General features: G+C 71.0%; 49 protein-coding genes and 4 pseudogenes (1 of these 53 only partly in view). 26 read left to right on the forward strand and 27 right to left on the reverse strand.

The window, feature by feature from the left end:
- Window positions 1-3,635, forward strand: partial view of a carboxypeptidase regulatory-like domain-containing protein gene (locus K7G61_RS36465; RefSeq protein ID WP_263984483.1) — the 3' portion only. It extends 400 nt beyond the left edge of the window; the window shows 3,635 of its 4,035 coding nt (coding positions 401-4,035); its start codon lies beyond the left edge, outside the window; the stop codon is at window positions 3,633-3,635.
- A 125-nt stretch (window positions 3,636-3,760) separates the two neighbouring features.
- Window positions 3,761-3,964, forward strand: coding sequence for a hypothetical protein (locus K7G61_RS36970; RefSeq protein ID WP_308190646.1), 204 nt, complete (start codon window positions 3,761-3,763; stop codon window positions 3,962-3,964).
- 178 nt (window positions 3,965-4,142) lie between these two features.
- Here K7G61_RS36970 and yjfF read toward each other — a convergent pair whose 3' ends face one another.
- The 4 genes from yjfF to K7G61_RS17075 all read right to left on the reverse strand — a co-directional run bounded on the left by yjfF (window position 4,143) and on the right by K7G61_RS17075 (window position 8,856).
- Window positions 4,143-5,150, reverse strand: a complete 1,008-nt coding sequence (gene yjfF, locus K7G61_RS17060) for a galactofuranose ABC transporter, permease protein YjfF (protein WP_225847724.1) — start codon at window positions 5,148-5,150, stop codon at window positions 4,143-4,145.
- A complete protein-coding gene (locus K7G61_RS17065) occupies window positions 5,147-6,232 on the reverse strand; it encodes an ABC transporter permease (protein WP_225847725.1) in 1,086 nt (361 codons plus the stop codon). Before K7G61_RS17065 ends, yjfF begins: the two co-directional genes overlap by 4 nt.
- Complete coding sequence (locus tag K7G61_RS17070; protein WP_225847726.1) at window positions 6,229-7,779, reverse strand: sugar ABC transporter ATP-binding protein; 1,551 nt, start codon at window positions 7,777-7,779, stop codon at window positions 6,229-6,231. Before K7G61_RS17070 ends, K7G61_RS17065 begins: the two co-directional genes overlap by 4 nt.
- A 75-nt stretch (window positions 7,780-7,854) precedes the next feature.
- Window positions 7,855-8,856 carry an ABC transporter substrate-binding protein gene (locus K7G61_RS17075; RefSeq protein ID WP_225847727.1) on the reverse strand — a complete coding sequence of 334 codons (1,002 nt, stop codon included), beginning with the start codon at window positions 8,854-8,856 and terminating at the stop codon, window positions 7,855-7,857.
- 596 nt (window positions 8,857-9,452) lie between these two features.
- On the opposite strand from K7G61_RS17075, the gene K7G61_RS17080 reads away from it, so the two are divergent.
- On the forward strand, window positions 9,453-9,839 hold the full coding sequence (locus tag K7G61_RS17080; RefSeq protein ID WP_225847728.1) for a hypothetical protein: 387 nt from the start codon (window positions 9,453-9,455) through the stop codon (window positions 9,837-9,839).
- A 235-nt stretch (window positions 9,840-10,074) separates the two neighbouring features.
- On the opposite strand, the gene K7G61_RS17085 is transcribed toward K7G61_RS17080, so the two are convergent.
- Window positions 10,075-10,815 (reverse strand): hypothetical protein, encoded by a 741-nt coding sequence (locus K7G61_RS17085; RefSeq protein ID WP_308190648.1) that lies wholly within the window; start codon window positions 10,813-10,815, stop codon window positions 10,075-10,077.
- Between the two features lie 91 nt (window positions 10,816-10,906).
- On the opposite strand from K7G61_RS17085, the pseudogene K7G61_RS17090 reads away from it, so the two are divergent.
- Window positions 10,907-11,345 (forward strand): annotated as a pseudogene (locus tag K7G61_RS17090) (hypothetical protein); the annotation flags it as partial.
- Between the two features lie 380 nt (window positions 11,346-11,725).
- Here the strand turns inward: K7G61_RS17090 and K7G61_RS17095 are convergent.
- The 3 genes from K7G61_RS17095 to K7G61_RS17105 form a co-directional block, all read right to left on the reverse strand.
- Window positions 11,726-12,145: a hypothetical protein gene (locus K7G61_RS17095; protein WP_225847797.1), complete on the reverse strand. Its 420-nt coding sequence runs from the start codon at window positions 12,143-12,145 to the stop codon at window positions 11,726-11,728.
- 193 nt (window positions 12,146-12,338) lie between these two features.
- Entirely contained in the window at window positions 12,339-13,583 is a 1,245-nt protein-coding gene (locus K7G61_RS17100) for a helix-turn-helix transcriptional regulator (protein WP_225847729.1), read from the reverse strand.
- A gap of 23 nt (window positions 13,584-13,606) precedes the next feature.
- Window positions 13,607-14,170: a toll/interleukin-1 receptor domain-containing protein gene (locus K7G61_RS17105; protein WP_225847730.1), complete on the reverse strand. Its 564-nt coding sequence runs from the start codon at window positions 14,168-14,170 to the stop codon at window positions 13,607-13,609.
- Between K7G61_RS17105 and K7G61_RS17110 the strand changes: the two genes are divergently transcribed.
- The gene (locus tag K7G61_RS17110) at window positions 14,169-16,148 is read left to right on the forward strand and encodes a tetratricopeptide repeat protein (RefSeq protein ID WP_225847731.1); all 1,980 of its coding nucleotides are present in this window, start codon (window positions 14,169-14,171) and stop codon (window positions 16,146-16,148) included. The two genes, K7G61_RS17105 and K7G61_RS17110, sit on opposite strands and share 2 nt — an antisense overlap.
- A gap of 6 nt (window positions 16,149-16,154) precedes the next feature.
- On the opposite strand, the pseudogene K7G61_RS17115 reads toward K7G61_RS17110, so the two are convergent.
- A pseudogene (locus K7G61_RS17115) lies at window positions 16,155-16,270 on the reverse strand (IS5/IS1182 family transposase); the annotation flags it as partial.
- Between the two features lie 261 nt (window positions 16,271-16,531).
- Here K7G61_RS17115 and K7G61_RS17120 point away from each other — a divergent pair.
- Window positions 16,532-17,044: an AAA family ATPase gene (locus K7G61_RS17120; protein WP_225847732.1), complete on the forward strand. Its 513-nt coding sequence runs from the start codon at window positions 16,532-16,534 to the stop codon at window positions 17,042-17,044.
- Window positions 17,045-17,379: 335 nt separating this feature from the next.
- Window positions 17,380-17,925: a hypothetical protein gene (locus tag K7G61_RS17125; protein ID WP_225847733.1), complete on the forward strand. Its 546-nt coding sequence runs from the start codon at window positions 17,380-17,382 to the stop codon at window positions 17,923-17,925.
- 367 nt (window positions 17,926-18,292) lie between these two features.
- Here K7G61_RS17125 and K7G61_RS17130 read toward each other — a convergent pair.
- Window positions 18,293-18,628, reverse strand: a pseudogene (locus tag K7G61_RS17130) (ATP-binding protein); the annotation flags it as partial.
- Between the two features lie 228 nt (window positions 18,629-18,856).
- On the opposite strand from K7G61_RS17130, the gene K7G61_RS17135 reads away from it, so the two are divergent.
- On the forward strand, window positions 18,857-19,690 hold the full coding sequence (locus tag K7G61_RS17135) for an acyl carrier protein (protein ID WP_225847734.1): 834 nt from the start codon (window positions 18,857-18,859) through the stop codon (window positions 19,688-19,690).
- A gap of 233 nt (window positions 19,691-19,923) precedes the next feature.
- On the opposite strand, the pseudogene K7G61_RS37305 reads toward K7G61_RS17135, so the two are convergent.
- Window positions 19,924-20,115, reverse strand: a pseudogene (locus K7G61_RS37305) (TetR/AcrR family transcriptional regulator); the annotation flags it as partial.
- On the opposite strand from K7G61_RS37305, the gene K7G61_RS17140 reads away from it, so the two are divergent.
- Complete coding sequence (locus K7G61_RS17140; protein ID WP_225847735.1) at window positions 20,103-20,240, forward strand: ester cyclase; 138 nt, start codon at window positions 20,103-20,105, stop codon at window positions 20,238-20,240. The pseudogene K7G61_RS37305 and the gene K7G61_RS17140 sit on opposite strands and share 13 nt — an antisense overlap.
- Before the next feature lie 336 nt (window positions 20,241-20,576).
- Here the strand turns inward: K7G61_RS17140 and K7G61_RS36975 are convergent, their stop codons facing one another.
- Window positions 20,577-20,951 carry a hypothetical protein gene (locus K7G61_RS36975; RefSeq protein WP_308190649.1) on the reverse strand — a complete coding sequence of 125 codons (375 nt, stop codon included), beginning with the start codon at window positions 20,949-20,951 and terminating at the stop codon, window positions 20,577-20,579.
- Between K7G61_RS36975 and K7G61_RS36980 the strand changes: the two genes are divergently transcribed.
- A complete protein-coding gene (locus tag K7G61_RS36980) occupies window positions 20,942-21,565 on the forward strand; it encodes a hypothetical protein (RefSeq protein ID WP_308190650.1) in 624 nt (207 codons plus the stop codon). The two genes, K7G61_RS36975 and K7G61_RS36980, sit on opposite strands and share 10 nt — an antisense overlap.
- A gap of 929 nt (window positions 21,566-22,494) precedes the next feature.
- Here the strand turns inward: K7G61_RS36980 and K7G61_RS17150 are convergent.
- From K7G61_RS17150 to K7G61_RS17170, 5 genes are all read right to left on the reverse strand, one after another.
- Window positions 22,495-23,733 (reverse strand): RNA polymerase sigma factor, encoded by a 1,239-nt coding sequence (locus K7G61_RS17150; RefSeq protein ID WP_225847736.1) that lies wholly within the window; start codon window positions 23,731-23,733, stop codon window positions 22,495-22,497.
- The gene (locus tag K7G61_RS17155) at window positions 23,730-24,086 is read right to left on the reverse strand and encodes a YciI family protein (RefSeq protein ID WP_225847737.1); all 357 of its coding nucleotides are present in this window, start codon (window positions 24,084-24,086) and stop codon (window positions 23,730-23,732) included. Before K7G61_RS17155 ends, K7G61_RS17150 begins: the two co-directional genes overlap by 4 nt.
- Window positions 24,087-24,645: 559 nt before the next feature.
- Complete coding sequence (locus K7G61_RS17160) at window positions 24,646-24,966, reverse strand: VCBS repeat-containing protein (protein ID WP_308190651.1); 321 nt, start codon at window positions 24,964-24,966, stop codon at window positions 24,646-24,648.
- A gap of 170 nt (window positions 24,967-25,136) precedes the next feature.
- The gene (locus tag K7G61_RS17165; RefSeq protein WP_225847738.1) at window positions 25,137-28,154 is read right to left on the reverse strand and encodes a vWA domain-containing protein; all 3,018 of its coding nucleotides are present in this window, start codon (window positions 28,152-28,154) and stop codon (window positions 25,137-25,139) included.
- A 381-nt stretch (window positions 28,155-28,535) separates the two neighbouring features.
- Entirely contained in the window at window positions 28,536-29,030 is a 495-nt protein-coding gene (locus K7G61_RS17170; protein WP_225847739.1) for a MarR family winged helix-turn-helix transcriptional regulator, read from the reverse strand.
- 103 nt (window positions 29,031-29,133) lie between these two features.
- Here K7G61_RS17170 and K7G61_RS17175 point away from each other — a divergent pair, with 103 nt between their 5' ends.
- On the forward strand, window positions 29,134-29,832 hold the full coding sequence (locus K7G61_RS17175) for a DUF4386 domain-containing protein (RefSeq protein WP_225847740.1): 699 nt from the start codon (window positions 29,134-29,136) through the stop codon (window positions 29,830-29,832).
- 50 nt (window positions 29,833-29,882) lie between these two features.
- Window positions 29,883-30,647, forward strand: a complete 765-nt coding sequence (locus K7G61_RS17180; RefSeq protein WP_225847741.1) for an SDR family NAD(P)-dependent oxidoreductase — start codon at window positions 29,883-29,885, stop codon at window positions 30,645-30,647.
- A 269-nt stretch (window positions 30,648-30,916) separates the two neighbouring features.
- Here the strand turns inward: K7G61_RS17180 and K7G61_RS17185 are convergent, their stop codons facing one another.
- Entirely contained in the window at window positions 30,917-33,088 is a 2,172-nt protein-coding gene (locus K7G61_RS17185) for a TerD family protein (protein ID WP_225847742.1), read from the reverse strand.
- Between the two features lie 470 nt (window positions 33,089-33,558).
- Here K7G61_RS17185 and K7G61_RS17190 point away from each other — a divergent pair, with 470 nt between their 5' ends.
- On the forward strand, window positions 33,559-34,284 hold the full coding sequence (locus tag K7G61_RS17190; RefSeq protein ID WP_225847743.1) for an SDR family oxidoreductase: 726 nt from the start codon (window positions 33,559-33,561) through the stop codon (window positions 34,282-34,284).
- A 37-nt stretch (window positions 34,285-34,321) separates the two neighbouring features.
- Here the strand turns inward: K7G61_RS17190 and K7G61_RS17195 are convergent, their stop codons facing one another.
- Complete coding sequence (locus K7G61_RS17195) at window positions 34,322-35,125, reverse strand: enoyl-CoA hydratase/isomerase family protein (protein WP_225847744.1); 804 nt, start codon at window positions 35,123-35,125, stop codon at window positions 34,322-34,324.
- A gap of 342 nt (window positions 35,126-35,467) precedes the next feature.
- Between K7G61_RS17195 and K7G61_RS17200 the strand changes: the two genes are divergently transcribed.
- Both K7G61_RS17200 and K7G61_RS17205 read left to right on the forward strand, forming a co-directional pair.
- Entirely contained in the window at window positions 35,468-36,499 is a 1,032-nt protein-coding gene (locus K7G61_RS17200; protein WP_225847745.1) for an LLM class flavin-dependent oxidoreductase, read from the forward strand.
- 18 nt (window positions 36,500-36,517) lie between these two features.
- The gene (locus tag K7G61_RS17205; protein ID WP_225847746.1) at window positions 36,518-37,228 is read left to right on the forward strand and encodes an NADPH-dependent F420 reductase; all 711 of its coding nucleotides are present in this window, start codon (window positions 36,518-36,520) and stop codon (window positions 37,226-37,228) included.
- 186 nt (window positions 37,229-37,414) lie between these two features.
- Here the strand turns inward: K7G61_RS17205 and K7G61_RS17210 are convergent, their stop codons facing one another.
- A complete protein-coding gene (locus K7G61_RS17210) occupies window positions 37,415-37,975 on the reverse strand; it encodes an NADPH-dependent FMN reductase (protein WP_225847747.1) in 561 nt (186 codons plus the stop codon).
- 209 nt (window positions 37,976-38,184) lie between these two features.
- Window positions 38,185-39,030: an alpha/beta fold hydrolase gene (locus tag K7G61_RS17215; RefSeq protein WP_225847748.1), complete on the reverse strand. Its 846-nt coding sequence runs from the start codon at window positions 39,028-39,030 to the stop codon at window positions 38,185-38,187.
- 227 nt (window positions 39,031-39,257) lie between these two features.
- Here K7G61_RS17215 and K7G61_RS17220 point away from each other — a divergent pair, with 227 nt between their 5' ends.
- Window positions 39,258-39,749, forward strand: a complete 492-nt coding sequence (locus K7G61_RS17220; protein ID WP_225847749.1) for a MarR family winged helix-turn-helix transcriptional regulator — start codon at window positions 39,258-39,260, stop codon at window positions 39,747-39,749.
- Between the two features lie 149 nt (window positions 39,750-39,898).
- On the opposite strand, the gene K7G61_RS17225 is transcribed toward K7G61_RS17220, so the two are convergent.
- Window positions 39,899-40,258, reverse strand: a complete 360-nt coding sequence (locus K7G61_RS17225; RefSeq protein ID WP_308190652.1) for a MarR family transcriptional regulator — start codon at window positions 40,256-40,258, stop codon at window positions 39,899-39,901.
- 183 nt (window positions 40,259-40,441) lie between these two features.
- Window positions 40,442-41,044 carry a helix-turn-helix domain-containing protein gene (locus tag K7G61_RS17230; RefSeq protein ID WP_225847751.1) on the reverse strand — a complete coding sequence of 201 codons (603 nt, stop codon included), beginning with the start codon at window positions 41,042-41,044 and terminating at the stop codon, window positions 40,442-40,444.
- Window positions 41,045-41,187: 143 nt separating this feature from the next.
- Here K7G61_RS17230 and K7G61_RS17235 point away from each other — a divergent pair, with 143 nt between their 5' ends.
- The 6 genes from K7G61_RS17235 (at window position 41,188) to K7G61_RS17260 (ending at window position 46,908) form a co-directional block, all read left to right on the forward strand.
- Entirely contained in the window at window positions 41,188-42,174 is a 987-nt protein-coding gene (locus K7G61_RS17235; RefSeq protein ID WP_225847752.1) for an alpha/beta hydrolase, read from the forward strand.
- A 304-nt stretch (window positions 42,175-42,478) separates the two neighbouring features.
- Window positions 42,479-43,063, forward strand: coding sequence for an RNA polymerase sigma factor (locus tag K7G61_RS17240; RefSeq protein ID WP_225847753.1), 585 nt, complete (start codon window positions 42,479-42,481; stop codon window positions 43,061-43,063).
- Window positions 43,064-43,173: 110 nt separating this feature from the next.
- Window positions 43,174-43,965, forward strand: a complete 792-nt coding sequence (locus K7G61_RS17245; protein WP_225847754.1) for a hypothetical protein — start codon at window positions 43,174-43,176, stop codon at window positions 43,963-43,965.
- Complete coding sequence (locus K7G61_RS17250) at window positions 43,962-44,705, forward strand: ABC transporter ATP-binding protein (RefSeq protein WP_225847755.1); 744 nt, start codon at window positions 43,962-43,964, stop codon at window positions 44,703-44,705. Before K7G61_RS17245 ends, K7G61_RS17250 begins: the two co-directional genes overlap by 4 nt.
- A gap of 59 nt (window positions 44,706-44,764) precedes the next feature.
- Window positions 44,765-46,267 (forward strand): hypothetical protein, encoded by a 1,503-nt coding sequence (locus K7G61_RS17255; protein WP_225847756.1) that lies wholly within the window; start codon window positions 44,765-44,767, stop codon window positions 46,265-46,267.
- Entirely contained in the window at window positions 46,264-46,908 is a 645-nt protein-coding gene (locus tag K7G61_RS17260) for a hypothetical protein (RefSeq protein WP_225847757.1), read from the forward strand. The genes K7G61_RS17255 and K7G61_RS17260 overlap by 4 nt, the downstream gene beginning before the upstream one ends.
- 289 nt (window positions 46,909-47,197) lie before the next feature.
- Here K7G61_RS17260 and K7G61_RS17265 read toward each other — a convergent pair whose 3' ends face one another.
- On the reverse strand, window positions 47,198-47,854 hold the full coding sequence (locus K7G61_RS17265) for a fasciclin domain-containing protein (protein WP_225847758.1): 657 nt from the start codon (window positions 47,852-47,854) through the stop codon (window positions 47,198-47,200).
- 77 nt (window positions 47,855-47,931) lie between these two features.
- Window positions 47,932-49,584, reverse strand: coding sequence for a molybdopterin-dependent oxidoreductase (locus K7G61_RS17270; protein WP_225847792.1), 1,653 nt, complete (start codon window positions 49,582-49,584; stop codon window positions 47,932-47,934).
- 484 nt (window positions 49,585-50,068) lie between these two features.
- Here K7G61_RS17270 and sigK point away from each other — a divergent pair, with 484 nt between their 5' ends.
- Window positions 50,069-50,656, forward strand: a complete 588-nt coding sequence (sigK, locus tag K7G61_RS17275; RefSeq protein ID WP_225847759.1) for an ECF RNA polymerase sigma factor SigK — start codon at window positions 50,069-50,071, stop codon at window positions 50,654-50,656.
- Window positions 50,653-51,402, forward strand: coding sequence for an anti-sigma factor domain-containing protein (locus K7G61_RS17280; protein ID WP_225847760.1), 750 nt, complete (start codon window positions 50,653-50,655; stop codon window positions 51,400-51,402). Before sigK ends, K7G61_RS17280 begins: the two co-directional genes overlap by 4 nt.
- Before the next feature lie 34 nt (window positions 51,403-51,436).
- On the opposite strand, the gene K7G61_RS17285 is transcribed toward K7G61_RS17280, so the two are convergent.
- Window positions 51,437-53,848: a GDSL-type esterase/lipase family protein gene (locus K7G61_RS17285; protein WP_225847761.1), complete on the reverse strand. Its 2,412-nt coding sequence runs from the start codon at window positions 53,846-53,848 to the stop codon at window positions 51,437-51,439.
- 442 nt (window positions 53,849-54,290) lie between these two features.
- On the opposite strand from K7G61_RS17285, the gene K7G61_RS17290 reads away from it, so the two are divergent.
- Window positions 54,291-54,776 (forward strand): hypothetical protein, encoded by a 486-nt coding sequence (locus K7G61_RS17290; protein WP_225847762.1) that lies wholly within the window; start codon window positions 54,291-54,293, stop codon window positions 54,774-54,776.
- Window positions 54,670-55,224, forward strand: coding sequence for a putative quinol monooxygenase (locus K7G61_RS36470; protein ID WP_263984484.1), 555 nt, complete (start codon window positions 54,670-54,672; stop codon window positions 55,222-55,224). Before K7G61_RS17290 ends, K7G61_RS36470 begins: the two co-directional genes overlap by 107 nt.
- A 155-nt stretch (window positions 55,225-55,379) precedes the next feature.
- Here K7G61_RS36470 and K7G61_RS17300 read toward each other — a convergent pair whose 3' ends face one another.
- Window positions 55,380-56,219 carry an EamA family transporter gene (locus K7G61_RS17300; protein ID WP_225847793.1) on the reverse strand — a complete coding sequence of 280 codons (840 nt, stop codon included), beginning with the start codon at window positions 56,217-56,219 and terminating at the stop codon, window positions 55,380-55,382.
- Window positions 56,220-56,283: the final 64 nt, after the last annotated feature.

Raw genomic sequence — 56,283 nt, forward strand, 5'->3', positions numbered from 1 at the left:
TCGTCGACGCTTTCGGCTACTCCACCGCGGAAGCGGATCTCGCCCATTTCCGCGCCCAGTTCGGCATGCCGGAGTGCACCTCGGCCAACGGCTGCTTCCGCAAGGTCGACCAGCGGGGCGGCACCGACTACCCGGCGGACGACGCGGGTTGGGCCGAGGAGACCGCACTCGACCTTGACGCGGTGTCCAGCGCCTGCCCCAAGTGCCACATCCTGCTGGTCGAGGGCGACACCAACGACAGCGCGAACCTCGGCGCGAGCGTCGAGACCGCGGTCCGCCTCGGCGCGAAGTTCGTCTCCAACTCGTACGGCGTACCCGGCGAGGACCCCAGCGAGACCGCGTACACGTACTACGACCACCCGGGCGTGGTGGTCACCGCCTCCTCCGGTGACCTGGCCAACACCGTGCTGTGGCCGTCCTCCGACCCGGACGTCGTGGCGGTGGGCGGTACCCGGCTGACCCGCGACGCCACGACGGACCGCGGCTGGACCGAGTCGGCCTGGAACCAGGCGGGCAGCGGCTGCTCGTCCTACGAGCCGCAGCCGGCCTTCCAGTCGGACGTCGCCACCGGCTGCGGGATGCGCGCCACCGCGGACATCGCGGCGGACGCCGACCCCAACAGCGGCCTTGCGGTGTACGACACCCTCGGCAAGGACGGCTGGCTCCAGGTGGGCGGCACCAGCCTGTCCTCCCCGCTGGTCGCCGCGATGTACGCGCTCGCCGGCGCCCCGGCCGCGGGCACGTACCCCGTCACGTATCCGTACGCCGACCAGGGCAACCACCTGTTCGACGTGGTGCAGGGCAGCAGCGGCGACTGCGGCACGGTGCTCTGCGACGCGGGCCCGTCCTGGGACGGCCCGACCGGTCTGGGCACGCCGAACGGTGTGACCGCGCTGCGGCAGTCGCCGCACGGCACCCTCACCGGCCACGTCACGGACAAGGCCACCGGCGCTCCACTGGCCCGCGCGTCCGTCGTGCTGACCGGCAAGGACAACGGGCTGACCTTCCGCGGCACCACCGACGCCTCCGGCGCGTACCACGTGTCCGCCGAGGCGGGCGCGTACACCGTCACCGCGAGCCAGTACGGCTACGGCACGTCGAGCCCGGCCGGGGTGTCCGTGACCGTGGGCACCACCGCCACCGCGGACATCGCGCTGGTCAAGGTGCCCAGCCAGAAGATCACCGGCAAGGTCACCGACGGGTCCGGTCACGGCTGGCCGCTCTACGCAGCGATCACCATCGACGGCTACCCGAACGGCGCCATCCACACCGACCCGAAGACCGGGCTGTACTCGGTCGAACTGCCGCGGCAGGCCGACTACACACTCCATGTGACGCCGGTCTACCCGGGCTACCGGAGCACGGTCTCCACCGTCGCACTGGGCACGACCGACGCGCGTGACGACGTGGCCCTGACCGCCGACCTCACCACGTGCGGCGCGCCCGGCTACGCCTACCCGGCGCAGGCGACCTTCGAGGACTGGTCCGGCACCGGCTCCCAGCACGGCTGGACCGTCGCCGACAACGGCGCGTCCGGCCACGCCTGGGAGTTCAGCTCCTCGCAGTGGAACCTCACCGGCGGCTCCGGCAACTTCGGCGTGGCCGACCCGTACGACAACGCGGGCGCGGCCGAGGACACCACCTTGTCCACGCCGGTCATGGACCTCACGCAGGCCACCGGAGACCTGCAGTTCGACACCGCCTTCCTGGGCGGCGCCGGCACCTCCGCCGACGTCTCCATGAGTCTCGACGGCGGGTCGACCTGGACATCGGTGTGGCAGCCTCCGAGCGACGAGTTCGCAGGCCACGAGACCGTGTCGCTGACCGCCGGGCTCGGCCACGACAAGGTCCGATTCCGCTTCCACTTCACCGGCAGCGGCCAGACCCTGTGGGAGCTGGACAACATCACCGTCGGCACCTGCGTCACGGTGCCCGGCGGCCTGGTCACCGGCACCGTCACCGACGACAACAGCGGCCTGCCGGTTGACGGCGCGACGGTGACCGACCTCGCCCAGCCGGCCGCCACGGTGGCCAGCGCGGCCACGCCCGGCGACCCGGGCCTGTCCGACGGCTTCTACTGGATGTTCAGCAAGGGCGCAGGACGGCACTCCTACTCCACCTCGGCCCCGCGCTACGCCACCGCGACCGGCTCCGGCACCACCGCGGCCGACACGGTGACGACTTACGACGTGGTGCTCAAGGCCGGCCGGCTCGCGGTCGCTCCGGGCACCGTCACGCTCAACGGCCGCGTGGGCGACCACTCCGGCACGACCGGGCGGACCGTCACCCTCACCAACACCGGCCACGCCCCGCTGCGGGTCACGCTGGGCGAGCAGAACACCGGGTACACCACGCCCGACGGGAAGGACCCCGCCACCGCCAAGGGCGCGCCACCGCGGTATGTCACGGGCACCTTCCCGACCGGGCCGCTGCTCGGCGGGGGCGGATCGCATACCGACCCGCCGTCCGACCCCGCCGGCGGCGCCGCACCGACCCCTGACAGCTGGCAGTCGCTGCCCAACTACCCCGAGCAGATCATGGACAACGCCGTCGCCGGCTATGAGGGCAAGACCTACTCGGTCGGTGGCGTCGCCCAGGTCGTCGGCGGCGAGGACAGCGACCACGGTTACGTCTACGACCCGGCCACCGCCGCCTGGTCCAGGATCGCCGACCTGCCCAAGCCGCTGGAAGCGCCGTCCGCGGCATTCGTCGACGGCACGCTCTACGTGGCCGGCGGCTGGTACCTCGCGCCCGGCGGCTCCGAGTCGCAGGAGCAGAGCGACCTGTACGCGTACGACATAGCCACGAACACCTGGTCGCACCGGGCGTCGCTGCCGCAGGGCACCGCGTCGGCCTCGGTGGCGGTGCTGAACGGGCAGTTGTACGTGATCGGCGGCTGTACGCAGGCGTGCGCCTCGCTGCAGAAGTCGGTGTACCGCTACTCGCCGCAGCGCGACCAGTGGACCCGGCTGGCCGACTACCCGGTGCCGGTCCAGTGGGGTGCCTGCGCCGGGCTGGTCTCCGAGGTCGTCTGCGCCGGGGGCGCGACCATGTCGGAGGGCCACACGATCGGTCTGCAGTCGGTCTACGCCTACCACCCGCGGTCCGGTTCCTGGACCCGGGTGGCCGACATGCCGCAGACCGTGTGGGCCGCCGCGTCTGCCAACGGCGCCAACGGCGAACTGCAGGTAACAGGCGGTGTCATCATGAGCGACGCTGGCGCGGTGGGCAGTAACCAGAGCCTGCAGTACGACCCGGTGTCCAACACCTGGAGCAGCCTGCCCAACGCCCCGCAGCCGGTCTTCCGCAGCAACGGCAGCGGCTGCGGGATCGCGGAGGTCGGCGGCGCGATCAGCCACGGCCTGGGCTTCCCGACCGGCTCGGTCTTCGCCGCCGCACTGCCCGGCTTCACACAGTGCGGCGGCGAGCAGGTCTCCTGGCTGTCCGAGAGCCGTACCTCGCTGGCCCTGGCCCCCGGCCAGTCGGTGAACGTACGGATCGCGGCGGACGCCACTGTCCTCGCGGACCCCGGTGACTACCGGGCGGACCTGGACCTGACCACGGACAGCCCGTACGTGCACCAGCCCGTCCAGGTCGTCTTCCACGTCGCGCCCTCCCGGCACTACGGCGGCTGACCGAACCTGATCGGCCTCGGACGAAGCGGACGGCCTCCGGCCCCACGGGGCCGGGGGCGTTCGTGCGCCGGCACCGGGGCGGTGCCCTGCAGCCGAGACGCGGCCAGGGGATGCCGGGCAGGCCGATGATGCGGCGCGCACTGGTGTTCGTCGGCCACTGGGGCGGCAACCTCGGCTTCGCCTGCGTGATCGCCCACTCCGCCGAGGAAGCGGTGGGCTTCGCCTGCGGCGCCCCGGCCACACCTCAGCGCGCTTCCCACTCCCGCGCCGTGATCTGCTCGCCCTCCTCGGCCCACCATGGCGTACGTCCGGTGATGTACACGTCGTAACCTGTGCGGCGATCGCCGCGCATCACAGCCCCGCCCTCACTGTTCCGGTTCAACGCGTAGGCGGTGCCACGCGGGGCGGGGCGGGGCGCCCGGCGCGCGAGGTGATCGTGCCGGTCCCGCGTATCCCATAGACCGCGGAACCGGCACGACATCACGGCGACCGATCGCCGGGCCGCCCTCAGGCCCGGCGGCGGGCGGTCATCGTGCGCTGGATGAGGATGAAGGCGAAGAGCAGCACCCCGGTTGCGATCTTCGTCCACCAGGAGCTGAGTGTGCCCTCGAACTGGATGAGCGTCTTGATCAGGCCCAGTACGAGGACTCCGAACAAGGTCCCGATCACATAGCCCGAGCCCCCGGTGAGGAGCGTGCCGCCGACGACGACCGCAGCGATCGCGTCGAGTTCCAGGCCCACGGCGTGCAAGGGGTCACCCGACTGGATGTACAGGGTGAACAGCAGCCCGGACAGCGCCGAGCAGAATCCGCTGACGGTGTAGACGGCGATCTTCGTGCCGGCCACCGGGAGCCCCATCAGCAGCGCCGACTGCTCGTTCCCGCCGATGGCGTACACCCGCCTGCCGAAGCGCGTGTAGTGCAGGACGTAGAACGCGACGGCGAGGACGGCCAGGGAGATGACGGCGGCGATCGACAGGAAGGACCCGCCCGGCAGGGGCACGTGCGTCTGGGCCAGCCTGTTCACCGTCGGATCGCTGATCGAGATCGATTCCTTGCTGATGACCAGGCACAACCCCCGGAAGAAGAACAGTCCGGCCAGGGTCACGATAAAGGGCTCGATCTCGAAGTGGTGGATCACGTAGCCCATCAGGTAGCCGCCGAGCGCTCCCACCCCCAGCGCGATCGGGGCAACGACGAACAGCGGCACATTCTGCTTCTCCACCAGCCAGGCCGTCAGCATCGTCGTGAACCCGATGACCGAGCCGACCGAGAGGTCGATCCCCCCGGTGAGGATGACAAACGTGGCGCCGATGGCCGCGACGAGCAGATAACCGTTGTCGATGAACAGGTTCATGAAGACCTGGCCGTCGACGAATCCGTATGCCTGGTACCGGAAGGCACCGAAACCGAACATGACGACGAACAGGCCGGCCGTCACCAGAACGGGCAGCCGCCGGTCCTGCAGCAGGCGGCTCGCGCGCGCGCTCGGCCGGGGACTGTCGATCGCGCTCACCGCGACACCTCCGTGTGCGGCGCGGCGTCGGCCGCCGTGCCGGGGCTCTTGGGGGCAGCGCCGCGCCGTCCGGCCCTGGAACCGAACACCTTGGCGCGGAAGACGGGGGACTGCATCAGGCAGACGATGATCACGACGACCGCCTTGAACACCAGGTTGGTCTGGGTCGGTACCCCGATGGTGTAGATGGTCGTGGTCAGGGTCTGGATGATGAGTGCCCCGATCACCGTTCCGCCGAGGTGGAACCGACCTCCGGTGAGCGAGGTGCCCCCGATGACGACGGCGAGGATCGCGTCGAGTTCTATCCACAGCCCGGCGTTGTTGCCGTCCGCGGCGGACACGTTGGAGCTGATCATCAGGCCCGCGATGCCGGCGCAGAGCCCGCAGAAGACGTACACCAGGACTTTGATGCGCCGGGACCTGATGCCCACCAGACGGCTGGCCTCCGCGTTCCCGCCGACCGCCTCGACCAGCAGACCGAGGGCGGTGCGGCGGGTGAGCGCCATGCTCAAGGCCACGACCACGGCCACGACGAAGATGGAGAAGGGCAGGGTCAGCCAGTAGCCGCCGCCGATCAGCGAGTACGAGTCGCTGTTGACGGTGATGATCTGGCCACTGGTGATCAGCTGGGCGATACCACGCCCGGCGACCATCAGGATCAGTGTCGCGATGATCGGCTGGATGCCGAGCCGGGCTACGAGCAGACCGTTCCAGGCGCCGCAGACCAGCGCCACACCCAGCGCCAGCCCGAAGCCCAGAAGGACGCCCGACACGCTGTTCTGGTCGGTCTGTTTGCTGACGACGAGGCAGGCGAGCGCGCCCGAGATCGCCACCACCGCCCCGACCGAGAGATCGATGCCGCCGGTGGCGATCACCAGGGTCATACCGATCGCCACGAGGATGAGAGGCGACCCGAACAGCAGGATGGAGATCAGGCTGCCGTAGAGGTGGCCGTTCTTGAGATGGATCTCGAAGAATCCGGGGGTGAAGGGCACGTTGATCAAAAGCAGCGCGATCAGGACCACCACCGGCCAGAACAGCCGATGCCGGACCGCCGCGCGCCAAAGGGATGTCGGAATCACCGATGTTCTCCACTCGCGATGATCTGCAGGACCCGTCCGGCTGTGATCTCGGGACCGTTCGCCGTCCGCGCCACCAGCCGGCGGTCGCGGAGCACGCCGATGGTGTGACTCAGCCGGAGTACCTCCTCCAGCTCGGCCGATATGTAGACCACCGCCATGCCCTCCTCGGACAGCGACACAACCAGCTTCTGGATCTCCGCCTTGGCCCCGACGTCGATTCCCCGGGTCGGCTCGTCCAGGATGAGCAGCTTCGGCTGGGTGATCAGCCAGCGGGCCAGCAGGACCTTCTGCTGGTTGCCTCCGCTCAGGGCGCTGACCTTCGCCTCGGGGTCGGCCGGGCGGATGTCCAGCGCCGCGATGTAGCGGGCGACCAGCTGGTCACGCTGGGACGAGGGCACCGGGCGGGTCCAGCCGCGGGCCGCCTGAAGAGCGAGGATGATGTTCTCCCGGACCGTCAGGTCCGGCACCAGGCCTTCCGTCCTGCGGTTCTCCGAGATGAACGCGATTCCCCTGTCGATCGCGTCGTTCGGCGCCCGCAGCGAGACCTGCCGTCCGCCGATGTCCACCCTGCCGCCGTCGGAGGTGTCCGCGCCGAACAGCAGCCGGGCCAGTTCGGTGCGTCCGGAGCCGAGGAGTCCGGCGAGTCCGAGGACTTCTCCGGCGCGGATCTCCAGGTCGAACGGGGCGATGCCGCCGGTCCGGCCCAGATTCTCGGCCTTCAGCAGCGGCTCACCGTCAGCGGGCCGGGCGTGGCGCTCGGTGAGTTCCTCCAGCTGGGCGAGGTCCTTGCCGATCATCAGCTTGACCAGATCCACCTGGTCGAGGTCGGCTACCAGGTGCTCGCCGACCAGGGTGCCGTTGCGCAGGACGGTCATCCGGTCGCAGACCTCGTAGATCTGGTCGAGGAAGTGCGAGACGAACACGATCGCCACGCCCTCCTCCTTCAGCCGCCGCATGAGGGCGAAGAGTTCCTCGACCTCCTCGCGGTCGAGGCTGGACGTCGGCTCGTCCAGGATCAGCACCTTGGTGCCGCCCCCGCCCCCGCTGCCGCCGTCCGCCGGTTCGCCGATGCTGACGGCCCGGATGATGGCCACCAGCTGCTGCACGGCCAGCGGGTACGAGCCGACCGGTGCGGAGACGTCGAGGTCGAGCCCGAGCCGGGTCACCAGTTCCGCCGCACGCTTGCGCAGCTGCTTCCACTGGATCCGGCCGGCCCGGACCGGCTCGCGTCCGATCAGGATGTTCTCCGCCACCGAGAGGTTCTGGCAGAGGTTCACCTCCTGGTAGACCGTGCTGATACCGGCCTGCTGGGCCTGCAGCGGGCTGGTGATGCGGACCGGCCGCCCGTCCAGAGCGACCGTCCCGCCGTCGAGAGGATGAACCCCCGTGAGGACCTTGATGAGGGTGGACTTCCCGGCACCGTTCTCGCCGAGAAGGGCGTGGATCTCGCCGGGGAAGAGCCGGAAATCGACGCCCGACAGAGCCCGCATGCCGGGGAACTCCTTGACTATGCCCGTCATTTCCAGGACAGGGCGAGGCTCTGCCATGGCAGCGCTCCTTGGTGGGATGGTCACGACACTGACGGGAGCGGCCGGCAGGCCCGGAACTCCCGACTGCGGCTCTCAGTACTTGCGGTTCGGCAGCGCCGCCGCGGCCTGGTCCGCCGTGTAGTCGCTCTCCTTGGTCTTGATCCAGCGGGGCAGGGTGGAACCCTTGCCGGCGTGGACGGTCTTGACGGCGTCCATGAGCTGAGGGCCGAGCAGGGGGTTGCACTCCGCGATCGCGTTGATCTGGCCCTTGGACATCGCCACGAAGCCGTCGTGCACGCCGTCGATCGACACGATCTTGATGTCGGTGCCGGGGGTCTTGCCCGCCGCCTGGATCGACTGGATCGCGCCGATGGCCATGTCGTCGTTGTGGGCGAACAGCACGTTGATGTCCGAATGCGCCTGCAGGAAGGCCGCCATGACCTGCTTGCCGCCGGCCCTGGTGAAGTCGCCGGACTGACTGGCGACGATCTTCCAGTCGGGATGACTCGCGTGCATGACCTTGGCGAAGCCCTTGGCGCGTTCGATCGCGGGAGCCGCGCCGGTGGTGCCCTCCAGCTGCGCGATCTTGACCGGGCCCGTGTGGCCGGCCAGGACCTTCTCCAGCAGGTGCGCGGCGCGCTCCCCCTCGACCTCGAAGTCCGAGCCCACCAGCGTGACGTACAGCGAGGGGTCGGAGGTGTCGACGGACCGGTCGGTGAGGATCACCGGGATTCCGGCTGCCTTGGCCTCCTTCAGCACGGTGTCCCAGCCGGTCACGACGACCGGGGAGAACGAGATGACGTCCACCTTCTGTGCGATGTAGCTGCGGATCGCCGAGATCTGGTTCTCCTGCTTCTGCTGGGCGTCGGAGAACTTGAGGTTGATGCCGGCGGCCGCGGCGGCCTCCTTCACCGACTGGGTGTTGGCCGCCCGCCAGCCGCTTTCCGACCCGACCTGGGAGAATCCCAGGGTGATCTGCTTGCCACCGCCCTTGGAGCCGGTGTTCTTGGCGGGGTTGTCCTTCGCGCACGCCGCGAGCCCGCCGGCTGCCACGGTGGCGGCGGCGATGGTGAGGAAACCGCGTCTGTCGATCATTTCTTCTCCCTTGAAGCCCGGTTGTGCCGAAACAGGAATTGCCGAATTGCCGAGGGGGAGTATGGCGTCCCGCGGGACGGTGACTGTTAGCGCTAACTGTCAGGTTGGGTCGGGGCGGCGCCGTCTGTCGCGGTCGTCGGATTCGGCCGGGACGTGGCGGCGGCCGCAGTCGGCCGGGTGGACGCGGGCGTGGACCGATCGACCGGTTGCCCGAGGAGAGGAGCCGTCATGGCGGCGCCGGTGAGTGCCAGTTGCACCATGGTCGACACCTCCTCCTTCGCAGGGGCCTCGGAGTGAGCGACTGCGTGTGATGGTGTTAGCGCTCACAACGACTTCCAGTCAATGACTCTGTCGGGACTTCTCATCACGATTGGGCAACGGCGAACGTTGATGACTGCGATCTCGCGACAGTCGGAGTTGGGGGGAGGGGGAGGCGGGTGGGGGGGAGGGGGGCGGTCGCGGCAATCGCCGTGACGGGTGGGCAAGGGGCCGAAGGCTTTTGGGGTGTTGGTCGTACGCCTGCGCCGCGCAGACGCTAGGGCCGACCTGATCGATTCGTCAAGAGGTCGACTTGGAGCACGAAAAGTTTCAGTCCAATGACCCGAAATTTTCGGAACGGGATTCATGCAGCCGCTTTCCCGATAGCCTGGGGCTTTCATGAAGCGGGCCGTCCGGCAGGGAGGCGGGAGAGCGGGCCCGCGGACCCGGACGCCATCGACTGGGAGCAGGTCGCCGACCTGTACGGCGCGCTCGGCCGGCTCGGCCCGTCAGCCGTGGCCGCGGTCAACCACGCGGCGGCGATCGGGTTCGCCGAAGGGCCGCGGGCCGGTCATCAACCACTGCAAACTGGACGACCTCTCGAAAGCGTCGCTGTCGGTTTCGTCTTCCCCGAGGCCCGGCTGACCGTCTTCAACGCCCTCGACGAGAACGGGCTGGACTTCGGCCTGCCGGACCCGCGGTGCCGGCGTCACTCGCTGCGTTGAAACACGGCACTTGGCAGCGCTGGATCCGCGCTGGATGAGATGGCGGTGCGTCGGGAGCCGGGGCCGGCAGTCGGATCGAGGCGACGTTCCCGGGCGGACCGGCGGATACTCCCGGCCCGAAACCTCAGATCAACCGCCGGACCACTCGATCGCCCCCGGAACGATCAACCCGGAATCAACCCGGAATCAAGCCGGTGGATCCGGGCTCAGCGGGCGACGGAGTTCAGCACGCCGCTCACGTTGAGGATCTCGTGGCAGCCGGACGCCTGGCGGCCGGTGGCGGGGTGCCGGGCTTCTGACAGGTCACCTCGACGGTCACGGTGTCGTTCTCGGGGATCTCGATGGGGGTCGCCCAGTGGTAGTCCTGGTTGCGGAAGGTCTCCAGCGCGATCGTGGTGATCTTGCGGTCGCCGAACGTGATCGTCAGCAACCCCTCGTCGCCCTGGAAGTTGGCCACCACGAGGTCCGTGACCCCGAAGACGCTGCCCGTCGGCACCCGGTAGGCGCCGGTCCTGGTCTGGCCGCCCGACGCCTTCACGTCGATGGTCTGCGAACTCTGCGGGCCGCCGGTGGTCCTGGTGCCGCCGGTCCCTCCGCCCGTGGCGCCCGCGGTGCCGCCGGATCCGGACCGGGTGCCCTGCGGCCCGGGGGCGGTCTGCCCGCCGGTGGCGGCAGGGGTCTGCGGGGCCTGCGCGCCGGGGGAGGTGGTCTGCGGGTGGACGGCCTTGTCGGCTGCCGCCTCGGCGGTGCTGCGCACCGTCGGACGCACCAGGGCGAACCAGGCGAGCAGCAGGGCAAGCAGTGCCGCGAGCACCGCGAGCAGCCACCGGGGAAAGACCGGGATCTGGACGAACTCGCCGTCCAGCGGCGCCTGGAAGACATCCGTGGTCTCGTCCGGCCGGATGCGCTCCGCCTCGGCGGCCCGCCCGGACTCCGGCGCGTAACCGGCGGTGCCGACGGTGAACGGCCGCGTCACGGCCTTGCCGAACCACAGAGGCCTGCCGGTGCGGACCACCAGCCGTACATCCGCCGGCTCGCCGGGCTCCAGCGTCCGGCGGGCCGGGCCGAACCAGCAGCCGCACGAGTTGCTGGTCGAGGCGAACGCGCGGACCGTTCGCGCGGTCCAGGGACGACCGGTCGACCTGCTGGAGACCGACTACCAGGCAATGGTCCCGCTGCCGCCGGTCGTGCCGCCGATCGGGCTGAGCTCCCGGATCCGGCTCGGCCGGGACTCCTACGTCCGCGTCGATACCCGACCACTCGGTCGACCCGCAGGTGATCGGCCGCTTCGTCGACGTCACCGGCTCGCCGCAGACGGTGACCGTGTTCCGCGAGGGCCGTGTCGTCGCCCGACACGAGCGGTCCTGGGCCAGGCAGCACGTCATCGCCGACCCGCTCCACGCTGCAACCGCGGCGAAGATGCGCGAGGCCCTCGCGCTGGGCCGCCAACGGACTACGACTTTCGCAGCTCGTCGACAGCGGGTCGTCCACCGCGCCGACGAGCATCACCGTCGCGGGCTCGTGACCGTCACCGGCTCGTGGCAGCGGCAACGGACCGCCGAACCTCCTCCCAGGGTGACGCCCCGCCGGCCGGGCACCCAGCCTGGCCGGCGGGGCTTCTCCCTTCCCCCTGGCGCTACGTGCGCCTGCCTGTGCCGATCACCGGCGGACGCCGCTTCAGGAGCACTTGCCGAACGACGAACAGGCCCTGTGGTTGCCCTCCTTGCAGTGGGCGCACTTGTTGCCCGCGCCCCGGTCCTTCTCGCACGCACATGCCATGACGCTGTCCTCCGGATCGAATCGTGCCCCGGCACTTCTGCAGGGACGTGGGTTGTCGGACGGTCTCCGCACGGGCGGCGCCTGTGCGGAGGGCCTGCGGCAAGGGCCTACTCGGCGGTGCGGCGGCACGCCGGGTCCGCGGCTTCGAACGCCGCGCCGACCTTGGTGACCAGCTTGTTCGCATGCATGCCACCACCGAGGCCGTGGGGCGAGAACAACCGCACCTCCCGCGTCGTACCCCGGTCCCACACGTACATGTGGATCGCGGTGCCGTTTCCCTTCGCCCCCGCGCTGAACTTCGGGATCATCGCTCCCACCGAGAAGACCGGGGGGTCGTCGTCCAGCGCCGCGAACGCCGAGTCGTTGGTCGGGGTGAAGAAGCCGCTCTGGTCGTTGCCGGCGACCTTGGCGGCGAGCCCCCCGAGGTGGGAGCCGATGCCCCGTGCCTGTGACGCGCCGTCACGGAAGGCCGCCGCGCACTGCTCGACCGTGAGCCTGGTGCTCAAAGATGCCTGCTTGCTGCCCATGTCGTTCCCTCGTCTCGACGTGGCGTGGGACACCGCACGGCCCCCCGCGTCCGGTCCGGTGCGGCCTCCGTGCTGCCCGTCTGTAGCCGACGAGCCTAGGTAGGGCGGTCCCGGTTGCCATCCCCTTGCCTGTTGCCAAACGGCACGGAAGCGGCCACCGGCTTCCGGGGCGGGCGGCGCCCGGGGGACGCGCTCAGGCCCCGGCGGTCGTCAGGGAAAGGTAGAGCTCGCGCATGTCCGGCCGCCGCAGGTGGCGTCGGAGCTGCGCCGCGAGCAGGCGCTGCTGGCTGAGGACGGTGCAGGACGACAGCCCCGCGCTCTCACGCAGGAGCTCGCGCACGGTGCGGACAGCGGCGCTGCGATCACCGGCAGCGGTCTGGCACAGGGCCAGCCGTGCCGTGAACAGGGCCCGGGCCCGGCGTGACGCCGTGGGGAACGTCTCCAGCTCCGCCGCGATGGCGGCCGCCGCCTCGTCCGGCCGGCCCAGGTCGTACAGGCACCAGCCGCGGATCAGGCCGTGCCTGCGGGACGTCAAGGCGGAGCCGACGAGGAGCCCGGTGCGCGACGGGCGGCCGGTCAGGATCCCGTCGAGCAGTTCCGCACCGCGGTCGAGCGCCGACGCGCACCCGGCCGCGTCGGCGGCCAACGCCAGCCCCTGCGCCTCGCGGTACGCGGCCAGCGCCCGGACCCGCGGGCTCGCGGTGGACCGCCGGCCGGCCTCGACCGCCAGGCGCACCACCGTCTCGGCGTCCCCTCGGTACAGCGCGAGCCCCGCCCGCCGGATGAGCGCATGGTCGGCGAGCTCGGGCGAACCCGCTTCGGCGGCCAGGCGTTCGGTCCGCCCGATCCAGCGTTCGGCCGCCCGGCCGTCACCGGCCTCCTGGCTCATCCAGCCCGCGAAGTCGCTGTAGAACGCGGAGGCTTCCAGGTATGCAAGGCGGCCGGCAGGGGCGCGCGCGGCGCGCGCGAGCACGTCCAGCGTCCGGACCGACGAAACGAGCTGCTCCACGACGAGCGCCGGCGGCAGACGCTGGGCGAGCCCGCGCAGTCGGATGAGGCCGGTGACGAAGTGGACCAGGTCGTCCTCGTCGTCGCGGCCGCGCGGGGGCGCGGCGACGTAGCCCGTCGCCAGGACGTCGTCGGGGGGCTCGGAGTCAGGCGGCGGCTGCCGCGCCACCGTACGGGGGCTCCGGGCCGGCGCGAGGGCGGCGAGTGCGCCGTCGGCACCGAGCACCCGGTCGCACGCCTGGGCGAGCTTCCCCCCGGCGGGGCGCTCGCCCGCCTCTATGCGGGACAGGTAGGACGGGGAGAAGTGCACGAGCGCGCCGAACTGTGACAGCGAGAGGCCTGCGCGCATCCGGCGCTCCCGTAACCCGCGCCCGAAGTCTTCACCGGAAACCACGGAACTCCTCCCTGAGGCGGTTGGCAATGCGACCATAGCCGGGAGGAGTGACCGCTGTCCTACGATATTTCCGATTTAAACAGAGGATGATCCGGTGAGGGGGATGCGATCCAACCGAGTTCGCGCACGAGCCGCTCAAGGTCGGCCCCCGTGTTCCGGTGGTGCAGCCGCAGATACTGCAAGGTGCTCAACCGGGCGAGCGGAACCGGCAGTTGGTACTCGGCCGGCAGTTCGCAGTTCAGCAGAACCGGCACCACGCACACGTCGTGGCGGAACGCCTCGACGATCTCCCTGCGCACCCAGTCGCCCGGGTCCTCCAGCCTGGGGCGCCCGGAGCGGCCGACCGCCTGGAGCCAGCGCGGTCCGATGACGACGAGCACCACCGAGGCCCCTGCGACGGCATCCAGGATGCCCGCCGAGAAGCACGTTCCGGGCGCGAGCGAGCGCGGGGCGAAGAAGACCGTGTCGCAGCCGAAGCGTTCGCACAGCGCGGTGTCGATGAGGGCAGCGCCGAATGGCTCGTCGCTGGTGCGGTAGTTGATGAAGACGCGGGGGCCGGGCCGGGCGGACGCGGGCGAGGCGGGGACCGGGACGGGGGGCGGAACCAGGGGTGAGGAGTCCATGAGCAGATCCAACGGCGGGGGCCGGGGTGAAATCGACGGCCCCGAGGTGAAAACGGCCGCCACCGGCCAGCACGCCGATCCGATGGCCGCGGTCGAGGCCCACTGGCGCTCGTTCAGGACCGGACTGCGCCTGGTGCACACCGTGGCCGCGCTACGGATCGGCGGCGACCCCGAAGCGGAGGCCGCTGCCCTGCACGCGGTCGCGTCATCCCCGGCGTTCGCGCTCTTCGGCCCGCCCGCGCGACCGCGTTGGACGGATCGGCCCGCGGTGCCCGGCCGGTCGGGCGGCGCCGCACGCGCGGACGATGCGCACCTGGCCCGCGGGCGATGGCTGGTGGACCGGGTGACGCGCGGCGTGGAGCAGGCGCGGAGCGCGCTGCCCGCAGTCGTCCGCGGGGATCTCGCGGGTGCCCCGGAGCAAGCCGTCGTGCTGTGGTGGCTGCATGTCGTGCTCGGCGTCGGCCTGCGGGACCTGCCCGAGGCCCAACGTAACGACATCGAGCCGCCGTTGGGGGGCCGTGACCTGGTCCAGAAAATCGAGGGCCGGCTGTGGTTGAACGCGAAGCCGACCGGGCGGGCGGCACCGGGCCTGGCGGCACTGTTCCACGACGTGCAGGCCGCCCTGCGTGATCGTTTCCCGACGCGTTCGGAGACCGCGGCTCCCGAAGCGGCCGCGTCCGAAGCGGCCGCGTCCGAAGCGGCCGCGTCCGAAGCGGACGACCCGGACGGCCAGGCGGACGGCCAGGCGGACGAACTGGCCCGCGGTCACTTCGGCTACGAGTGGCACCGGGCCCGGCAGATGGGGTTGTCGGCAGGCACCGAACTGCTGACCCTGCTGAGCGTCCTGGCACCGGACCCGCTGCGCGTCTCCTTCCTGTCCGCCGCCTGGGGCCCGCTGCCGCCGCCACTGCGCGAACTCGCAGCGAGCACCGCGGCGTCGGCCCGCGTCCTGCGCGAACTGCTCGACCGCGGACTGCTGCTGCCGCTGGTCGACGACGGCGTGCAGCGGATCGTGATGCCGGCCGCCATGCACGCGCTCCCCGCCGAACGCCTCAGCGCCGCTGAGCGGCGCCGGTGGACGAACGTGGCCCTGCGCTTTCTGAGCGTCGCACTCCGGGAGGACACCCACGACCACGACTCCTGGCCGGAGTGGCACGACGCGGAGCCGCACGTGCTGAAGGTGGTCGACGAGGCCGAGTCGTACGGCGAAGGGCTCCCGGAGGCCGCCCACCTCATGGACCGGCTCTGCGTCCACCACCGGATCAGGGACACGGGCTCGGAGGCCGCACTGGCGGCGGGTACGCGGGCCGTACGGCTGTACAGGACCGCAGGTGTGCCCGACAAGCGCCTCTACGCGACCTACCTGATCAACTACGCGCTCGCCGTACAACGGGCTCGGGGCGCCGAAGCCGCGCTCGCACCGATGCGGGAGGGGGTGGACCTCGCCTCCCGCAGACCGCACGACGAGTATGCCGCCGCGCTCAACCTCTACGCGTCGGTCCTGGCCGCGGCCGGCCAACCGGAGCGTGCCGACAAGGAGTTCCGTCGCGCCCTGGCCGTCGCCCGCGAGTGCCACACCGTCGGCGGCACGCAGGAGGACGCCGCGGAGGTGGCCATGGTGCTCAACGACTACGCCACGCACCTCCTGCGCCACGGCGGTCCGGGGCCGGAGGTGGCAGAGTGGGTACTTGAGCTCCTGGCCGAGGCCGAACAGCTCACCGGGCCCGACGCCTACGGGATCGAGCAGATCCTTCTCAACCGCGCCGGCGCCTTGCGCCGCCTCCACCACCTGGAGGAGGCCAGGGACGTGCTCCTCCCCCTGGCGGAACGCTCCGAACGGTGGGGCACGCCCACGCTCATCGCGTTGGCGGCCTTCGCCGACGCCGCGGACACCCTGCGTGACCTGGGCGATCCCCGTCACACGCACTACCTGCGCCGGGCCCACGAGATCGACGACCAACTGTCCGCCGAAGACTGAGGCTTTTCAGCGTTGCCTCTCCAGGGTGAGGGCCGCGGCGGCGACGACGGTCACGCGGTTCGGGCTGCATCGGCTTCAGCGGAAGATCCGCCCCGATCCAAGGCTGCGGTTCCTCGGCCCGCAAGAGCGCCGCCAACGCGGTGCTCCATCGTCGGAACTCCTGCCGATGTCGGCGCCCGGATCAGGAACCATCGGCAGATGGCCGACCGCCATGAGGCACTGCCCCCCAGCCAAGTTTGGAGAGCTGATCCAAGGAACGAGGCCCCGTATGGACAGGAGTAGTTGTCAAATCGTGTGGACGGGCTGGTGTGACCGCACGACCGGGCCGGGGGTGCCTGCCCGGTTCTGGCCTGGACGGCGGTCGGGGGTGCGAGGGTGTTGTTATGTTGATCGTGATGGCGGGGCTGCCCGGTTCGGGGAAGAGTTCGGTGGCTGGGGCGTTGGGGCGGAGGCTGGCTGCTCCGGTTGTCTCTGTCGATCCGATCGAGGCGGCGATGTGGCGTGCGGGAGTGGCTCGTGACCAGCCCACCGGCCTGGCGGCGTATGTCGTGGCCGAAGCCGTGGCCGGTGGCGTGCTCGCCCTTGGCCAGACGGTGATCGTCGACGCGGTCAACGCCGTGGAAGCGGCGCGGGAGCAGTGGCGGTCGCTGGCGGGTCGATCTGGCGTGCCGATGGCGTTCATCGAGGTGGTGTGCTCGGACCCGGTGGTGCACCGCCGGCGGCTGGAAGGCCGCTCCCGCGGGATCGAGGGCTTCCCGGAACCGACGTGGGAGGCAGTGGAACGGCTGCGGGCGGAGTTCGCCCCGTGGACCGATCACCGCCTGGTGCTGGATGTGGTGACCGACGTGTCGTCCAACGTGACGGCGGCTGTCGAGTTCCTGGCGACGGTTTCCTGAGCTCTGTGGACTCACGGCAGGAGTGTGGGCCTCGACCTGGCCGCCGAGTCCTCCTTCGCCCTCCGACCCCGCCGTACTCCTTACCCGCGCGATCACCCGCGCGGATCACCCGCGCCACCGGGCCTTGAGGCCGCAGGCCGGGTCGCGGCAGTAGGGCGAACAGCAGGAGCGCCGGCACGCTGATCGTCCCGGCGGCGACCGCGACCCACACCGCCCAGCGCGGCAGGTAGCGGCCGGCCTCGCGGACGCGTGGCCGGCAGGGGCGCGGGTGGACAGTCGGTCCGCCCGGCGTGTAAGCAAGTGATCACAGGGAGTCGATCGACAAGGGGGCACTTGTGTACTCAGCCGCAGCCGCACGTCGCGCGGCGCCGGTATTACTGACGGCGGTCCTGCTGACGGCCTGCTCGTCCGGCCACGGCCACACCACGTCGGCGGCCTCCGCCGGTGGCCCGTCCCCGGCCGCGCCGACCCACTCCGCCAGCCGCGCTCCCGCGAGCCCCGACTACTCACCCACGACGAGCCCGTCCGCGACGTCGGACTACCCGATCTCGCGGTCCGCGCCGGGTGCCCCGGTGGCGCAGGTCCGGGACGCCTTCGCCGTGCTCCAGGCCACCTACAACGACGGCTGCACCACCCCCGGCAACTGCGAGTACTTCCTCACCCGGGTGCTGACCAATCTCGACGACCTGTACGACTCGATGAAAGCCAGTCCGAAGGGGAGCGGACACTTCGCCCAGCCCCTCACCTGGATCCAGGCGATGCGACACGGCCTGCACGGCGACTACTCCTTCCCGAACCTCAAACGGCACCAGAAGACTCTGCTGGGAACCCGCGACAAGATCAACACCTGGATGCAGTCCCACCCCGACGACTACCGGTAGAACCCCGGCATGCCGTCCCTGCCCTGGCCGAGGACACGACAGACGGTGACGCCCCTATCCCCGCAGCGGCGACCGCCCGCGCTCCAGCACCGTAAAACCTCCTCGGACGTGCGCCCCGGTCGTGATCAACTGCTCGCAGTCCTCCGTGAGGGCCGAGAGTCATACGCACGGCTGCAGCTCCCAGCGCCCGGGGGCCGGACGGCTGCCCCCGGCAGTACACCGCAAAAAGGGTGGAACCGCTGGTGGACCGACCCGCCGTGCTCCGACACACCACCCTGGTGGGCCCGCCGAATCCGCCCGCACCCTGCCGGCGTATCTCCGCGCGAGAACTCAGGCGGCGTACAGCGCGGCGGAATGCGCGCGCCTGCGGCTCGCCGTCCGGCAGCTCCTGCTCGGTCCAGATGCACTTCCCGTCCTGGAGGTACCGGGCACCCCAGCGGCGGGAGAGGGCCGCGACGAGCTGCAGGCCGCGTCCGCCCTCGTCGGTGCAGTCGGCACGGCGTATGCGGGGAGTGTTCAGGCTGCCGTCGTAGACCTCGCGGATCAGGGTCCGGCTGCGCAGCAGCCGCAGTCGGACCGGTCTCCTGGCGTGCCGGATGACCTTGCCGACCAGCTCGCTCCGCAGCAGTTCGGTGGTGGGCACGAGGTCGGCCAGGCCCCAGGCGGCGAGCTGCGTGCGGATGTACTGGCGGGCCTGACCGGCCCCCGGGGATTCTCGGGGAGCTCGCAGTCGGCGACGTCACACGGGTCGGCGCAGGATTTAACGTGACATCACGGACGTAACCGCAAGATCAGCCGACTGCCGCCGTGAAGGGACGAGGCGCCGGGGTCGATGCGGGCGAGCGCGGCGAGCGGCGTCAGCACACGCGGTTGAGTCAACGGAGTTTCCGACTCACCTTCGGGCTGGGCTTCGGAGGCATATTCTGCCCGCATGGATTCGGCGTGGGTGGCTGTGGTCGGCACGGCAGTTGGGTCGCTGGGTGCCACCGGAGCCGCGTTGGTCGCGGCGCGCTCGGGACGTCAGCAGGCCTCCGTCGAAGCAGCCAGTCAGCAGCAGCAGTGGCGGCGGCAATTACGCCGGGACACCTATGGGGGACTTCTGAACGCCGGGGCGGCTGCACGGGACGAACTCGGTTCACTCTTTGCCGACTTCCAACGTCAGCATCCAGCGTCGGAGCGCGAACATCTCGCAACGCGCCTGGAAGCCGCGAAGGCTCTCGTGAACGCGGTTCGGCTCGCTACGGCCACTGCCTTCGTCGAGGGACCGTCGGTCATTCTGGAACCAGCGCGGCGAGTCGAGAACGGGATCGTGCTCTTTCAAACAGCGTTGGCTGCCCTTCTCACTCAACCGACCGCCGCCGAGGGCCAGGGCGCGGCAGGCTATCTCAAAATCGCACGCGAGCAGCGCGAGGGCGTACGGAAAGCGCTCAGGGACTTCGCCTCGGCTGCGCGTATCGCTCTGGACGGCGAGGATGTGGTTCAGGACGGACCGGTGGAGCCGGAGCCGCCGGAAGAGTCCGCCGAGGAGTTGTCTTGGCTTTGTGCGGCCATGGCATCCGTGCTGTGTGTCGCAGAGGAGGACATAGATCCGGACGACACGGTTTCGGCGCACGGGCTGGACTCGGTAATGGCTGTCGGTCTTGTGCACCACCTCGGTCGGGAACATGGCCTCGATCTCGGTGCGGCCTGGTTTTTCGAGGTCTGGGACCAGACGGTGCGGCAGGTGTCTGGTCGGCTGGCGGCGATTCGGGTCGCAGACACTTGAAGGCGGTCGGTATGGGGTGTGAGCTGCACTGATGTCGTGGAGTCCCTGAAACCCGGGTTACGATCCAGGCGTAAGGAGAACCACGAGCAATGCCAGCACCCCGTAAGTACCCCAATCCCGCGTAGTCATACTCCAGCCGTAGATCGTGACCTTCATGCCTGGGTGGCTCGTAGGAGCCGTCTGGAGTGCGTGTTCCGAGGACGCAGCGGAAGTCGGCGTTGCGCTTGCCGGTTTCAGCGGATGCGGGCGTCCGATGCTGGGGAAGTGTCCGTGCGCTGTCTGATCAGGAGGACGAGTCGCTCTGCTTGAGTGGCGTCCGTGGTGGTCAGGGCGATCCCGTTCGCCAGGGCGAGTAGCTCCGATGCGCTGAGGTCGGGGCGGACAGCACCGGCGTTTTGCGCCCGGGTCAGCAGTGCGGACGCGGCTGTGTGACACCGGACGACGCTACGAGGTCCTCAGTATGGACATGGTCCGCGTCCGCAACGGCCGAATCGTCGAACACTGGGCCCTGCGTGACGCCGACGCGATGCGCGACCAGTTGGGCCTGTGAAAGAACCTCCTGCCTCTGGCGTCCAACTGGTGACCGCCGCGCCCGACGAGAACCTCGCCCGCTGGCAGGAGGCGTTCGACAACCTCATGGGCCGGATCGCGAGTCGGTTCGCCCGGGTCGAAGCCCGGCTCTGTCCATTCCGCCTCCCCGCCTGCCCTGGCGACCCTCACGCGGGAAATCGCTACGCGGCAGCCGCACCACCAACGGCCGCTGCCTTGAGCCCCAGCCGGAATCCCTGACTACCCGGCCTTGGCGGAACTTCAGCGGGGAAGGGGCGGACACTTCGGCGTTCGACGGCGGAGCCGCGAGGAGTGCCGATGCCCGTATCCGAGGTTTTCAGCGGTACAGGTCGGCGGCCTCGATGAGTACGAGTTCCGGGTCCGCCTCCGCCCGTTCGCGCAGTTCGTCGGTGAAGCCGGCGGCGCTGTAGCAGGCCAGCCGGGCTTCGGCGGCGCCGGGGCGGCCCTGGGCGGTGAGCAGGCCGCGGATGTGGGCGAGGCGTTCGATGTGGCCGATGCCCATGGTCTCGCCCCATTTGACCTCGCCGATGGCGAGGACGGGGGAGCTTCCGTTGTCGTCCAGGCCGAAGGTGACGACGTCGAGTTCGTGGCTGTGCGGGCCGCCGGGTCGTTGACGGTGGCTGAGGCGACTCGGTTCGGGTAGTCGTCGAAGAGGTCGGCGGGTGCCAGGTGGCGGGTCCAGTGGCGGCACAGGTGCTCGAAGTGGGGGCCGAGGATGTTGCCGGTGAAGCGGCGCTGGGCGCGTTGCCACAGGGGCCGGGCATCGCGAGTGCGCTCCAGATCGGACCAGATGGGGCGCATGATCGCGTGGTAGAAGGCGACCAGCGGTTCGTTGATGCGGAAGCGGGTGCGGTTGTCCTTGAAGGCGTCCGGCTCGCGGGTGATCAGGCCGCGCTCCTCCAGGACGGTGAGGGGGTGAGCGAGGTCACTGGATTTGCGGCCCAGGTACGAGGCGATGCCTCCTCGGTTGGTGTTGCCCGCCGCGATGGCGGCGAGCACCGAGTGGTAGAGGGCGGTGTCGTGGAGTTCGGGCTCGTCGGCGAGAAGGTAGCGGGCTTCGCGGAACAGCGGGCTGGTGGGGGAGAGGACCGTGCGCAACACCCACGGGTCGAAGTCCTCGGGGCCGGCCGGGGCGTCGTCGCGGGTGAACTCGCGACGGTAAGCGGGGGTGCCGCCGACGATCGCGTTGACCCGCAGAGCGGTGACCGGATCATCGATCCCCCAGAATTCGGCGGCCAGTTGGTGATCGAGGGTGGGCACGACGAGTTCGAGGCCGGCCCGCCCGCGCAAGGGCGCGTTGCCTGACGGGAGCCGCCCCATGAACGACATGGCCGAACCGCAGAGGAGCAGCCTCGTGCGGCTCTCGTCGCGCTCGGTCCGTAGCGGGGCCAGCGCACTTTGGATGATCGAGGACAGGCGCGGGTTGGCGCGGGCCAGGTACGGGAACTCGTCCGATGACCACCGGCACCGCCTTGTCCCGGCCCAGGGCGAACAGGGTGTCCACGACCTGATGCCAGTCGTCGAGCGCGAGCGGTGCAGGTGAGCCGAGGTGGTCGGCGATCGCGGCGCCGATCTGCCGCAGCGATTCCCTGTCGGTGGCTTCCTCTGCCGCGTAGTAGAAACCGCCGGTGGCCTGGCACAGGGCACGCAGGAGGAAGGTCTTGCCTTGGCGGCGGCGCCCGGAGACGACCCCGAGGGTGGCGCCCGCGGCCTGATCGGTGGCGAAATGGGACAGCGCCGCCCACTCGCGGTCGCGGTCGAACATCTCGGGCGGACGGGGAAGAGCGCGCATACCGGATCTCCAAGTGAAGCGGGTCCTGACCTCAACTTGGATAGGTGCAGTCATGATAACTTCACTTACATCACCGAGCGTGATGCCGTTAACTGAGTGTGTGCGGGTGGGATCAGTGCTGAGGGGCGGAGCCGGCGATGCGGTAGGGCTCGGGCATGCGGCGCCTTGCTCGTCTCGGCGTCTTGGTTGAGGTCGAGACCGCCGGATTCGGCAGCCTCGGCCGGGTGTGCGGCGGTGGCTGGATACCGGCTGGCCGTCGCCCGGGAAACTCGTGCGGCGAGGTGAAGCCGACTCCCAGCTGGACCACAGCGCTCGCTTCCCTCGGGCTGGGACAGGCGGGCGCCCCGTCGGCGGGCGGCGGTGTGAGGCCACTCTCCTTCGCGGGCTCGGCGTCGTCTCTCACCGTGTGCTGTTGCTCTGGGCCCGTGTTGGCGGGCGGTCTTCACCAGCGCAGGTTCGACCGGGCCTCCGCGAGGCGTTCGGTGAGGAAGCCGCGTTCGGCGTCGTTGTCGCTGAGGAGGAGGGCCTCTTCGTACGCCTCGACGGCCTGCGGCCATTGGTGCAGTTGCCGCCGGAAGTCGGCGCGGGCGGCGCTGAGGTAGGCGTAGGCGGCCAGGGCCGGCTCGTCGGACAAGGCGGCCAGCGCGTCGAGGCCGGCCTGCGGGCCATCGCGCAGGCCCAGCGCCACGGCCCGGTTGAGTTCGACCACCGGTGAGGGCCACAGCCTGTACAGGACGTCGTAGAGACCGATGATCTGCGTCCAGTCCGTGTCCTGCCAGGTGGGTGCTTCGGCGTGGACGGCGGCGATCGCGGCCTGAACGGCGTACCGCGTCGGCGGCCGCCGACGCAGCGCGTCGGTGAGCAGCGCGGCGCCCTCCTCGATGAGTTGGCGGTCCCAGCGGGTGCGGTCCTGCTCCGACAGCACAAGCAGCCGGCCGGTGCCGGACAGCCGGGTGTCCGCCCGCGCGTCGATGAGCAGCATGAGGGCGAGCAGGGCACTGACCTCGGCGTCGTTCGGCATGAGCAGGTGCAGCATGCGGCCAAGGTCCAGAGCGCTGTCCACCAGGTCGCGACGCACCAATTGGGCGCCGACCGGCGCGGTGTGGCCGGTGGTGAAGACCAGGTGGACGACCTCGAGGACGACGCCGACCCGCTCTGCGAGCTGGTCCGGCGACGGCACGCGATATGGGATCCGGGCCGCGCTGATCTTCTTCTTGGCGCGGGTGATCCGCGCGGCCATGGTGGCTTCCGGCACCAGGAACGCGCGGGCCACCTCGGCCGTCGACAGCCCGCACACCAGCCGCAGCGTCAAAGCGACCTGGGCGTCGCGGGACAGGGCCGGGTGACAGCAGGTGAAGACCAGTCGCAGACGATCGTCGTCCAGGGCGTCCTCGGGCCCAGGCACCGAAGCGTCCGTCACGAGCAGCGGCAGCGACCGCCGCCACAGCTCCTGACGGCGCAGCGCGTCCCTGACCCGGTTGCGTGCGGTGGTCGTCAGCCACGCGCCGGGCCGGTCCGGGATTCCCGAGACCGGCCAGCTTTGCAACGCCTGCGTGTACGCCTCCTGCGTGCACTCCTCCGCGAGGTCGAGGTCCCGGGCCAGTGCGAGGGTGGCGGCAAGCACCCGGGCCCAGTCGCGGCGGTGCGCCTCGGCGAGCGCCGCGACGACCTCATGAGTCATCCGTGCTCCACCACCGGGCGGATCTCCACCCCGCTGTGACCGGCGGTCGCCTCGTACAGATGCTTGGCCAGCCCCATCACCTCGTCGAGATCACCTGCCTCGATCAGGTAGTAGCCGCCCACTGCTTCCTTTGTCTCCAGGAACGGCCCGTCCGTCACGGTGAGCCGCCCTTCGGCATCTGCGCGCAGTGTGGTGGCAACGCTCGCCGGCTCCAGCTCGTGGGTGTCGAGAACCGCCGCCCCGGCCGCCGCGACGAGGGCACGGTGCCCTTCGGAAAGCGCCCGCCGTTCCTGATCGGACATCGCCGCCCACTCCCGCTCGTCGCCGTGAATGAGAAGCAGGTACTTCGCCATGTCAACCATCCTTTCGCCTGCGGCCCTGAAGGGCTCGCCTACTGGTACGACGAACACGGCGGGCTCGGAATCGACAGTTCCGCGGGGATCTCGTCCCAGGTCCCGGCCGGGCGCGGACAGACGACCACCGCCCCGTCGCCTTCACCCCGAAAGGCACCGTCTGAACCAGACGTCGGGCCGGTCCGCGGGCCGGCCGCGGCCCTCGGCCGGGTGTGCGTCACCTCGATCCGCACACCGTACGGCAGCAGGAACACTCGGTGAACTGCCGGACGGCAAGGTGTCGAGCCGGGCGGGCACCCCGCGCGGTACTGCGGAACACCATGGCCGGCCGGGCGTCGGGCGCCGCGACCGGCACCCCCCGGTGGCGCTGCTCGCTGTCCTTGTCCCGGATATCCGCACACGGCCTGTCCTTCGAGTGCTGATCCCCGTGAGTGGGTGCTCGCCGCCGAACCGCCACCGGCCCGGCTTCCAGCGGGGAAGCGGGACAGGAGAGGAAGCGGCGATGAGCCCGGCGACCTTGCGTGGGCCCCCGCAGGCAGGCGAAAGCCCACGCGGTAGGTCAGAAACCGCCGCTGTCCAGGCCCCACCAGTCGGCGTTGTCCCGCTCGCCCGGCCGCAGACCACCTGTCCCCAGCCCCTCGTACTGAACCAGCCAGTCGCCGCTCGTCGCCATCGGGTCCGCGCGGCCGTCGGCCGACCAGTCGCCGACGGCGATGAGCGAACTCATGGCGTTCCATCCGCCGGAGCCGATCAGCACACGGGAACCAATGGATCCCGTCCTGCCGGGGTAGAGCCACAGCTTCCCGGTGGACGCCTCGCGGGCGATCAGGTCGGGTCGGCCGTCGCGGCTGAAATCACCGTGCCGGGTCAGGGCGTTCATCGCCTTCCAGCCCCCGGAGCCGATCAGACGGCCGGTGCCGTCACCAGGCGCGACACGGATCCGGACCCAGGACTCCGAAGTCGGTATGGCATCGGTATGGCAACAGGGCCCCGCGCGCAGTGAGGGAACGAGCCTCGCGCGGGGCCCTGTATCGGGGGTGCGGCGGACGATCAGGACAGGGCGGGCCTCACCTCCACCGCCGCCAGTCCCCAGCGGTCCGGGAGCGGTTGGGTGAGGCCGATCGTGACGTGCGTGCCCGCCGCGACCACCGGACCGGCCCCCTGGACCCAGTAGGTGTCGTCCATCCGGGTGTCGGCGTACTGCACGAGAATCCGCTGCCCGGACTTCGGCGTCAGGCGCAGGGCGCTGCTCCAGTCGTGGCCGGCGGCCTGGACGAGCGCGCCGGGGACGGTGGTGGTGACGGTCGCCGAGGGCGTGCCGCCGCGGCCGGAGGCGTGCGCGGTGGCGCCGACCGTGGAGGCCGCGCCGGTGTAGGCGACGACGGTGATCGCTCCGTCGTAGCCGCGCCGGGCCAGCGACGCGGTGACGGACGCGGAGGTCACGGGGCTGGTGGCGTACGCCTGCCAAACCTCGGCGGTGCCGATGCCCTTGGCGTTGCTGCGGGCGGCCCGGGTCCACGTCAGTCCGCCGCCGGTGACCCGTGTGACCTGCTGGGTGCCGTCGGCGGGGCCGTCGGCGCTGACGTAGGCGAGCAGCAGTTCGCCGCCGTGGCCGGTGGTGAGTTTCGGCGAGACGAGCGGGCTCGCGGATTTCTTCTCGACCGCGCTGACCGCTTTGTCGATGGCGACGGCGCCGCCGCTGCCGGCCGTGACCACGACCCGCGTGGTGCAGGTCGCGGTGTTCCCGGCCGCGTCCTTGCCCTGGTAGGTGAGCGTGTACTGCGCCGACGGTACGGCCCGCAGCTCGCCGGAGGTGTCGGCGGTACCGATGTCGAAGTCCTGGACGTCACCTGCGGGTCCGCCCGTGACGGAGGTCAGGGTGAAGCCGGCCGGCCCCGAGGCGTCGTCGGTGACGGTGACGTCCGTGGTGACGGGCACCATCCGGCTGTCGGCGGGCTGGATCAGCGCCGGACTCGCAGGACAGGCCACCGTCGGCGAGGTGGCGTCGATGACGGCCGTCCCGACCGGGTCCGAGCCCTCCCCGACACCGGTGTTGGCGGACGGCGAGGCGTCGGTGGCCTGACAGGAGATCTCGTGCTCGCCGTCCCCGGTCACGGTCAGGGTACGGCCGGCATTGCCGGATGCGTCGTGGGTGAGAGGGCCGAGCGTGAGACCGCCGCCGTTGTCGGCGCAGTCCAGCGAGGCGACGCCGGACTCGTCGGTGGCGGTGACCGATCCGGTGACCGGCGCCTGCGAGGCGTTGAACACGCCGCCCTGGGCGTCCGGCGGGGTCGGCAGGTGGACCGTCACCGTCGGCGCGGCGACGTCGCCGGTGGGCGGTGCGGCCGCGATGGCGGTGATCGCGTCGACCAGCGCCTGAGCGACACCGCCGGCGGTGTCGCTGTCGAAGACCTTGCCGCCGGTGCCCTCGGCGAGCGCCGTCTCGAACGCGGTGGCGGACGGGTCGCCGCCGACGAGGATCGGGTAGACCGACGCCGGGTCGACGGCCTTGGCCGCGTCGATCACCGACTGCTGGGTCAGGCCGCTGTGCGCCTCGGGGTCGTGGCCGGGTGCGTCGCCCATGACGATGATCGACTTGCTGCCGCCGTTGCGCCAGGGGAAGTCCACCGCCCGCTTGATGCCGGACAGCATGTCCTCGGGGATGTCGCAGCCGCCGCCGACCTTGCCGGGCAGCGTGTCCAGTGCGTCCACGATGTCGCTGTGCGAGTTGCTGAAGGGCAGATCGGTGGTCGCGTCATAGGGATCCGGTGGGCAGGAGTCCGGATCGGGTGAGTCGACGTCCTTGTAGTCGACGACGCCCACCCGGTAGTCGGTGAGCCGGACGAAGGGCACGTTGCCGCCGGCCGACAGGTCGTCGAGCAGGGCGTCGGCGTTGGAGACCACCTGGTCGATGTACGGCGCCATGCTCCCGGTGGTGTCGATCGCGAAGACCAGGTCGACCTTCGGCACGTCCTGGGTGATGGCGAGGATCATCTTGTGGGCCCGGGCGTCGCCGTACTGGTGGCTCAGGCTCTTCCGGAAGTCGACCCACTGCTGGCGGGTCTCGGCGACGGCGGCGTCGACGGCCCGCTTCTCGTTGTCGAGGATCACTCCGCGGTGGGTGCGTTCCTGGGGCAGCAGCCCGAGGGAGACCGACCAGGTCGGCGGATCGACGCCAGTGTCCACGTTGATGATCGCCTTGTCCTTGTTCATGCAGGCGTGCCGGACCAGCGTGTTCAGCGGCGTGCAGAAGTCGGTGAAGAAGCTCTTGTAGTAGCCGGTGGTGAGGTTCGGCGGGATTTTCTTGGGTCCGGTGTCGGACAGGTTCATCAGCTCGCTGGGCGCGGACTGGCTCAGACCGGGCGGGTTGGTGGGCCCGATCGGCTCGTCGGGGTCTGACCGGTCCACGTAGTTGCTGTGCGAGTAGAAGTCCTGCACGGTGTGCAGCGCGCGCCCGAAGTCCTCGATGACGTCGCACTTGGCGTTGTGCCGCGAGCCGGAGCCGTCGACGTTGAAGGAGCAGCCCAGGCTGATGTCGACCTGGTCGCCGCGCAGCACGTCACCGCTGTCCAGGAGTTGACCGGCGGCGGTGACGCCCTGGTCGTAGCGGGCGCGGGCGTGGTCGATGCAGCCGTTGATCGCGTTGTCGCGGGCGGTCCGGTCGTGCGGGTACCCGGGGACGTCGAGGAAGTCGGCGTTGTCGCAGTGCGCCTCCGCGACGTCCGTCTCGTCCCAGTCGGGCGCGCCGACCGCGCCGAACGTACCGAAGTGGCCCGCCAGTTGGCCGAGTGAGTCGGGCTCGAAGCAGGATCCGTCCGATTTCTTGCCGGCCCCGCAGGCGAGCGCGGCCCGGGTGATCTGTTCGTGTTCCGCGTGCTGCCCCAGTTCGGGGCTGATGACCGTGCCGAAGGCGTCGGCCTTCGGCGCGTACACCCAGGTGGGCACGGTGAGAGCCGTCAGAAGTAACGCCAGCGCGGCCAGCGCCCCGGCGATCCTGCCGCGCCCGGCCGGTCCCGTGGGCCCGGTTCTCCGTCTCCCCCTCCCCGCCGCGGTCCTGGCGCCGATCATGGTCCGTTGTCCTCCCCGCATGGGCCGCCCCCCTGGCGTCCGTGGCCTATGTTCCGGCCGTCCGCGGCAGTCTCCGGCCGTGGCCGCCGATACCTCGCGAGCGCTCACAATACGGACGCACCGCACCGGACGAGGGCGATCCGCTCCGGATGGTCACATCGTCTACAGGCCCGTCGTACGCGAGGGTGACGGCTGCGGGAACGCGGTGCCCGAAAGGACGCGCCGGAGCGGGCGGATCGGACGAACGCCCGGACCGGACGATGCCGGCGCGGCCCGCGCCCGCCCGCCGCCGGGCTCACCCGCCGCCCGGGGGCGGCTCCCGGGGCGGGTCGGCCCGGTGCGCCGGGTCCACGCGGTCAGGGGCGGGCCCGTGGGCGCGCGTCACATGGCGCGGTAGCCCGGGTGCACTCCGGGGTGGAGCCCCTCCTGGTCGGCGATGCGCCGCAGCAGTGCGGCAAGTTGCCGATGCTCGTCCTCGGTCAACGACTGGAGCAGCCGCCGCTCGTGGGCCATGCCGACGTCACGCACCTTCCCCAGTAGCGACAGCCCTTTCGGTGTCAGGTAGAGCGCGTGCAGGCGGCGGTCCTCGGGGTTCTTGCGCCGCTCGACGAGACCGCGCTCCTCCAGTGCGTCGACGAAGGCCACGAACCGGTTCTGGGGCATGCCGAGCGCGTCGGCGAGCGCGCGCTGGCTGCGCCCGGGGTCCGCGGCAAGCACCCGCAGGAGGCCCGCCTGCGGGGGCGTGAGGTCGAGGGGCGCGAGGGCCTGGGCGAACAGGCCGGCGGCGTGCGTGCCGAGCTGGGTGATGAGGAACGCCGCGCCGGGCTGCTGCGGTCCGGAGGGGCGCGGCCGTTCCTTCTCGTTATCGATTCCCATGGCATGAGCGTACCTGTTGACAATCATTCAAATATGGAATCATTCTTTCTCGTACACGGCCTGCCGGAGGGCACGGCCGTCCCCATGCATACGGAGGACCCCCATGGTCGCCACAGCCGGTACCGGCGTGACCGCATCGAAACGCTCGGGTCGACGCCCACAGATCGGCCCGCCACCACTCGCGCCGGTCCTCGCCTTCACCGTCCCGACCATCGGTTACGTCGTCGTGAACCGGTCCACGCCGCACTTCGACGCTTCGGCCCGCACCGTGCTCGTCTACGACCTCGGGCACGGCACGGCGCTGAGGCTGGGCTCCGCACTTCTGCTGGCCTCGGCGATAACGCTCGTCCTCATGGCGGCGGTCCTGTACCGGCGCCTGCGGACGCTTGGGATCACCGCCCCGGGCCCGGCGATCACGCTCGTCGGCGGTATAGCCGCCGCGATCATGCTGACCGTGTGCGCGACGGCGTCCTACGTCTCCGGGCGGCTTGCCGGGGGCGCCTCCCCAGCGCTGGCCAAGGCAATCGCCGACCTGTCGTTCTTCTCCGGCGGCCCTGCGTTCGCCGTGATGTTCGCGCTGCTGGTCTTCGGGCTGTCGGCGACCGGGCTCAACGCCGGCCTGCTGCCGAAGGTCGCTACCGTCCCCGGACTGGTGATTGCCGTCGTCGGTGTGCTCGCCGTGCTCTCCCCGGTCGCGTCCGGGTTCTCGTACCTCGTGCCGGTGGTGCGCTTCGGGGGCTTGGTGTGGCTGATCGCCGTCGCACCGATGCTTCCCCAGGTTCGCCGCCGGGCCACCGCCTGACCACCACCCGTAGAACTCCGCAACCTCGGAACTCCGGAAGGAAACGTACGTTGATCGCCGTTTACCCCGACCTGCGCGACAGGTCCGTCCTCGTCACCGGCGGATCCCGCGGCATCGGTGCGGCCACGGCCCGGGCGTTCGCTGAACAGGGTGCCCGCGTCTGCGTCCTCGGTCGCGACGCCGAGGCCCTGGAATCCGTGGTTTCCGAGATCACCCTCGCGGGGGGCACCGCGATGTGCGCCCTCGCCGATGTCAGCGACGCCGCCGCGCTTGCCCGGGTGCATCAGGAGGTCGTGCACGAGTTCGGCCCGGTGGACGTCCTCGCGGCTTTCGCGGGCGGTCAGGGGCTCGCCGTCCCGACCCAGGACCTCGCCGAGGAGCGTTGGCACGAGGTGCTCGACTGCAACCTCACCTCGGCGTTCCTGACCGTCCGTACCGTGCTGCCAGGCATGCTCGAACGCGGCTCGGGCGCCATCGTCACGATGTCCTCGACCGCCGGACGGCAGCCGGAGCAGGTCAACCTCGCCTACGCCGTCGCCAACGCCGGGCTCGTCATGCTGACCCGGCACCTCGCGACCGAGATCGGCCCGCGCGGTGTCCGCGTGAACTGCATCGCACCGACGACGGTACTGACGGAGAAAGTCCGGAAGCACATGCCGCCCGACATCCGGAATCGGGTCGCGGCGAGCCACCCGTTGCGCCGCCTTGCGACACCGGAAGACGTCGCGCGCACCGCGCTGTTCCTCGCGTCGGACGCCTCTTCCTACCTGACCGGCCTCACCCTCGATGTGACCGGTGGCCGCGTAACAGGCTGACGGATCCGGTCCCCGGCGCACCAGGCCGACCGGTAAGGCAGCCGGGTGGACGACCCGAGGACGCCGAGTACCTGAACGGCATCATTCTTCCGGGGCCGAAGCCCCTGATCAGGAGTGCCCGTCACAGCGGATCAAGGCCGGTTCCCGCCCCACCTGGCAATGCCTCGGTGAGGCGGGAAAAGGCTCGGTGGCGAGGAGAGCGAAGGGGCTATTTTCAAGGAGTTTGAGAAGGAAGCCCGTTCATGGCCTCGCCACGGCCACGTTAGCAGTCAGGCGGGGATCAGGTCGCGCAGGTTTTCCAGGGTGATGATCCGCGACTGCGGATGCAGCCCGTCGGGCCGTTCCAGACCGATGTAGGTGACGGGATCCACCGGGACCGTTCTTCCGTCCCACTCGGTGACGGTCGTTGTGCTGCCGGACATCAGGCCGATGAGATGGCGGATGGTGAGCGGCTCGTGCTCGACGATGTCGCGCAGCAATACCGCGACCGTCACCTGGCTGCTTTCGACCCGGTTGGAGGTGGGGGTCCCTTTCAGGTACAGGTGCAGCCACTTGGCGCGCCACCGGCCGTCGGGCCCACGCAGGAACACCAGCGGCAGGGCGACCCGGCCCGGGCCGCGCAGCTCCGACTTCATCCGCACCGTACGTGGTTCGAACGGGCGCCCCTTCTGCTCCGCCTCGCGCAGCATGAACCCGAAGAAGGACTCCTCGACCTCCTCGAAGCCTTCCCCGGCGTAGATGTTGACCTGCGGAACGATGTACTTCGCCCGCACAGCGCCCAGCCGCAGGTTGATGAATTCCGAGGCCCCGTCGGGTGCGTCCGTGATGTCACCGGAGTGCTCGCCCTCGACGTTGCGCAGGTTGGTGTACGACAGCCAGGAATGGGTCGAGTAGTCGCCCTTCAGCAGCAGTGCCGACAGGTCGAAGTCGGTTCTGAGCTCGGTCTGCTTCCAGTAGACGAAGAAGCGCAGCAGTTCCCCGTCGACCGGAGACACCGAGCCGCGTGGCAGCACACCGAGCCCGGACGCGGTTGCTTTGCCGCTGAGCGGCAGCGCCACGTCCAGGATGTCCGGGTCGATCAGCAGGCGGCCGGTCGTGGGCAGCCGGCGGCGCAGCTCCGCCTCCAGGGCGGCGATCAGCCGCTTGCGCTCGGGCGCGGGCACCGGCGGGCGGGTGTCGTCGGTGACCCAGGCCCGACCGAGACGGTTGACGAACACCCGCCGCCGGCCGGTTCGCTCCGCGCGATTGTGCAGGTGTTCGAGCACCGAGAGCACAACGCGGCCGGAGACGCCGGAGACGACCTGCTCGGCGCGGGCCATGACGGCGTCGCGTTCGTCCTGTGTGAGGGCGTCGCGCAGCAGCTGGTCCAGGGAGCGGAACAGCTTGCCGGGCGCGGCTTTCAGCAGCTCGGCCGCGCCGGTGACGTCGCGCGCGGCGAGCAGTTCTTCCACTCGGCTGTCCAGGGAGGGCGCCGGCATCTCGCCGCGGGCGACGGCGAACACCTCGGCCGCGTGCGGCCACTGCGGGTACTCGTGCGGGTGCAGCCGTTCGCCGAGTCGTTTCCACATCTCGCGGTGGGCGTGCACGTCGGCGAGTTTGGCCGGAGCCGCGGTGACGACCGCGTCAAGGCCCGCGAGCAGCGCCCGGCGTATCGCGCGGGGAAGTGCCCGCAGCCGCGTCGGTTCCCGCAGGGTCACGTCACCACCGGCAAGCCCGCAGGCCAGCCGGAGCACATCGGTGACGGTGTCGAGCAGCGGGTCCGCACCGGCGGTCAGCCGGGCTTGGTTGACCACGGCCCGGTTCTCGCGCACGGGGATCTCCTCGGGCTGCGGCCCCTGCGCGCAGTGGCCGGCCAGGTCCTGCAGATCCCGCAGGCCGTCATCTCCCAGCGGTGTGCTGCTGCCCGCCAATGCCAGGTAGAGCGCGTGGAGTTCGTCCTGCGAGGTGCCGCCCAGGTGCAGGACGGTGATACGGTCGCCCGCCGCGGCGGTCAGCTCGTCGTGGCGGGCGAGCATCTCGGCGTACGTGTGCCCGTAGTTGCCGTAGGACGGGAGGGTGAGCAGGTCCACCAGCCCGTTGCTCAGCTGCCGGAGCGTGCTCGCGTGTGTCCGGTCGTCGGCGAGCGCCCCGGAGATGCACTGCATCCAGAAGTCGAAGGTGTCGGGCACGTTGGCCGGGAAGTCGATGAAGTACGCGTTGTGCCGGACGTGGTCGCCGACCATCTCGCGGACGGCGTCAAGTGTCCCTGCAGCGGTGTCGGCGACCGTGCCTTCGGACAGGCCCGACAGGTGCCGTAGCAGCTGCGCCGAGAGCTTGAAGCCCACGGACATCAGAGCCGCGTCGAACTGTCGCGCCGCGACACTGCCGTCGCCCCTGGGCCCTGCGGGGCGGGGGACGCGGAGAGTGTGCCGGATGACCAGAGGGTCGAGTCGGTGGCCCATTCCGGCATGGTTCCAGGGGCCGGCGAGCGTCCGCACCCGTATTTCGCGCGGCACGGAGTCCGAGGACGCGGCAAGGTTCAGCCCTGCGCACCGAACCCGGTGCGGTCCTTGCTTCAGCGGGCCGTCTCCGCGCCGACCATGGGGCGGACCGCCCGGCCCAGGACGTTTCCGGTGGCATCGGGCGGGAGACGCCCGATGGCCGGCGTCCTGGGCCGCGGTGATGATCGGTGGCCGCGTCGCGTCGCTGGATCCGCGCTGGATCGTGATCCGGTGCGGCCGTTGCCGCAGGTCGCAGACGGCGGTGGAGGTTCCGCTGCAACGTATGGACGTTGCGTTGGCATCGGGCCCGGCCCGGGTGGTGGCGCCCGCTCCGGCGAGATACGTTCGTATGCGACCGTTGCGAGCTGTCGTGCCGCATCGTGACCGTCGGCCCTCAGTTCTGCGCACCTCCTGCTGGGAAAGGGGCACGCATGAAGGTGAAGGGGTCCACAGCGCTTGTGACGGGGGCCAACCGAGGGCTCGGGGAGCAGTTCGTCCGGGCGCTGCTCGACGCGGGGGCGGCCAAGGTCTACGCCGGAGCCCGCGACCCGGCGAAGGTCACGGTGCCCGGAGTCGTCCCCATCGCGCTGGACATCACCGATCACGACGCGGTCCTCGCCGCGGCCGACCGGGCCCAGGACGTGGACTTGCTGATCAACAACGCTGGTTCCACGACCCGGGCGCACATCCTCGACGCCGCGCTGGACTCGTTCCGGACGGAGTTCGAGACGCACGTGCTCGGCACTTTGGCGATGAGCAGGGCATTCGCCCCGGTTCTCGGCCGCAACGGCGGCGGTGCGATCGTCAATGTTCTCTCCGTGCTGTCCTGGCTGTCGATCACTGCCAGCGCCGGATACGCGGCGGCCAAGTCCGCGGAATGGTCGATGACCAACGCCTTGAGACTGGCTCTTGCGGAACAGCGGACACAGGTCACCGCCCTCCACGTCAGCTACCTGGCGACGGACATGGCCGCGGCCGTCGAGGGGCCGAAGGCGGACCCCGCCGCGGTGGCCCGCGCGACCCTGGAAGGTGTCGAGGCGGGCCTGCGCGAAGTGCTTGCCGACGACGTCAGCCGGCGCGCGCAGGCGGCACTGTCCGAAGGGCCCGACGCGCTGTACCCGCAGCTGCGCGGCGGCCGGTCCCTGCTGACCCCATAAGGGGGCCGGTGACCGCCCGCACGGGGACGTCCGGCGATCAGTCGCTGTCGACGAGGTGTTCTCCGAGGTTGTATTCGAGTTCTCCTCGCTGTTGCATGCCCCGCTGCAGGAGCTTACGAATGCGCCCGTGAGCCTCCGGCCACGTCAGGGCTGTGCGAAACGTGTGCTGCCCGGCAGTCAAGTCGGCCGGGGCGGGGAGAGTGGAACGGTTGACGAGAGCCTTGACTTCGGCCAGCGGCTTGCGGTCGAACGAGGCGATCCTGAGGGCGACGCGTTCCACATAGGCGTCCAGTTCGGCATCCGGAAGCGCCCGGTTGATCCAGCCGTACCGCTCAGCCGTCTCGGCGTCGAAGTCGTCGGCTCCCGCGATGATCTCCAACGCGCGTCCCCGCCCCACCAGCAGCGGAAGCCTTGCGGTCGCTCCCCCTCCTGGCGTGATGCCCGCCCCTACCTCCGGTTGCCCCAGGACGGCCTTTTCCCTGCTCGCGAAGCGCATGTCGCAGGCAAGGGTGAATTCCGAGCCGACACCTCGTGCGCGGCCACGGATGGAGGCGATGCTGATGACGTGAGAACGGGTCATGCGAGCCGCGATGTCCAGCCACGCGGGGCCCGTGTACGGCTCCTTGGGGGGCACCAGATCGAAATGCGCGAGAAAGAATTCGGGATCCGCGCTGTCGAAGACGATTACCTTGAGTTCGTCATTCGCTTCCATCTGATCGACGAGGTCTCCCAATGCCGCGAAGAACTCGTAGTCGACCAGGTTGATGGGCGGCTTGTCGAAGGTGACGCGCCAGTAGGACGGGGAGCGTTCGGACAATCGGAACGGGGAAACAGCGTTCATGCACCGCAGCTTACGAGGCCCTTTACGTTATGTCTCCGCGGTGCCGCGGGTCCGTTCGGTCGACGATGCAGGGCGTCGCGGCCGGCCGGGAGCGGATCGGGTACGCCGACGACCGCCACCGCGGTGGCTGGGCCCGAATGAGCGGAGCCTTCGCCCAAGGCACCGACGGGACGCTATCTGCTTGACTCGTCAAATACATCAGGGCATGCTTGACGAGTCAAGTACATTGCTGCGCGGGTGGTCGTCCGGCCCGGAGCCGCAGGCGGAAGGAAAGGCCAGTCCTCAGCGTCAGCGCCCGTGACCTGCGGTTGAGCCGCTCCGATCTGAGCAAGGAACTCACACATGTCTGAACTCGTACTCGGTCTGGACACGTTCGGCGACGTACCCGAGGACGACTCGGGCGCACTCGTCTCCCATGCCCGGTCGATACGTCAGACCGTCGCCGAGGCCATCCTCGCGGACGGGGTCGGCGTCGACGTGCTCGCGCTCGGCGAGCACCACCGTCCGGAGTACTCGGTGAGCACCCCGGAGACGGTGCTCGCCGGCATCGCCACCCGCACCGAGCGCATCCGCCTGTCCTCCGGCGTCACCGTGCTGAGCTCCGACGACCCGGTCCGGGTCTTCCAGCGGTTCTCGACACTCGACGCCCTCAGCGACGGGCGGGCCGAGGTCATCCTCGGCCGCGGCTCCTTCACGGAGTCGTTCCCCCTGTTCGGCTACGATCTCGCCGACTACGACGTTCTTTTCGAGGAGAAGCTCGACCTGTTCGTGCAGTTGCTCAAGGAGCAGCCCGTCACCTGGCAGGGGACCGTGCGGCCGCCGCTGGACCATGCGGAGGTCTACCCTCCGACGGAGTCCGGCCACCTGACGACCTGGGTCGGCGTCGGCGGTTCCCCCCAGTCGGTGGTGCGCACCGCCCGTCACGGACTCCCGCTGATGATCGCTGTCATCGGCGGTTCCCCGAAGCGCTTCACGTCCTATGTCGATCTGTACAAGCGCGCCGCGGCGCAGTTCGGCACCACCGCGCATCCGGTCGCCATGCACTCGCCCGGCTTTGTCGCCGACACCGACGAGGAGGCCCGCGAGGCCCACTGGCCGGGTTACCGGGTGATCCGAAACCGCATCGGCGCTCTGCGAGGATGGCCGCCGATCCGCCGGGAGGAGTACGAGGCCGAGATCGCACACGGCTCCTTGTACATCGGTTCACCCGAGACGGTCGCGCGCAAGATCGCCCGAGCCGTCGGCGAACTCGGCGTGGGCCGGTTCGACCTCATCTACACGGCGGGCTCGCAGGCGATCGGCGCTCGCCTGCGTTCGGTCGAGCTGTACGGCACGAAGGTGATCCCCATGGTCCGCGACATTCTCGCCGGCTGACCGGTGAAAGGAGACGGAGTGGACGTGGACGACGTGCGCACGATCGGCATTCTGGGCGCCGGCAAGGTGGGAACCGTGCTGGCCCGGCTGGCGATCGCCGCCGGCTACCGGGTGCTCGTCGCGGGGTCGGGCACACCGGACAGCATCACGCTCACCGTTGAGGTCCTGGCCCCCGGCGCGGTCGCTGTCACCGCGGCCGAGGCGGCTGACCGGGCGGACGTCGCCATCCTGGCGCTTCCCTTGGGCAAGTACCGCAGCGTCCCCGTGGAGGCGCTGCGGGGCAAACTCGTCGTCGATGCGATGAACTACTGGTGGGAGGTCGACGGAGTCCGTGACGACTTCACCGACCCTCCTGCCTCCACCAGCGAGATCGTTCAGGCGTTCCTGCCGGAATCGCGGGTCGTCAAGGCGTTCAACCACATGGGTTACCACGACCTCGAGGACGGTGCGTCGCCGCGAGGCGCGGTCGGGCGCAAGGCGATCGCCATCGCCGGTGACGACTCGGGAGACCTGGCCGTGGTCGCCGGCCTGGTCGACGCACTCGGCTTTGACCCTGTCGACGCCGGCTCGCTTGCGGAAGGCGTGCGGCTGGGGCCGGGAAGCGAGCTTTTCGGCGCCAACGTCGGCGCCGGTGAGCTGCGTGCGATGCTGGATCGGTTCCCCGCGTCGGAGCGCGGCAGGGCGGTCGCGCAGGCTCGCGCCGTCACGCCCCCGCGGTCGCCGACGTGAACTGAGGCCGGTGCCCTCCAGCCGCCCGGCACCGTACCAACGAGACCGCCGGCCTGCGAGCGTACGTGTGAGTGGGGCGGGAGGTGCCCGACGCCGGAGTCTCACCGTCGGCTGCGAGGCCGGCGATGAGACACCGGCGTGCGGCGGTCGCCCGCCGTCGCGGGTACTCCTGGTCGCGCCGGTTCGTTACGCGGCGCGGAGCGGAGCGAGGGCGCGGCTCCAGGCCAGGACCTGGTCGAGGGTGGTGTTCAGCGCTTCGACCTGGAAGTCGCCCGGCTTGAGAACGCTGAAGTTCTCGAAGTCGTGGAAGAGCGAGAGACCGACCTGTGCGCGTACGTCGGCCATCTGGAGCTCACCGGCGATGAGGCGCAGGTGCTCCACGGCGCGGGCGCCGCCCATGGCGCCGTAGCTGACGAAGCCGACCGCCTTGTTGTTCCACTCGGCGAACAGGTAGTCGATCGCGTTCTTCAGAACGCCGGACGTCGAGTGGTTGTACTCGGGCGTCACCATGACGAAGCCGTCGAGCGAGGCGATCTTCCGCGCCCACTCCTGGGTGTGCGGCTGGGCGTACTGGCCCATCGACGGCGGCAGCGCCTCGTCGAGGTGCGGAAGCCTGTAGTCGAGGAGGTCGACCAGCTCGAACTCGGCATCCGAGCGCTTCGAGGCGACATCCAGCACCCAGCGGGCCACGGCCTCGCCGTTACGGCCGGGGCGGGTGCTGCCCATGATGATACCGATCTTGGTCATATCGGAACCTTTCGCAGGGGTGGCCCGTGCCGCCCCAAAGTAATTGACTGTACAAGTAATCTACCATAGAAGTTGTCGAGTCAAGTAAATTGGGTGCGCCGACCGAGCCCTCCGGTCGCGGCGGGGACTTCGCGGAGGGCCTTGTCGCCTACGTGCACCGTGATCAGGTGCGAGCCCGATGGGAGCCGGCGTTCGGGTCGGCCCCTGGGTCAGCGGTCGGCGGTGGAGCGTGCGGCCTGCTCGATCAGGCGCGTCACCGCGCCCGGCCGGGAGACCGAGACGGCGTGGGACGCCTTGATCTCGGTGGTGTGGGAGTGGGCCCGCCGGGCCATGAAACGCTGTGCGGCGGCCGGGATGTTGAGGTCCTGGGTGGTCACCAGGTTCCAGGAGGGGATGGTCTTCCAGGCGGCCTCGGTTGCCTCTTCTTCGAGGGCGGCCGCGGCGATGGGGCGCTGCGTGGCGGCCATCAGGTCGCTGACCCGCTCGGGGACGTCGGCGGCGAACTGGTGGTGGAACGCGTCGGTCTTGATGTAGAGGTCGGTCCCGGTTCCGCCTGTGGGCAGCGGGAAGGGCACGGCGTTCAGGACGGATCCCAGTGTGCTGCCGGGGAACTTGTTGGACAGCCCCAGTGCGGTCTCACCCTTCTCGGGAGCGAAGGCGGCGATGTAGACCAGCGCCTTGACGTTCGGGTCGTCCGAGGCGGCTTCGCTGATCACGGCGCCGCCGTAGGAGTGGCCGGCGAGCACGACGGGCCCGTCGATGGTCTTGAGGAAGCTCTTGAGGTAGTCCGCGTCGTAGGTCAGGCCGCGCAGCGGGTTGGCGGGGGCGACCACCGGATAGCCGTCGTGGCGCAGGCGCTCGATCACGCCGTTCCAGCTGGAGGAGTCGGCGAAGGCGCCGTGCACCAGAACGACCGTGGGCTTGACCGACGGTTCGTCTCCGGCCGTGGCGTCGGCCGGAGACACGGAGGTGAGGGAGTAGGCGGCGACTGCGGCCACGGCCCCGGCGACGGCGACGCGCTTGCGGGTGGGGCGGAGGGCGGTAGGGACGTTCATGGCGGATCTCCTTGCGTGAGAGGCGGCGTGCCGGGACAGCCACCGGGCGATGTCCTCCACTCGGGGAGGACGAAGAGAAATCTAGCCTCCGCACTACTTGTGTGCAAGTCTCTTGTGCACGAGATAAATGGAGGCCAGTGTATGGTGTTTCTGTACATGGTGGCGCAATGTCCGAATTGACAGTGTTACGCCAGGTGGCGCGACGACCTGGACGCGAGGAGCCGACGATGAGTGACCACACCAGTGCGACCGAGCAGCGTGACCCCGTCCCGCTTCTGGACGATCACCTGTGCTTCACGCTGTACGCGGCCTCCCGCGCGATCACCGGTGCCTACCGGCCCCTGCTCGAGCCGCTCGGCCTCACCTATCCGCAGTACTTGGTGCTGGTCGTCCTCGGTGAGCACCGCACGGTGACCGTCAAGGAACTGGTGGCCCTCCTGCAGCTGGACTACGGGACCGTCACCCCGCTGATCAAGCGCCTTGAGGCGAACGGCCTGCTCAAGCGGCAACGCCAGGCGGACGATGAGCGGGTGGTCCACGTCGAGCTCACCGCGGAGGGCCTCGCGGTGCACAGGCACCTGTCCGGCATCCCGCCCGTCATCGGGGAAGCGGTGGGGCTGACGCCGGATGAGATCGGCACGCTCCAGGACCTCGTGCGCCGCCTGACCGTCCATGTGAACCGTCACAACGCAGGCACCCCGGCGCGTAGGACGTCCTGACCCCTGGGCCCCGGCGGAGGCTCGCTCGCCGCCCGCACCCGTCAGGACCGGTGGTGGTGCTCCGTACCGCGTGTGCGTACGGCGGCCCCGGGGCCGAGCGTCGGGCGGCGGTCTGCCGTCGACTGCCACCGTCGACGGGACAGGGCTCGTCAGGTGGCGATGTTCCGCAGCGCAGCGGCGAGTTTTTTGAGGTCCAGACCTTTCAGGTGATCCAGGAAGTGACGGCGCACCGCGGCCAGATTGGCCGGCCACGCCTGTTCGAGACGGGCGAAGCCCTCCTCGGTGAGGACGGCGTCGGCCCCACGAGCGTCACGGTCCGATTTGACGCGCCGGACGAGTCCCTGACCTTCGAGCCGGGTGACCAGGCGCGTCATACCGCTGAGGGACATCTCGACCGCCGCGGCGAGATCACTCATGCGAAGTTTGCGATCCTCGGCCTCGGAGAGATGCGCGAGAGCCAGATATTCGGCCAAAGACAGGTGCTGCTCGCGCATCATGTCGGCGTCCATGGCACGAGGCAGAGCGTAGATGACGCGACTCAGTGCCCTCACCACGGCCTCTTCGTCCGCGGTGAGGGGCTTCGCTGCTTCCGGTCGCCCTGCAGTGCCTGCCATTGCTCCCCGTTTTCCGCTCGCCGAAGGGACCGGTGAAGAGGTTACCGGCGAAGTGCCGACCGGGTCGGCCAACACTTGCTACCGGGCCCTGGGGCCGGGGGCGGGCGGGGTGCGCGGTCGCAGGCGCTCTCCCTGCGGCCCGAACATGATCAGGTACTCGACCGGGCCGCTGCCGGCGTTCGCGACCCCGTGGGGATCGCGGGTGTCGAACTCGGCGACGTCCCCGGCACTCAGGACGAGGTCCTGGTCGCCGAGTGCGAGCCACAGCCGCCCGTACAGGACGCACAGCCATTCCCATCCGTCGTGGGAGGCCTGCCGGGGCCGGGCGGGCGGCTCCTGGACGGCGGGCAGGACGTGTTTGTGGGCGTGCAGGCCCCCCACGTACCGGGTCAGCGGCAGCACCGCCTTGTCGTCGCCGAAACGCTGGAGCGCGGAGGCGCGGGGCTCGGCGGCGGGAGCGGTGCCGGCCAGCTCGTCCAGAGAGACGCCGTACTCCTTCGCCAATCGCAGCACCACTTCCAGGGTGGGCTTGCGTCGGCCGGTCTCGATCCGCGACAGCGTGCTCGGGGAGATGCCGGTCGCGCGGCTGACGCCGGTGAGCGTGGAGCCGCGGTGTTCGCGTGCGGCCCGCAGCCGGGGGCCCATCGCCGCCGGCGTGCCGGCCACGTCGTCGCCTGTCACCCGCTCTGCCCCTTTCGGACGTGCCGCTTCACCATCCTGTCCTGCAAGTTTGCCAGCGTGGCAAGGGTTGTCGCGGTGGACGGTCGCCGCGCCGCATGATCGATGCGTACCCCGCGTCCACCCGCGAACCGGGAGAAGATCCCATGCAGCCCGAGCCGTCCGCCGCACTCCGCCACCGCACCGTCGAGGCCCCTGCCGGGCGCCTGCATCTGGTCGAGCAGGGCACCGGCCCGCTGGTCCTGCTCGTGCACGGCTTCCCCGAGTCCTGGTACTCCTGGCGCCGCCAGCTCCCGGCCCTCGCCGCGGCCGGCTACCGGGCGGTGGCGCTCGACGTGCGCGGCTACGGCCGCTCCTCCAAGCCCGCGCGGACCGATGCCTACCGGATGCTGGACCTGGTGGAGGACAACGTCGCCCTCGTGCACGCCCTCGGCGAGGAGGACGCGGTGGTCGTCGGCCACGACTGGGGCTCCAACATCGCCGCCACCTCCGCCCTGCTCCACCCCGAGGTCTTCCGGGCCGTCGGCCTGCTGAGCGTCCCGTACGCGCCACCCGGCGGCCCCCGCCCCACCGACGTCTTCGGCCGGATCGGCGGCCCCGAGCAGGAGTTCTACGTCTCGTACTTCCAGGAGCCCGGCCGTGCCGAGACGGAGATCGAGCCTGACGTGCGGGGCTGGCTCGCGGGCTTCTACGCCGCCCTGTCCGCCGACACCATGCCCGCCCAGGGCGAACCCGACCCGCACTTCGTCGCCCACGGCGGCCGGCTGCGTGACCGTTTTCCCGCCGGCATCCTCCCGGCCTGGCTGGCCGAGGACGACCTCGACGTCTACGCCGGGGAGTTCGAGCGCACGGGTCTGACGGGCGCCCTCAACCGCTACCGCAACATGGACCGCGACTGGGAGGACCTCGCCCCCCACCGCGGAGCCCCGATCAAGCAGCCGTCCCTGTTCATCGGCGGCGCCCTGGACGCCTCCACGACCTGGATGTCCGACGCCATCGACGCCTTCCCCACCACCCTCCCCGGCCTGACCGCCTCCCACCTCGTAGAGGGCTGCGGTCACTGGATCCAGCAGGAACGCCCCGAGGAGGTCAACCGTCTGCTGACCGGCTGGCTCACCACCCTCACGGGTTGAACCGCCGGGCGCGGCCGGGGTTTCCGCACACGCAACAGGTCGGCCCGCGTACCCGAGCGCAGCGGCTACGGCCGGGTGCCGCATACCCGCGACTGGACCGGGTTGCACGGCCGATGCGCGTACTGCCCTGGTACCCAGGGGCGGACGGACCGGGACCCGAACCGGCGACCGGGGCCGGAACCGCGGACCCGGCCGCCGGTGCGGTCGGTCGGCCGGTGAACGGCGTGTCCGGCCCGGCGTCCGGTTCCTGAGACGTTTCCCGTCTTCGTGAACCGCGCGCGCACGCGCGGCAATAGAGGGAGTGATGGACGACGACGAGCTGATCGCCCGCCTGGCCGGCGGTGACGAGAGCGCGCTCCGCGAGCTGTTCGGCCGGCATGCGCCGTGGCTGGCGGCCCGGTTGCGCACGGCGCTGCCGGCCCAGGATGTCGAGGACGTGATGCAGGAGACGTTCCTGGCGGTCTGGCGCAGTGCGCGGGACTACCGTCCGCAGGGATCGGCGGGCGGCTGGCTCTGGGTGATAGCCCGCCGGCAGGCCGCCGGGTGGCTGCGCCACCACGGCCATGACGCGAGCCCGGTCGACACCGCCGCGCTCGACGACACCGCTCTCGACGGAGCCCTGGCGGCGGCCGGACGGGCTGCCGCCCGGGACCCGATGGAGGCCGTGATGGCGCGGACCGACCTGGCCGCCGCCCTGGCGGTGCTCGGCCCGCAGGGCAGCCCCGAGCGGGAGGTGTGGCGGCTGCTGTACGTGGAGGATCAGCCGGTCGCGCAGGTGGCGCGGGCGATGGGTGTGCCCCAGGGCACGGTCAAGAGCCGGGCCCACCGGGTGCGGCGGTTGATGAGGACGGCGCTGGTCGGGCGTGCGGCGCAGGAGGAGGGACTGTGAGGGAGGCGCCCCATGACGCGGACGGTACGGGTCCGGGCGGCACTGCTGAGGGCGGTAGGGCTTCCGAGGGTCCGGACGGCGTGGCCTCGGACGGCGGCCGCCCTGGCGACATGACCGCGGATGGTACGACGTCGGACGGCGTGGCCCCGGGCGTCGTGCGCTCGGGCGGCACGAGTCCGGGCGCCGTGTCGCCGGGTCGCACGGTTCCGGACGTCGCGGACCTGGGCGGTGTCGACCTCGACCGGGTGTGGGTGGGCGTGGCCGCTCGGGTGTGGCGGCGCGAACCCGGGTGGGCCGAGCGCCTGGCGGCCCGGCTGCTGCGCTCGCCCGGGCTGGCCCGGGCGCTGCTGACCACACCTTCGCTGCTGCTGCCATGGCTGGTCGCCACTGTGGTGGTGTTCGCCGCCGGGGCCGCGGCGACCGCCGGGACCGGGCAGCCGGTGGTGGCGCTGGCCGCGCCGGGGCTGGCGGGGGCCGCGGTCGCGTACTCGTACGGTCCCGGACTCGACCCGGCCTGGGAGCTGTCGCGCACCATGGCGGTCAGCGACCGGATGGTGCTGCTGGCCCGGGTCCTCGCGGTCTTCGCGGTCAACGCCCTGCTGGCCTCGATCGCCTCGGCGGTGTCGCCGGCCGCGGCGGGCATCGCGTTCGGCTGGCTGGTGCCGATGGCCGCCGTATCGGCCCTCGCCCTGGCCGTGGCCACCGTGACCGAGTCGGCGAACCGCGGGGTCGGAGCCGCCCTCGCCGCCTGGACGATCACCGTGACGGGGAGCCGGTCCGCCACCGGGCAGTTCGCGGCCGCCGTCACCCGATCCGCCCTCGTCCTTCCGTATCTGGCGATCGCCGCCTGCTGCGTCGCCGTCGTACTGCACTCCACCAGGACCACGAAGGGAACCCGGTGAACATCGAGATCACTGACCTGACCAGGCGGTTCGGCCGCACCCGGGCCGTGGACGGCGTGGACCTCAGGACGGGGACCGGCGTGTTCGGCCTGCTGGGCCCCAACGGCGCCGGCAAGACCTCGCTGCTGCGGATGCTGGCCACGGTCATCCCGCCGAGCTCCGGCAGCATGCGCCTGCTGGAGCGGGACCCGTCCGCGCACGGACCGCGCCGGGAGATCCGGCGCAGGCTGGGCTATCTGCCGCAGAACCTCGGCTACTACCCCGGGTTCACCGTGGTGGACTTCGTCGAGTACTTCGCCCTGCTCAAGGAGATGCCACCTCGCCAGGTGCCCAAGGCGGTCGCAGCCGCGGTGGAACGGGTCGGTCTGGGCGGCAAGGCCAAGGCGAAGCTGCGCACCCTGTCGGGCGGGATGCTGCGCCGGGCCGGGATCGCGCAGGCGATCGTCAACGAGCCGGAACTCCTGCTCTTCGACGAGCCGACGGCCGGGCTCGACCCGGAGCAGCGCGTCGAATTCCGGTCGCTGATACGGGAGTTGGGACAGGAATCGACGGTCGTTGTCAGCACCCACCTGGTCGAGGACGTGGGCGCCGCCTGCGCCGAGGTCGCGCTGATGCACCAGGGCAGGGTCGCCTTCCAGGGCACCCCCGACGAACTCGTCGCCCGCGGCAGGGACCACGGCACCGGCGACGCGCCACTGGAGCGCGGTTACAGCGCGGTCCTCGCGGCGGCGCGGGCATGAGCGCCGTCACGGCTCCGGCACGGGGCGGCAGGCGAGTGCTGAGCCCGAGGATCCCGGACGTGCTCACGCTCTGCGCCGGCCGGTTGCTGCGACTGGAACTGCGCCGCAACACGATGATGTGGATGGTGCCGCCGGCCCTGCTCGCGTTCTGGCTGGACACCTACCGCGGCAGCATGGCCCTTTCTCCCCTGTGGAGTTCCCGCACGCTGATCCTGCGTCAGGGCGCCGCGGTGGACGACTTCGCTCCCTTCGTGGTGGGCGCGGCGGCCTGGATCGGGGGGCGCGACCGCAGACGCGGTATCGGGGAGCAGGTGGAGGTCACCCCGCTGCCGCGCTGGGCCGGCCGCCTGACCACATGGGCGGCGACCGCCGGCTGGACGGTGGGGGCGTACCTGGCCTGCGTGGGCGTTCTGTACGGGATGATCGCCTGGCAGGGCGCCGCGGGCAGCCCGCCGTGGTGGCCGGTCGTGGTGGGCGCGGTGGCTCTGGTGGCCTGCAGCGCCATCGGCTTCGCCGCGGGAGTGCTGGTCCCCAGCCGGTTCACCGCACCGCTGGCGGCGATCGTCACCGGCCTCGTACTGCGGCAGACCCTGCGCAGCGGCGGCCGGTACGTCCTGCTCTCACCGATCGCCTCGCCTTCCTACTCGCTGGCCCCGCCCAAGGCCGACGCGGGTGTCTTCTACCCGTACCTTCCCGACCTCTCCCTCACGCAACTGCTGTTCCTCGGCGGCCTGGCCGTCACGGCACTCGGCGGGCTCGGCGTGCAGGCGGTCTGCGGCCGGCCGGGCCTGCGTCGCCTGGCGGCGGCTGTCGCCGCCGTGGGCCTTGCCTCGTCCGGGACCGCGGTCGCCCTGATCGGGACCGCCCGGGTGGAGGCGAACGGCGTGGTCGTACCCGCCCTGCACGACGCGGCCCTCGACCGGCCCCTCGGCTACACCCCGGTGTGCGGCGGCACAGCGATCAAGGTCTGCCTGAATCCCGTGTACAAGGCATACCTGCCCACCGTGGCCACGGCCCTGGACCCGGTGCTGCGCGAGGTGGCCGGGCTGCCCGGCGCGCCCGTACGCGTCGACCAGGTCGCCTTGTCCGGCCGGCAGCCGCCCCTGGCCCGGGCGACCGTCACCGGTGAGCCGCCGGTGGCCCACCTGGCCCTCGACATCGGCTACTACGGCGCCATGTGGATCGGGCCGGAACCGGCCGGGAAAGGGGCACCCGGGCGCTGCTGCACCTCCCAGCAGATGTGGACCAGCGTCCCCCGGGTCACCGCGGAAGTGCTGCCCCCGGTCGCCGGCGTGATCGTCGACCGTCTCGTCGGCCACGCGGATCCGGTGCAACAGGCGGTCCTGGAGGGACTGCTGAGGGCGGCCGGGGTGCCGCTGGACGGCATGGCGGTCTTCGCCCGGATCGACGGGACACCGATCGTCCTGCCGCAGCCCGGAACCCCGGCCTACGCCGCGGGCGGGCGTTTCGCCGCGCTGTCCTCGGCCGACCGGCATGCCTGGCTGACCGCCCACCTGGCCGCACTGCGCAGTGGCCACCTCACCCTGGAGCGACTGCCGTGACCACTACGATCCCCGCGGCGGACCTGCCCCGGGCCCGGCGGGCCGGAACCCGGCTGGTCCGGCTGCACCTGATCAGTCGTCAGTTCCCGGGCGCGCTGGCCGTCCTGGCCGGTTGCGCGGCACTGCTGCGGATCGCCCTGCGACTGCACTGGATGCGGGACGACCCCGCCTCGGCCCGGCAGATGCTGCTGCTGATCGAATGCGCGGCAGCTTCCGTGGTGGCCGTCGCCGCCCGGAACCCGTTCGGCGAGAGCGAGCGGACCACCGGCCGCCTCCTTCCCCTACTGCGCCTGGGCGCCGCCCTGCTGCTGAGCGCGACCGCCGTCGGCGCCCTGGTACTCGGCGCCGTGGCCGCGCGACTGCCGGGTGGCCGCCTCGGGGTGCTTCGCGATGTCACCGGGCTGGCGGGTGTCGGGCTGGTCACCGCCGCGGTCCTCGGCGGCGCGCTCGCCTGGGCCGGCCCGCTGGTCTGCACCGTGGTGGCCGAGTTCGCGCTCATGGAGAGCTGGCAGACGCCGTGGACGTGGCCCGCCCGGCCCGCGCACGACCGGGGCGCGTGGCTGTGCGCCGGCCTCGTGTTCGCCGCCGGGACAGCGGTCATCGCCGCCCGCGGCCCCAGGGACACCGGCGCTGACTCGTAGGGGTCGCTCCGCCGCGTGAGCACAACAGACGAGCGGGCCATCGTGTGGCGTGTGCGCCAGTCCCGCGACCGTGGGCCGGCCGGACCCCCGCCGCAGGAGCAGCGAGGAAGCACGGTGCCGCGGCGAAGACCGCGGGGCCGCACGCAGGGACGGCGGCTGTCCCATACGCCAAGGCATCATCCGGGCGCGGTGAGATGCCGCCCGGCCCGGTTGTCGGCAGGTACAACCGGGCCGGGCGAGTCCAGGGGAGGCCGTCGCCGGGTCGGCGGCGCACGGCACGTTGCCGCGGTTACTTCGGCGGCATCAACACGGAGTCGATGATCTGGACGGTGGCGTTGGCGGTGGTGACGTTGCCGCAGACGACGTTGGCCGTGCCGTTGACCTTGTAGGACCGGCCGGAGCCGGATGTGGTCAGCGTGCCCTTCTCCAGGGTGGTGTAGGTGCCGTGGGACAGCCCGTCGGGGGCCTTCACGCTCTGGCCGACGACGTGGTACGTGAGGATCTTGGTGAGCATGGCCTTGTCGGCCAGGACCTTGTCCAAGGTGGCCTTGGGCAGCTTGGCGAAGGCGTCGTTGGTGGGCGCGAAGACGGTGATGCCCTGCGCGTTGTTCAGCGTGTCGACCAGGCCTGCCTTCTGCACGGCGGACACCAGCGTGGACAGGGCGGGGTTGTGCGAGGCCGCGGTGGCCACCGGGTCCTTGGCCATGCCGTCGAAGCTGCCCGCGCCGTTCTTGGGCACTGCGGCGCAGCCCGGTCCGAAGGGCTGGTCCATCGCCGTATCCGAGGAGGGCGTGGAGGACGTGGCCGGGGCGGAGGCGGCCGGGGCGCTACTGGCAGCGGAGTCCGAGGAGTTCTTGTCGCTGCTGGAGCAGGCGGTGACGGCCAGCGGCAGGACGGCCGCGGCCGCCACGGCGACGGCGATACGGCGCAGGGGGAAAGCGTTCATGGTGGTGTTTCTCCTTGTCGGGTCCGGCCGCTGGTGCGGGCCGGGGCTTTCGTCGGAGGGCAGATGGTGGCCGGCGGTCAGGTCACGTCGACCACCACCGAGTGCCAGCCGGTCGCGCCGTCGGGGACGGTGCCGACGCGGTGCCGGGTCTGGGTGTGGCCGGTGCGGTCGGTCGCGCGGACTTCGAGGGTGTGGCTGCCGGGTGTGGCGTCCCACTGCCACATCCACTGCCGCCACGTGTCCGCGCTGTCCTCGGCCGCGAGCCGGGCGGTGTGCCAGGGGCCGCCGTCGACCCGGACCTGCACCCGTGCGATGCCGCGGTGCTGGGCCCAAGCCACGCCCGCGACCGGCACCGGGCCGGCCTTCGGCGTCGCGAACGGTTTCGGGGTGTCGATCCGGGACTCGGTCTTGATCGGTGCCCGGGCCGACCAGGTGCGCCGCACCCAGTAGGCGTCGTACGCGTCGAACGTCGTCAGCTGCAGGTCGCGCAGCCACTTGCAGGCCGAGACGTACCCGTACAGGCCGGGGACGACCACGCGGACCGGGAAACCGTGGGCGAAGGGCAGCGGCTGCCCGTTCATGCCCAGCGCCAGCATCGCGTCGCGGCCGTCCATGACGGTCTCGACCGGGGTGCCGATGGTCATGCCGTCCACCGAGCGCGCGACGATCTGGTCGGCCGGTCCGCCCCGGGACGGCGGCCGGACCCCGGCCTCGCGCAGCAGGTCCGCCAGCCGTACGCCGATCCAGCGGGCGTTGCCGACGTAGGGGCCGCCGACCTCGTTCGACACGCAGGTCAAGGTGATGTCACGCTCGATCAGGTCGCGCCGCAGCAGGTCGTCGTAGGTGTACGTCACGTCGCTGGGCACGCCGAGGCCGTGCAGGCGCAGCCGCCAGGCCGTCGCGTCCACCCGGGGGACGACCAGGGCGGTGTCGACGCGGTAGAAGTCGCCCGCGGGGGTCAGGAACGGGTGCGCGCCCGGCACGTGGAGGTCGGCGCCGGCCGGCACGGGCGGCGCGGGCGAGGCCGGGCGGGGCAGGACCACCGCGGCGCGCGATGCCCTGGCGGCGGCGCCGCTGCGGTCGTTCAGGACACGGCCCACGACGCCGGTGCCCGCGGAGGCGGCCGCGGTGGCAGCAGCGGCCAACACGAAGCCGCGTCGGTCGAAGGAGGTACGGGTGCCGCCGTCGCGAGGGGCTCGGGCCGTCGGGATGCCCACCTCCTCCTTGTGGGGTTCCGGCTCGGGCGGGTCAGGTGTTTCATCCGCCTCGGGTGACGCTTCCTCATGCGGTATGGACCGCGCGGACCGTGGAGCGAGCCTGGTGATCAGCACCCAGAACGCGGCCGTGCCGGCCAGCGCACCCACGATCGAGGGCAGCACGTCCAGGTCGTGCCGGTCGGGCCTGCTCCAGGCCGCCGCCACGCCGATCACTCCGAAGGCCGGCACGCCGGCGCACCCGGTGCGCGGGAAGCGCAGAGCCGTCACTCCCAGGGCGATCGCGAACAGCGCGAGGACGACGACGATGCCCAGTTGGAGGACGAGCTTGTCGTTCGTGCCGAAGTGCCGGACGGCGTAGTCCTTCAGTGCGGGCGGGGTGCGGTCGATGACGGCTCCGCCGACCGCGGTGACGGGGCCGGCCTGCGGGCGCACCGCCCCGGACACCAGCTCGGCCACGCCGAGTGCGGCGGCCCCGGCCAGCAGCCCGCTGAGACCGGCCAGTGCGACGCGCAGGACACGAGCAGCTGTGCCGGCGCCCGTGCCGCCAGGTGCCGGCCGGGGCGGCAGGATCTGCTGGGTGCCCGTTTCCGGGGAGTGGGAGCGGTGGTCGTCGTCGGTCACGCGGGTCATTCGGCGCTCGAACGGGCCCGGATTGGTCCGTCATCCGGACGAGTGATGAAACGTGTGAGGAAACGAGTGAGGAGCGGCCGAGCGGGGCATCGGCGACGTGCCGGCACATCGACCATGCGACTCGCTGCCATCGGCTCCGAAGCCCTTGTCGCCGTCCTCGCCGCACTGGCTCCGACGCGCCGCGAGGCCTGGTCGGGTCGCCCTTGGCCCGGTCCGGTGGGGGCGTGCCGCCCATGTGAAGGGGCGGCGCGCCCCTGCCGGGCGTCCGCTGAAGCAGGCAGGTCGCGGTGTGATCATGGTTGGTGACCAATCCGCGCGGGGTCTGGCGACGAATCATCGGTAAGTGCCCGACTGTCCGGAGGTGTCCATGCGGGTGGCAGCGCGAGACGACGAGTCCCCAGCACCACGCTCGGGGGTGCTGGAGGCTCTGCTGGGCCGTGTGGCGCGCGGTGATCAGCAGGCGTTCGAGACCCTCTATACGGCAGTGGCCGGTTCGGTCCTGGGCCTGGTGCGGCGCGTCGTGCGCGATCCTTCGCAGTCCGAGGAGGTCGCGCAGGAGGTGCTGATCGAGGTGTGGCGCTCCGCGGCCCGGTTCGACGGGCGGCAGGGCAGCGCACTGTCGTGGATCATGACGCTGGCCCATCATCGCGCGGTGGACCGGGTGCGCTCGGCGCAGGCCTCGGCCGACCGTGATCACAAGGCGGGGCTGCGTGACAGGACCCGCGCCTTCGACGAGGTCAGCGAGCAGGTCGAGCGGCGGCTGGAGCGTGAGCAGGTGCGGCGCTGTCTGTCGCAGCTGACCGAGCTGCAGCACGAAGCGGTCAACCTCGCCTACTACCGGGGATATACCTATCAGCAGACCGCCGAAGTGCTCGGTGCTCCGCTGGGGACAGTGAAGACACGGCTGCGGGACGGACTGATCCGTCTTCGCGACTGCCTGGGGGTGACGGCATGACCGGGATCGACCTGCACACGCTCACCGGCGCCTACGCGGTCAGCGCCCTGTCGAAGGCCGAGGCCGAGGAGTTCGGCGGCCACCTGGCGCAGTGCCCGGCATGCACGCAGGAGGTCAGGGAGCTGCGCGAGACCGCGGCCCGCCTGGCGCTGGCGGTGGCCGAGGTGCCGCCGGCGGCGATGCGGGCCCGGGTGATGGAGGCGCTCCCCGATGTGCGGCAGCTTCCGCCCGAGGTGCCGCCGCCGGCCGAGGTCCGCCGGTTGCAGCCCCGCCGGCGCCGGCGGCTGCCCCACATGGTGGCCGCCGCGTGCCTGGTGATCGCCGCCGCCGCGACCGGCGTCGCCGTCAACGCTCAGCACGAGGCGGACAGCCGGCGTGAGCGCGCCGTACGCGCCGAACAGCAGGCGCAGGCCATCAGCGCGCTGGCCGCCGCACCCGACGCGGCCTTCCACACCGGTGCCGTGTCCGGAGGAGGCACCGCGACGGTGCTGTCCTCCGCACGGCTCGGCCAGGCAGCGCTGCTGTACCACGACCTGCCGAAACTGCCCGGCGCCAAGGTCTACGAACTTTGGTACAGCAAGGCCGGGACCATGGTGCCCGCCGGCCTGCTGGACCATGGCCGCAGCGGCGGCGCGACCATGCTGCGCGGGGCTCCCAGCGGGGCCGACGGCGTCGGCCTGACCGTAGAACCCGATGGCGGATCCACCACTCCCTCCAGCGCGCCCCTGGCGGTCCTGCCGCTGTAGGGATCGTGCGAGGCGCGCGGGCCCGCGGCACCGGTCAGCTCCCGATGCGGGCGGCGATGATCGGGGCGAGGTGGTCGGTGATGATGCGGTGACCCGCGTCGGTGGGGTGCGTGCCGTCGGTGAAGTCGGAGGTGGTCAGCCAGCCGGTGGTGTCGACGTAGGAGACCCGGGAGTCGCCCGCGGCGGTGAGGGCGGCGACGGCTGCCTGGGTCTGGTCGGCGAAGCGGCCCTTGAAGGTCCGCATGGCGAAGATCCACGCCTGCGGGTAGGCGGCGCGGACCTCGTGCAGCAGGTTCGTGTACGCCGCCTGGAACTCGGGGGTGTGCACGCCGTGGCCGGCGTCGTTGGTGCCCAGGTTGATCACGACGGCGTTCGCGGTGTAGCGGGAGAAGTCCCAGCCGGGCTGGGGGGCGTTGGGGTTGAGCTTGGTGAACTGCTGTTCCAGGCCGACGCATCCGTCGGCGGTGGCGACCAGGCAGGCGCCGCCCTGGGCGATCTGGGTGTGGTCCGCGCCGAGGCGCTCGCCGGTCAGCCAGGCGTACGCGGTGCGGGCGTTCTGCGAGGTGGTGGTGCCGACGGTGATGGAGTCGCCGACGAACTCGATGAGCTTGTGCGGGTCCGGAGCACGGAAAGTCGTCGCTCCGCTGTCCAGGACCAGTCCCTGGAAGACGGCGTCACCGTGGTAGGAGCCCGCGACGACCTGGTAGTTGACCTGAAGGGTGTGGTTGCCGGCGGCCAGCGGGGACGGGGTGAGGTTCACCGTGCCGCTGACGTCGTTGTAGAAGGTCACCGGTCCGCCGTCGATGCGGGCCCACAGGTCGATCGTGCCGCGCTGCCTGAGCGCCACGGTCCGCCCGGTGAAGCCGACGCGGTAGTACGCGCCTGCCCAGTACGGCGTGTACGCCGTCGTGGAGGAGGTGGTGTCCCAGCGTCCGACGAACTGGATGTTCTGGTCGCCGGGCTGCCCCGCGGCCGCCCGCGCGGTACTGGATGCGGCCAGTCGTGCGCTGATGAGGGGAGCCAGGCGGTTGGCGATCTTGGTGTGGCCGGCCTCGTTGGGGTGTCCGTTGCCGTCCTCGTAGTCGACGTTGTCCGTCAGCCAGCCGGTGGTGTCGACGTAGGTGACGTTGGAGTCGCCCGCGCTGTTGCGGGCGCTCACGGCGGCACGGGTCTCGTTGACGTAGCGCTGCTTGAACGTCTGCATCGCGAAGAGCGCGGCGTGGGGGTACTTGGCGCGGATGTCGGCGAGGAAGGTGGTGTAGGCGGCCTGGAACTGCGGCCCGGTCACGCCGTGGCCGATGTCGTTGGTGCCGAGATTGATGACGACCGCGTCGGCCTGGTAGCGGGAGAAGTCCCAGGCTTGCGTTCCGGTGCTGTCGGTCTGGAAGAACTGACTGCTCTGCCCCACGCAGCCGGACTGCGCGACCAGGCAGTATCCGGCGCGGGCGATCTCCGTGTGGCGCATGCCCAGCAGTTCGCCGGTCTTCCAGCCGTACGAGTCCAGCGCCAGCCGGTCGGTGAGGTAGCCGGCCGTGATGGAGTCGCCGACGAACTCGACCAGCCCGGAGGGAACGGACGGCGTCACCGTGTGCGCTCCGGGATCCAGTACCAGCCCGTGGAAGGTGGTGTCGCCCGAGCGGTACTCGATGCGGAGGGTGTGGGTGCGGTCGGGCAGCGGCTGGGGGGTCAGGTCCACGGTGCCGCTCACGCCCGCGTAGAAGACGTCGGAGCCGCCGTCGATGCTGGCGTAGAAGTTGACCGCGCTGCCGGCCTTGACCTTCACCGTGGTGCCGGTGAAAGCCGTCTGCAGGTAGGCACCGGTCCAGGCGGGCGTGGCCACGGTCGCCGAGGTGGTCCACCGGCCCACGTACGCGATGTTGGTGTCGGACACCTCGCCGTCGTGCGCCTGGGTGCCGCCGCCGCCGGCGGTGGACCATTTCTGGTTGCCGCCGCCGTTGCACGTCCACAGTTCGACGGCGGTGCCGTTGGCGGTGCCGGCGCCGGTGACGTCGAGGCACAGGCCCGACTGGACTCCGGTGATCGTGCCGTCGGCGTTGACGCGCCACTGCTGGTTGGCGCCGCCGTTGCAGGTGTAGATGTCGACCTTCGTGCCGGGCGCGGTCTTCTTCTGGTAGGCGTCCAGGCACATGGTGCCGTTGAACACCCGCAGTTCACCGGCCGCGGTGGTGTCCCAGGTCTGACCGGCCTGCCCGTCGCAGTCCCAGATGTCCACCGCCGTCCCGGCGGTGGCCGTGCCGCCGGCGGCCTCCAGGCAGCGGCCGGAGGCTGAAGCGACCACCGTGGAGGTGGCCGCTCCGGCGCGGGCGGCGGTGTGCCAGCTCACCGCGACCGCCGCGGACACCGCCAGCAGTAGTGCGAGGAGAAGGCGCGCGGTGCGAGTGGCGGACGGCGTACGGGGAGCTTTCGGAGAAAGGGGGCCGTTCATCACGCCTCCGGTGGCGACGCGTCGTGGGGGGATGGACTGGTCGTACGGCCCGGGTCACACATCCCGAGTCGTGGGGCGCCGGGCCGCCCGGGGCCCGGCGGTGTTTCCGCCCGGCCGGCGCCGCTTCCTGGTCATCGTGGTCCTCCAGGTGGGGTGAAAGGACCGCGCCGACGTGGGAGCGCTCCCACTCCGACCCGAACATCAACCCAGATCGGTCCCGGCCCGTCAAGGGCGCGGGGCGGAGGCAATGGCCATGACCTGTGGATCGTGATCAGCGGGGGGTTGCGGGGATGCTGGGCCTGCGTCGACGGGTTCGACCACGTCTTCGGTGCCGTGATCGCCCGGGCAGGCCCGCGCGACGCCGATCCGTGCTTCCTGAGCGGTGCTTGTGTCGGTGGTCGTGTCGGTGGTCGTGTCGGTGGCCGGGCTTAGCATCCGTACCGTGCCCATCTACGATTACTATCGCGCCGCGAACCGCGACGACGCACATGCTCTGGCGGTCCTGCCGGGCGGCCCGATCGGCGGCCAGGACGCCGGCGCCGACGTGCTGGCGCTGAAGAACCTCGATCCGCGCGTCGTGATGGGCCGGTTGCTCGCCATCATCCTCGACGTGGAGTGGTCACCCCGCCTCTACGAGTCGCAATACATAGTGCCCGCCGGCCCGCAGCCGCAGGGCCCGGACATCCCCGAGGACTCGCCCTGGCTCGAAGGCCCCTGGGCAGAGGACCTCGGAGTGTTCTTCCGCGACGCGTTCGCCGACGTGGACGACGCCCGGCTTCCCGAGATCTGCGAGCGGTGGCTGACCATCGAGGAGTTCCGCGATGGTTACAGCGCCGAGTGGGCACGTGAGGTCGCCGAGGAGTTCGTCGCGCTCGCCCGGCGCGCACGGGACGCGGATCAGTCGCTGTACTGCTGGATGTGCCTCTAGGACACCGCGCGGCACCGGCGAACGACGCGGCGGACCGCCGGCCGCCCCCGCGCTTCGCCGTTGCGGAGCCCGCGGACGGGTAAGCTCGCAAGCGGATCGGTCCGGCGGAGGAGGATCACGCGTGCCCGGTGGGGACAGGTTCAGCGTCTACGGACGAATGACCGCATTGCCCGGTCGGCGTGAGGAGTTGATCGCCCTGCTCCTTGACGGGTTCCGCGCCGGTGGCGAGGACAGCGGCCTGCTCGCCTACAGCATCAACACGGCGTTCGACGAGCCGGACACGATCTGGCTGACACAGCTGTGGACCGACAAGGAAGCACACGACGCGGTCACCCGCTCCGAGCCGGTCGCGGCGGCGACTCGCCGGGTGCTGCCGCTCCTGGCTCACCAACCCGAGGGCTTTTACGGCCACGCCGTTCATGTGCACGGGCGGGTCACCGACTCCTGACCCGGCGCTGGGCGATCACCTCGACGGCGCTGCCGTCGTTCCGTAGGGGCCGGCCAAGGTGAGAAGACCGCCGTGTGCCGCCGGCTGATCCTGTCGTCCATCGGCAGCAGCCGCCCCGTGCGACGCCTCCGTGAGCGGGGTGCTGCGACGACCGGTCAGGACCAGGCCAGCAGCAGGACGCTGCACACCGCCAGGGTGACCCCGAGGAGCTGGACGCGGCGGATGCGTTCGTCCAGGACGGCGCGGGCCAGCAGGACCGTGCTGATCGGGTAGAGCGAGGAGAGCAGGCCGACCACGGCCAGGCTGCCGTGCTTGACCGCGATCAGGAACAGCGCGCTCGACGACATGTCCAGGAAGCCCGACAGCACTGCCGGCCGGGCCGGCGCGCGGTCCATCCGCAGCGACGTGCCGCGCGCCGCGGCCATCACCAGCAGCAGGCTCAGGGACGCGCACCGCGCCCACACCAGCGGCCACATGCTGTGGTCGTCGGGTGTGCGGGACAGGAAGACGAAGAACGCGCCGAAGCCCGCACCGGCCAGCAGCGCCAGTGCCAGGCTGCGGGCGGTCTCGCGCCGGCCGCCCCCTGACCCGTCGTCACCGCCCAGCGAGACCAGCAGGACGGCCACCAGGGCGGCGCCCACGCCCACCACGGCCGGCGCCGAGAGCCGGTCACCGAGCGCGATGCCGGCCAGCACCGGCGCCGCGGCCGCCGCGGCGGCGGTCGTGGGGGCGACCAGACTCATCACCCCGCCGGCCAGCGCACTGTAGAGCAGGATCGCGCCCGCGCTGCCGCAGAGCCCGGCCAGCCCTCCCCAGAGGACGTCCTGCCGTCCGGTTCCGCTGGGTGAGACGAGGCCGACCAGGGCCAGCGCGGTGACCAGCCCCGCGGTGTTGGACAGGATCACGACCGCCACCGCGGAGGCCTTCTTCGCCGCCAGGCCGCCGGCGAAGTCGGCGGAGCCGAGCACCATCGCCGAGGCGAGGGCCAGGAACACGTTCAACGGGCAGAACTCCTTGTCGTACAGTGCCGGGACGCCCGTGGCGGCGCCCCGGCATGGC

This window comes from Streptomyces sp. HPF1205, from assembly GCF_020400825.1.
In the GTDB taxonomy this organism is placed as follows: domain Bacteria; phylum Actinomycetota; class Actinomycetes; order Streptomycetales; family Streptomycetaceae; genus Actinacidiphila.

What these genes read in the sequence shown, in the direction of transcription:
- K7G61_RS17080 (WP_225847728.1), top strand. Translation starts at nt 9,453, where the DNA reads ATGACCCGAAATTTTCGGAACGGGATTCATGCAGCCGCTTTCCCGATA.
- K7G61_RS17100 (WP_225847729.1), bottom strand. Translation starts at nt 13,583, where the DNA reads ATGGTCGCATTGCCAACCGCCTCAGGGAGGAGTTCCGTGGTTTCCGGT.
- K7G61_RS17155 (WP_225847737.1), bottom strand. Translation starts at nt 24,086, where the DNA reads ATGGCGAAGTACCTGCTTCTCATTCACGGCGACGAGCGGGAGTGGGCG.
- K7G61_RS17285 (WP_225847761.1), bottom strand. Translation starts at nt 53,848, where the DNA reads ATGAACGGCCCCCTTTCTCCGAAAGCTCCCCGTACGCCGTCCGCCACT.
- K7G61_RS17150 (WP_225847736.1), bottom strand. Translation starts at nt 23,733, where the DNA reads ATGACTCATGAGGTCGTCGCGGCGCTCGCCGAGGCGCACCGCCGCGAC.
- K7G61_RS17070 (WP_225847726.1), bottom strand. Translation starts at nt 7,779, where the DNA reads ATGGCAGAGCCTCGCCCTGTCCTGGAAATGACGGGCATAGTCAAGGAG.
- sigK (WP_225847759.1), top strand. Translation starts at nt 50,069, where the DNA reads ATGCGGGTGGCAGCGCGAGACGACGAGTCCCCAGCACCACGCTCGGGG.
- K7G61_RS17265 (WP_225847758.1), bottom strand. Translation starts at nt 47,854, where the DNA reads ATGAACGCTTTCCCCCTGCGCCGTATCGCCGTCGCCGTGGCGGCCGCG.
- K7G61_RS17215 (WP_225847748.1), bottom strand. Translation starts at nt 39,030, where the DNA reads ATGAACGTCCCTACCGCCCTCCGCCCCACCCGCAAGCGCGTCGCCGTC.
- K7G61_RS36470 (WP_263984484.1), top strand. Translation starts at nt 54,670, where the DNA reads ATGGTTACAGCGCCGAGTGGGCACGTGAGGTCGCCGAGGAGTTCGTCG.
- K7G61_RS17075 (WP_225847727.1), bottom strand. Translation starts at nt 8,856, where the DNA reads ATGATCGACAGACGCGGTTTCCTCACCATCGCCGCCGCCACCGTGGCA.
- K7G61_RS17235 (WP_225847752.1), top strand. Translation starts at nt 41,188, where the DNA reads ATGCAGCCCGAGCCGTCCGCCGCACTCCGCCACCGCACCGTCGAGGCC.
- K7G61_RS17105 (WP_225847730.1), bottom strand. Translation starts at nt 14,170, where the DNA reads ATGGACTCCTCACCCCTGGTTCCGCCCCCCGTCCCGGTCCCCGCCTCG.
- K7G61_RS17170 (WP_225847739.1), bottom strand. Translation starts at nt 29,030, where the DNA reads ATGGGAATCGATAACGAGAAGGAACGGCCGCGCCCCTCCGGACCGCAG.
- K7G61_RS17280 (WP_225847760.1), top strand. Translation starts at nt 50,653, where the DNA reads ATGACCGGGATCGACCTGCACACGCTCACCGGCGCCTACGCGGTCAGC.
- K7G61_RS17110 (WP_225847731.1), top strand. Translation starts at nt 14,169, where the DNA reads ATGAGCAGATCCAACGGCGGGGGCCGGGGTGAAATCGACGGCCCCGAG.
- K7G61_RS17245 (WP_225847754.1), top strand. Translation starts at nt 43,174, where the DNA reads ATGACCGCGGATGGTACGACGTCGGACGGCGTGGCCCCGGGCGTCGTG.
- K7G61_RS17175 (WP_225847740.1), top strand. Translation starts at nt 29,134, where the DNA reads ATGGTCGCCACAGCCGGTACCGGCGTGACCGCATCGAAACGCTCGGGT.
- K7G61_RS17135 (WP_225847734.1), top strand. Translation starts at nt 18,857, where the DNA reads ATGGATTCGGCGTGGGTGGCTGTGGTCGGCACGGCAGTTGGGTCGCTG.
- K7G61_RS17190 (WP_225847743.1), top strand. Translation starts at nt 33,559, where the DNA reads ATGAAGGTGAAGGGGTCCACAGCGCTTGTGACGGGGGCCAACCGAGGG.
- K7G61_RS17160 (WP_308190651.1), bottom strand. Translation starts at nt 24,966, where the DNA reads ATGAACGCCCTGACCCGGCACGGTGATTTCAGCCGCGACGGCCGACCC.
- K7G61_RS17165 (WP_225847738.1), bottom strand. Translation starts at nt 28,154, where the DNA reads ATGATCGGCGCCAGGACCGCGGCGGGGAGGGGGAGACGGAGAACCGGG.
- K7G61_RS17095 (WP_225847797.1), bottom strand. Translation starts at nt 12,145, where the DNA reads ATGGGCAGCAAGCAGGCATCTTTGAGCACCAGGCTCACGGTCGAGCAG.
- K7G61_RS17210 (WP_225847747.1), bottom strand. Translation starts at nt 37,975, where the DNA reads ATGACCAAGATCGGTATCATCATGGGCAGCACCCGCCCCGGCCGTAAC.
- K7G61_RS36970 (WP_308190646.1), top strand. Translation starts at nt 3,761, where the DNA reads ATGATGCGGCGCGCACTGGTGTTCGTCGGCCACTGGGGCGGCAACCTC.
- K7G61_RS17225 (WP_308190652.1), bottom strand. Translation starts at nt 40,258, where the DNA reads ATGGACGCCGACATGATGCGCGAGCAGCACCTGTCTTTGGCCGAATAT.
- K7G61_RS17220 (WP_225847749.1), top strand. Translation starts at nt 39,258, where the DNA reads ATGAGTGACCACACCAGTGCGACCGAGCAGCGTGACCCCGTCCCGCTT.
- K7G61_RS17185 (WP_225847742.1), bottom strand. Translation starts at nt 33,088, where the DNA reads ATGGGCCACCGACTCGACCCTCTGGTCATCCGGCACACTCTCCGCGTC.
- K7G61_RS17120 (WP_225847732.1), top strand. Translation starts at nt 16,532, where the DNA reads ATGTTGATCGTGATGGCGGGGCTGCCCGGTTCGGGGAAGAGTTCGGTG.
- K7G61_RS17240 (WP_225847753.1), top strand. Translation starts at nt 42,479, where the DNA reads ATGGACGACGACGAGCTGATCGCCCGCCTGGCCGGCGGTGACGAGAGC.
- K7G61_RS17200 (WP_225847745.1), top strand. Translation starts at nt 35,468, where the DNA reads ATGTCTGAACTCGTACTCGGTCTGGACACGTTCGGCGACGTACCCGAG.
- K7G61_RS17195 (WP_225847744.1), bottom strand. Translation starts at nt 35,125, where the DNA reads ATGAACGCTGTTTCCCCGTTCCGATTGTCCGAACGCTCCCCGTCCTAC.